The sequence below is a fragment of the Haloferax marinum genome, from assembly GCF_009674625.1.
Lineage (GTDB): Archaea > Halobacteriota > Halobacteria > Halobacteriales > Haloferacaceae > Haloferax > Haloferax marinum.
On sequence record NZ_WKJQ01000001.1, the window covers coordinates 2,470,386 to 2,524,831 of the forward strand.

The following is a 54,446-nucleotide window of genomic DNA, read 5'->3' on the forward strand; positions in this document are numbered from 1 at the left end:
GATCTACGCTGTCGGGGTGCTCCCCAGCGACGCAGAAGGAGAGCAACCGGCACTGACCGCCGCTCGGACGCTCCAGTCGTACGTCGCCAAGGCCGACAACGTCATCGCCTTCGACAACGACGAGTGGCAGGACGCAGACTCCGCAAGCGTGGGTCGTCTGGACGACTCTGCTGGCGAAGACGAGCGCGACGACACGACCGAAGACGACCACGACGTGGACGTCGAGTCGGTCGGGAGCGGGTTCGAGAACACGAACGTCGCACTGGCCGAACGCCTCGTCACGCTGTTCGCAGCAGGCGAGTTCCGGAACTCGACAGTGTCCGAAAACCGGATGGACCCGAGCGACATCATCCGCACGCTCGACACCGGTGGCATCTCGTCTATCGGATTCGCTTCGAGCGACCTCAAACAAGCAGGCGGTGTCCGCTCGTGGGTTCGGTCGATGAGTACCCGGTTCTCTTGGATGCCTGACCCGGACTGGGCGTACGAAACCGAGACGGACGACGATGACGCGGCGACCGACGCGGCGAAAATCAACAGACTCGTCCGTGAAGCCGCGCAGTCGAAGTTGACGCTCCCGTGTGAGATTTCCAGCGCCGACCGGGCGCTCGTCGTTCTCACAGGGCCGTCTCGAACACTCTCCCGAAAGGGGTTCGAAGGCGGCCGATACTGGCTCGAACGAGAAGCGGACATCGTCGAGGTGATGGCCGGAGACGAACCGAACGAAAAGTCGTCGTCGCTCACCACCGTGATTCTGTTCTCGAACGTCACCGACGTAGACAGAATCGAGGAGATACAGCAGACGGCTCTCGACCATCAAGAATCCCTGCGTACCGACGGGGCGAAACTCGGGACGGCCGATTCCCAATGACTGACCCGATGGGCGGCGACTGGGACCGAACTCCGTGGTGGCTTCCGGCGTGGGTCGCGGCCATCGTCAGTGGCATGCGAGTCGACCTGCGGTGGTTGCACACGTCGTGGATGGATATCGTCTTCGCACGGGACCAAAGCAATTCGGTCGTCGAAAACCGGAAACCGGAGAGTACCGGCGGGGCCGCTGCCTATCACCTGTGGAGTGCTCTCGGTATGCTCGTTCTCACCGTGGTGTACCCACTGTTCGTGTTGGGGCTGGCGACTCGGTTCTACGCCCACCGAATCGACCGATTCACCGCGGGGCTTGGCTTCGCCGGCGTCGCGGTCTTTTCGGTCTTCGTCTGGGGCCTCTTCTCGGCAGCGACGTACATCTCTCCCATCGCGTTCGAGGGATTCGTCGCCGTCGTCGTTGCAGGTGTCGTGGCAACCATCTCTGCCGTTCTCGCACTGTACTTCAGACGTCTCGATGGGCGGGCGTCCACAGTCGTCGTCGCCTACCCGTTGGGCGTGACGGCTATCTTCCTTCCACCGGTCGTCGCATCGCTCTACTCACCGACGCTGGCGTCTATCGTCTTCCCGAGTTCGACGTCGCTCGCGATTTGGATTCTGAACAACATCCTCGACGTCGCAGGCATCGCCGCGTTCATCCGTGCCTCGTTCGAACTGCAAGGAGTCGCGTACGTCGGTATGTGGTTCTCCCTCGCGATTCCGGTCGGCTGGTTCCTCGGTAGCCTCGTCACGCTCGTCGACGGCGTGCGGGACTCGGGGGGACCGCACCATGTCGACGACGGCGGGTCCAAGTTGTACTGACGCCGGCTTTCGGTGCCACTGTCGTCTCCTTTCGCGGGAGTTCTGAACGCCTCGGTTTCGTCGAACTCACCGTCCGATGAGGGACCGCCGACCTGGTGGTGAATATCGGTCGTGAATCACACACAGCGATTCGCTCAGATTCGAGGAGAGAGGTTTGGTCAGATTCGAGGAGAGAGGTTTGGTCAGTAATCGTTCTCAAACACGGATAGTCCGCGCATATCATTATCTCTCTTTGACGTGTTTGTGTCCCTATGAATCTGGATATTCAGCAATTGGCTCTGGTGAAAGATAGCCGGCGAGCGTGGTGGAGAGGGTTCCGCCACACTGGGATGGCAGGTGACATCCGGAGTAAGCGACTCATCGCAGCATTGGAGGCCGCAATACCCGAACTCTCGTTCCACAGCGGCATCGTCAACACGGGAACGAAGCGGCACGATTGGGACAAAGAGGATTTGAGCAGCCAATGCGATATCATCGTTCACTCTGGACAACCCTGGGAACAGATGGAGGAGTACGTGATAGTGCCTCCGTCGGACGCCACTTGTATCATCGAGGTCAAATCGTGGGTCTCGAAAAAGGATTTCAAAGACGACGAGAGCGGTATCAACGCTCAGCTCACGAAATTGAAGAAAGAAACGGGGTTGCCTGTCTTCCTGGTCGCATTCCGTCACAGCACGCAGAGGGAAGACCTGATCTCTGCTTCAGTTGCGGACGGAACGTTCATTCTCGCGTCTGGAAGTAACGCAACGACAGAGAACATCGTCTATCCAGGTGCGTTACAAGCGCTTGTAGCCGCTATCGATGAAGCAGTAGAGGACCAACTCTAACCTGGTTGCTCTCTTCGGATCGCTCGTCGATGAAAATTCGGGGGACGAGATTATGAACCGAGCCGAGACGGTCACCCTCGTGGTTCGAGACGCCATCGGCGTCTCGTCATCACGAAAGACCACGTCTTTCGAACGACTTCGCTCGGGTGCTGCGACTCGTCGGGTTCAAATCTCTCTGGCCGCACTTGGCACTCGTCACGAAGTTCCTCGGTACAAGTGCGGGGGACGAGATTTGAACTCGCGAACCCCTACGGGAGCGGATCTTAAGTCCGCCGCTTTTGGCCTGGCTCAGCCACCCCCGCGCATGTGACCGTATTCCGAGGGAAGGAAAAGTGCTTTCGTTTTACCAGTCGACCGACAGCGTCCCGTCACCGTTCGGGTTCGGCGAGAGTTCTTCGTCTGTTCGGCGGTCGATGACGTGGATGACGCCGCGACCCTTCTTCGCGGGGCACACCTCTGCAGCGCGGATGTTCTCGTCGAGTTCGTCCTCGCCGACGAAGTACGACTTCGCACGGGCGAGTCCGGTTTCGAGGTCCATCTCCCAGTTGTCGGCGACCTCCGCGCACCGCCCCGCTCCGAAGCACTTGTTCGCCTCGAAGATTATCTTGTACGGCTTTTCTTCGACCGGTGGGGCGTTCTCGTCTGTGCCGAAGTCGCTCGGCTTTGGTCGCTCGGACTCCTCACTCATCGCCGGTGCTTACAACCGACCGGACTTTGCGCTGTCGGTCGTCCGCGACCACCCCGGTGGGACTATCGGGTGTGGGACCCAACTGAAGACGATGGGCGCGACGCCTCACGAGTACTTCGTCGACCGCTTCCGGAGGGCCACAGCGAGCGAACGCCGCCGGTTCGTCGCAGACCTCTGGGAGGCGCGCGGATGGGAGACGACGGTCGAAGACTCGCGCATCGTCGCCCACCGAGGGACGCAGACCGAACGCATCGCAGTGGTCACTGGCGGGTGGTTCGGACTGGGCCCCTCAGTCCCGAACGACGCTGAGGTCGTCGTCGCGCTCGCGCCCCTCTCGGCCCCCAGTGCACGCGTCGTCTCGGTGGACGAACTCTTCGAGCAAGTTCGGTACGGCCTCCCCGTCGAGGTCGGGAACCGACTCGTGGAGTCCCACTTCGGTGCCACTCTCGACGACGTGCCGCCGCCGTCTGCGACGGGGTTACCGCTCGTCGGAACCGTCACCGTGCCCTCGGTTCTTGTCGTCCTCGCCGTCGTCGCACTTCTCGTCCTCGCCATCGTCACGACCGCTGGCGTTCCGGGTGTCGACCCAGGATTCGGGGCGTCACCAGAGACCCAATCCTCGCCGGCGGCGACACCCGAACAGACGGCGACACCCGAACCACGACCTATCGCCTCTGGCGTGACGACGGCCGGTATCGAAAACGCGACACTGCTCGCTGCGGCGCACCGAGACGCGGTGTCCACCGAGTCCTACCGATGGACGATTGGCTACCGTGAGTCGATTGCCGGCGACGAAATCGGCCGCGAAGTCGAAGTCGTCCGTGTCGAAGAACCACACGTCTACTCCTCGGAGGTACAGCGTGTCAGTTGGTCGGGACTCAGAGCGTATCCACGTCCCACCTCGTCGGAGGATTCGTTCGCCGACGGAGCGATGCGATACGCTCGCCGGCCGAACGAACCCGACGGCCTCGCCGTCCGTGTCATCGACCCTGCGGTACTCGACGGTCCGGGGAGACAGGCCCTTCGTGCCGAACGCTACGTCGAGTGGTATCTCTCGACCGAACAGTCTCGGGTGGTGAACTCGACAGTCGAAGACGGCGTCACCGTCTACCGAATCGAAGGGAGTGGCAACGATTTCCCCCGCTCTCGAGACTACGAATTCGTCGCACTCGTCGAAGAAAGTGGATTCGTCCGGTCGATGCAAGTCTCCTACGAGACCCGTGACGGACTCGAAATCACCGTCTGGTCCGAATACGACTCGGTCGGCAGTACGACGGTGGAACCACCATCGTGGGTCGTCCGCGGAGGCCAGACAACGACGGCCGAGTGAGTTCGCTTACTCCTCGATTTCGACGGATTCGAGGACGACGTCGGACACCGGCTTGTCCTGACGGTCGGTCGGGACCGACCCGATATCCTCGACGACGTCCATGCCGTCGGTGACCTTCCCGAAGACGGCGTGCTTGCCGTCGAGGTGGGGCTGTGCACCGAGGGTGATGAAGAACTGCGACCCGTTCGTGTTGGGTCCGCGGTTCGCCATCGAGAGGACGCCGGCACCGTCGTGACCGAGGTCCGAGTGGAACTCGTCGTCGAAGGTGTAGCCCGGACCACCGCGTCCGGTTCCGGTCGGGTCCCCACACTGAATCATGAAGTTGTCGATGATGCGGTGGAAGAGGATGTCCTCGTAGAGCGGTTCGCCCTCCATCGTCTCGTCGGTCTCGGGGTGGACCCACGTCTTCTCGCCCGTGGCGAGGCCGATGAAGTTCTCGACTGTGTTCGGGACCTTGTCCGCGAACAGTTCGACGGTGATGTCGCCCTTGTTCGTGTGGAGCGTGGCAGTTGGGTTGTCGCTCATACTTCGTTGGTCGGGCGGGCGGGTGAAAACCGTGCCGCCTTCGGGACACCTGTCAGGAGACAGGTCGTCTGGACGGGTACCGTGTCACTCCCTGCTCACAGGAGTGGATGTGACCGTTCAGAACAACGCCAGAGTGCAGCACGAACTGCTATCGGGAGACGAGAACGGCCACTGGGATTATTGTCTTGCAACTCGAAAGCACGACTGAACTTCATATGGAACACAACGTTGGCAGTCTCGACCGGACGGTTCGTCTCGCACTCGGAGCACTCCTCGTCGTCGTCGGTCTCGGCGCGTTCGCTGGCCTCGTTCCGCTCGGGACGATTCCGGCGGCAATCGGTGTGGTTCTCGGTGCCGTCTTCCTCGTGACGGGATACCAGCAGACCTGTCCGCTCTACCTCCCGTTCGGAATCAACACGTCCGACAAACGGTAGTCGTTCAGGGCATCGACACACCCGAACAGCACTTGCGTCGCTGACTACTTTTCACGGAATCACGCGACCCCCCTACCTACAAGACATCCGACCGCATTGCGTCGAATATGCACACTGCGGAAACCGTGACGCTCGCTCGCCTCCCTTCTGGCGTCCCGGTGCAGACGACGGTTCACGTCTACGAACCAGACGACGGAACTGATGGGCCGACACTCTACGTGCAAGCCGCCCAACACGGTCGCGAGATAAACGGAACCGAGGTACTTCGTCGCCTCCACGGCCGACTCGAACGCGCCGAACTGACGGGACGAGTCGTCGCGGTTCCCGTCGCCGACCCGTTGACGTTCGACCACGTCTCGTACGTCACCGCCGAACAGATAGATTCGGTCAACTCCAACATGAACCGAGTCTGGCCGGGCGACCCAGAGGGGACACTCCACGAGCGCATGGCGGCGACGCTCTGGGAGTTCGCCAGCGACGCAGACGCTATCGTGGACCTCCACACCGGCAGTCCGGACATGCTCACGCACACAGTCTACCGCCGAAACGACGACGCCTCACGCGACCTGGCGGAAGCCTTCGGTGTGGACCTCCTCCTCGCAGAGGCCGCCGGCGAAGACGCCGAAGAAGAGTGGACAAAACGCAACTTCGACGGGAAACTCCGCGTCGCGGCCACGGAAGCAGGTATCCCCTCTATCACGCCTGAACTCGCGCACAACAAGCAACTCGTCGAACCGGCTATCGTCGCCGGCGTCGATGGCCTCCTCAACGTCTGCCGGAGTCTCGGTATCCTCTCCGGCGCCGTCGACTCGTGGGACGGCCAGACCTACCGCAACCACCTCGGCCGTGTCTCCGCGAAGACGTCGGGTCTCTTCGTCGCCCGCGAAGACCTGGAACTCGGCCGCGAAGTCCGCCCCGGCGACCACCTCGGGTGGGTGTACGACCCGACGAAGTACACCGTCCTGCAGGAAGTCGAAGCAGAACGCGCCGGCATCGTCTACTCGGTCGCCCGCGAAGCAACCGTCACTGCCGGAAAGACACTCGTCGGCGTGGCGCTTCCACTGGACGACGCCGAAGGCGAGTTAGCGACGGACGACGTGTTCGGTGACACTGACGACGAACTCGATATCTAGGTTTTCACCCCCTCGAAGTGGTGAATTTGCGGTTTGTGAGAATAATCTATATCGCCCCACACGTCGTCGAATCAACACGTACCCACGCTGTTGACTGTCAAGTCACAGTGTCGAGTGACCCCACGACGTCGCACGAGGCTCAGACTGTGGGAACCCGACGGGTCAGTAGGAGAACCGAATGACACCGAAACAGGACGGAGACGGACGAATCGATTACAAACGACGCGCGTTGCTGAAGGCACTCCCCATCGTAGGACTCGCGGTGGTCGGGAGCGGTTCGGCGTCCGCTGCAGCGGCCTATCCATCGGTCATTCCACTCCCCACAGGATTCCGACCTGAAGGAATCGTCACCGGTCTCGGCAACGAGTTTTTCGTTGGGTCACTCGCCGCTGGGGCCATCTACCGAGGGGACTTGCGGACCGGAAGTGGGGAGGTCTTCGTTCCCCCCGTCGAAGGGGGGGTCGCAGTCGGCCTCTCACACGACGCTCGAAGTAACTACCTCTTCGTGGCCGGCGGACCGACGGGCCAGGCGTCCGTGTACGACGCGAACACGGGGGCGTTGGTTGCCGACTACGGACTGCAGGGTCCACCAACCTTCGTAAACGACGTCGTGGTGACGAGGACGGCGGCGTACTTCACCGACTCGTTCCGGCCCGCGTTGTATCGAGTTCCACTGGGTGCTGGCGGAGACGTCCCCGACCAGAGCGCAGTCGAGGAGATTCCGCTCAGCGGTGATTTCACGTCGGTGGGTGGGTTCAACGCCAACGGCATCGACGCGCCACCGAATGGTGAGTACCTCATCGTCGTAAACTCGAGTACTGGACTGCTCTACAAAGTCGACCCAGCGACGGGCGATGCGACCGAAATCGACCTCGGCGGCGCGTCGCTGACAGCGGGTGACGGTATCTTGCTGGAGGGGAGAACGCTCTACGTCGTTCGAAACCAACTCAACCTCATCGCGGTGGTGCAACTCGACCCGGAAGCGACTGCGGGCGAGGTCGTCGACGAGATAACCGACCCACAGTTCGACGTGCCGACGACGGTTGCAGGCTTCGGAAACTCTCTCTACGCGGTGAACGCTCGGTTCGGAACCCCAGACCCAGCGAACGCGGAGTACGACGTGGTTCGCGTTTCGAAGTAGTCGAACAGTTACTCGGAACGAGCGGCGAGAGACGCAGCGTGAAAGTCGCCTCGCCTTCTCCTTTTAGAACGCGCGCAGGTCTTCGAGAACCTCGGCCGCAGCGCCAGACTCGATAGCCTCACGAGCCATCTCTAGACCTTCGTCGATGGAGTCGGCGTCTTCGCGGGCGTAGATGCGGAGTGCTGCGTTGAGGGCAACGGCGTCGGCGAAGCGGTCCGTGCGCTCGCCCGAGAGGACTGCTTCCGTAATCTCGGCGGAGTCGCCGGCGACGTCGTCTTCGTCGACACCCAGGTCGTCGTACTCGAAGTCCATGCCGTACTCGGCCGTCTCGATTTCGAAGTCGTCGAACTCGCCGTTCGTCCACTCGGCGACCTTCGTGTAGCCGGGGCGGATGTCGTCGTAGCCTTCCATGCCCTGGAACATGACGACGCGGCGCAGGTCGTGGTGCTCGCTTTCTTTGAACGTGTCCGTCACCTTCTTCGCGAACGCGAGGTGGTAGAACGACCCGAGGTGCGTCGAGGCGTTCGCCGGGTTGGCGATGGTCTCGATGGTGTTGACGAACGTGCGGACGCCCATGTTGTCGCGGCGCTCCCAGAGGGCGTGGATTGCCGGGTTGAAGTTGGGCTGGTAGTAGAAGCCGAAGCCGGTTTCGTCCACCATGTCCGCGGATTCGTCGGGGTCGAGTTCCGTTCGAACGCCGAGTTCGTCGAGGACGTGTTTGTAAGCGTCCTGTTTCTGCGTCGGGACGCGGTCGCCAGAGTGGACGACGACAGGCGTGCCAGCGGCGGCGGCGGTGACGCCCGCGGCGACGCCGAGGATAGCCGTCTTGCCCTTGCCGTCGTAGTTCGCCCCACAGTCGACGGGGTCGACTTTCGGCTCGGCGTAGTTGACGTGTTCGGCCATCACGTCGGTGTACGCGGCGAGTTCTTCGGCGTTGTTGTGTTTCCAGCGGTTGGCGAGCCAGAACGCACCGAGCGTCGTGTGGTCTGGTTCGTCTGCGAGGATGCGCCGCATCGCCTCCATCGCCTGCGCTCGCGTCATGTCCTCGGCGGATTTCGTTCCCGTGCCGACGACTTCTGTCATCAGACGTTTCAGCGGCCACTCCCCGAACTCACTGTCGACTGCTGCCATGCTCGTGTCTTCGAGTCAGTGTGCAAAAAACGTCCTGTTCGGTCTCGGTGAACGAGTACGCTCTCGCGGTCCGAAAGCGATAGGCCCTCCGACTCCTAACCCCGGACAATGACCGCGCTGTCGGACGACTGGCGGGCCGGCCTCGACGATATCGATGCCGCGCTCATCGACGAGTATCAGAGTGGGTTCCCGGTCCAAGAGCGCCCCTTCCGTGTCGTCGCCGAACGACTGGGAATCGACGAAGACGAAGCGCTCGAACGTGTCCGCCTCCTTCGCGAGAAAGGGATCTTCCGGCGGTTCGGTGCCGTCCTCAACCCACCCGTCATCGGCAGTTCCACGCTCGCGGCCGTCGCCGCGCCCGACGACCGATTCGACGAGATTGCCGAGATAATCAACGGCTACCAGCAAGTGAACCACAACTACCGCCGCGACCACGAGTGGAACATGTGGTTCGTCGTCACCGCCGGGTCTCGAGAGACTCGCGACCGAATCCTCTCGGAAATCGAAGACCGAACCGGTTGTGAGGTGCTCAACCTCCCGATGCTCACGGACTACTACATCGATTTAGAGTTCCCCGTGATGAACGACGACCGGTTCGCCCGTGAGAGTCTCGACGAGACGACGGTGAGCGCCACCCGTATCTCCGAGAACGCGACGGGTAACCTCTCAGACCTCGACGCACGCCTCCTCGTCGAGATTCAGGATGGCTTCCCGCTGACGAAGACCCCCTACGCCGACGTGGCGGCCGCCATCGACGCCGACACCGACGACGTCATCGCCGCTATCGAACGCCTGCTCGACGATGGCTGTATCAAACGCATCGGCTGTATCGTCAACCACGTCGTCACCGGCTTTCGGAACAACTGCATGGTCGTCTGGAACGTCCCAGACGACGAACTCGACGCTCGCGGCGAAGTCGTCGGCAGTCTCCCGTACGTCACCCTCTGTTACCACCGCCCCCGCCGCCCCGACCAGGACTGGCAGTACAATCTGTTCACGATGATTCACGGCCGCGACGCCGACGCCGTGGACGCCAAAATCGACGAACTCGCCGAGGAGTATCTCCCGTTCGACCACGAGCGACTCTACTCGACGGAGACGCTGAAACAGACCGGCGCGCAGTACGAAGAACTGGTGGGTTCGAGCGACTAACGCGCTGGCGCTCACACCCCAACCGTTCGTCGTGCTGAGACATCCCCGTTTCCAGTGGAATTCAGGTCTAACTCGTGCCCGACCGATGCCCGTCTCGTGCCCGAGTTCGGCAAAGTGACCCTGTCGTCGGCCCGTTCACACGCTCCGGCTATCGGTCGTTTCGCTCGGCCCACGGACTGAGTATCGCAGTGACAGCCTCGTTCATCGGCACGTCGACGCCGACGTCCTCGGCGTGACGGACGACCGCTCCGTTGAGTGCGTCGAGTTCCATCGGTTTGCCGTGTGTCAGGTCGTAGTGGAGTGACGAGTACATCTCGGGGGCGAGGCCCTGTGCGAAGTCGAGCCATTCGTCGACGAGTCCCTCGGGGAGGTCGACACCCTCAGCACGCGCGACTGTGGCAACTTCCGTCAGGATGTCGTGAAACATCTCCCACGAGGCGTCGGTCTCGCGAATCTCACCTATCGGAAGACGAGTCGTCGCCGTCATCCCGGCCTGCGCACAGATGAACGTGAACTTCCGCCAGAGTTCGACGGAGATGTCGTCTGCGAGCACCGCGTCGACGCCGTCACACTCGGACATCGCGTCGTGGAGCGCCTCGATTCGGGGCGTCTTTTCGCCGTCGAGTTCGCCGTAGACGAACCGTGCGGGACCACCGGTGTGTTCGACGACGCCGGGTTCCTTGATAGTCGAAAAGATGTACGCCACGCCACCGACCACGTGGTCCGCACCGACTTCGTCGGCAATCCAGTGCTCGCTATCGACGCCGTTTTGGAACGATACGACGGCAGTGTTCTCTCCGAGAAGCGGATGGAGGTCCGCTGCGGCGGCTTCGACGTCGTGTGCCTTCGTACAGAGGAGGACGTAGTCACACGCGCCGACGTCCGCGGGGTCCTCGGTCGCAGGGAGGTCCACGGTCGTGTCGCCGGCGACGCTCTCGACGCGCAGGCCGTCGGTCTGGAGCGCAGCGAGATGGGACCCACGAGCGATGAGGTGAACCTCGTGGCCCGCGTCTGCGAGTCTCGCACCGAGATAGCCGCCGACTCCACCGGCACCGAAGATAGCGAACTTCATGCTTCGAGTTGACGAGGCCGCATAAAAGAGGTTGAGGAGGCAGAGTCGTCACGTGGGTCTCGCAGGTCGTTCTCTCGGATGGAGAATCGGTCTCGATGGTTATCGTTGGCTGACACGAATATCTAGCGTATGCCTTCCATCAAATCCCGAATAACGTCCCACCCCGTCGTGTCGTTCTTCGTCTTCGCGTACGTGATTACGTGGACCATCAACGCGCCCGTCCTCCTGTTCGACATCGGCCCTTCGTGGACTGCGTGGGGTCTCTTTACGCTCGGCGCGCTCGGCCCGTTCCTCGCCGCAACCATCGTCCTATGGGCAGGTGGTCAGTCGGTCCGTGAGTGGTTCAAGCCCCGCCTCCGCTGGCGCGTTCCCCTTCGGTGGTACGTCGCTGTCGTCGGCATTCCAGTCGTGTTCCTCGCACTGGGAACGGCGATGTACGGCCTCCTCGGCTACCCGGTCGACCTCGGCGTCCTCGATTTAGGGACCGTCTTCTACCTCACGCTTCCGCTGTTCATCGTCTTCGAAGCAATCGTCGGCGGCGGGAAAGAAGAACTCGGGTGGCGCGGGTTCGCACTCCCACGATTACAGGCTCGATACGGAGCGGCCATCTCTGGCCTCCTCATCGGTATCGGGTGGGCCCTCTGGCACCTCCCGATGTTTTTCACCACGTCTTCCCCGCACGGGACGTGGCCACTCGGACAGCAAGTGCTCTGGGGCGTCAGCGTCGTCGGATTCTCTCTCGTCTTGACGTGGTTGTACAACGAGACGGGAAGCGTCTGGATTGCGATGCTCGGACACGGTGCCATCAACATCTTGAGCGGTCTCGTCCCCATCGACGCCGCAGTCGTCGGGACACCCTTCTACGAAGAGGTTCGTATCGCCGCAATCGGAACGTTCGCCGTGGCGGTCTGGATTGTCGCTCTCGTGCTCGTCGTCACGCGCGGTGCAGATAGCCTCTCGAAACACCCCGCGACGACGAGCGGATTACCTGATGCGACTGTTGCCTCGGCTACCCCTCGTCGGGCGGACTGAACAGAGAAAACGAGACCGACACCGGTTACAGCGGCGACAGTCGGGCCAACAACTGCGCCCCGCGAATTGCTCCTTCTTTCGCCAGATACCCGCTCTTGAGCGCGCCGACCCTCGCGAGATACGCCGATTTGATGGCTCCTTTCTTCGCCAGCACGCCGCTCGTCAGCGCGCCACGTTTGGCGTAGTACGCCGACTTCCGACCGGCCGCGCCGACGTAGTGTTTCGTACTCGTCGGAATCGGCGTCCGGCGGCCTTGAACCCGTGTCGACCCACTGCGAATCGCGTCGAGGATGTCGTCGCCCGAAAGCGAGGCGCGCGTCACGTCGGGTATCTCGATTTCGGTGTACGCACGGCCGACGTATCCGACTTTGTGCGCGTCACTGCCGGCGACACCGGGATACATGCGATTCGAAGCGAACCGGCGTGCGCGGCGGTTCTTGTACCCGGTAAACAGCCACGAGTTGTACGTCTCGATGGCGTCGAAGGCATCACCAGCGTTCGTGTCGTGGTATTTCGCCAGTTTGCGCTTGCGAATCCCGTGACGACTTCGTTGGAACGGGTGCGGAACGATGGCGACACCGCCTCGGTCACGAACCCACTGGGCCGTCTCGTCGAGTGGGCGACGACGGGGTGGGAGTTCTTCGACACCAAGCGCGAGTAGGTGGCCGTCCGCCGTCGAGACTTCGACGCCGGGGATTCCCACGAGGCCGTACATCGGGGCGAGTTGCGCCGCTCGAATGGACTCGTGGATGACGTCGTGGTCGGTGATGACGACGGCGTCGAGTCCGATTTCTGCGGCCTGCTCTAAGATGAGTTCGACCGGGTCGTCGGCGTCGTACGACCCCTCTGAGTGGACGTGCGGGTCGATTCGGACGGTCAGCGCGGACACAGACTCTCGTAATACGTCGGGAACGAAAAAGCCATGCCCGAAGCGTGCTAGCGCCCCACACCGTCTGTTGCTTCCCGGAAATCTCTCACAACCGCCTTCAGTCGCCCGGAGACGTCTGAAATCGCCGGGCACCACGCGCTCGTCAGTTCTCGCACACGGTTTCGTTTCAGCGAACCGTTAAGAATTCTCCCGTCGTGTGTTCTCATATGGCATCATCAGACGGGTTCGTCCCTGCTGTCGCACTCGACGAACTTCGTGAGGCGGGTCGAGAACTCGTCTCCGCCGATGGTCGGACAATCGCCCTCTTCGTCCACGAAGGCGAGGTGAGAGCGGTCGATAACGCGTGCCCGCACATGGGGTTCCCACTCGTCGAAGGAAGCGTAGACGACGGCGTCCTCACCTGTCACTGGCACCACGCTCGCTTCGAACTCTCGTGTGGCGACACCTTCGACCCGTGGGCCGACGACGTGCTCACCTATCCGGTCGAAATCCGCGACGGGACCGTCTACGTCGACCCACACCCCGAACTGGACGACCCGCCGCAGGTCCACTGGTCCAACAGACTCGAAGACGGCCTCGAACAGAACCTCCGTCTCGTGGTCGCAAAGTCGGTCATCGGACTCCTCGATGCCGGCGTCGACGCCACGGACCCGCTGGAGACCGGTATCCGATTCGGGTGTCGATACCGCCGACAGGGATGGGGTCCGGGACTCACGGTCCTCACTGCGATGGCGAACGTCCTCCCCGACCTCGACCCACTCGACCGCAAACGCGCCCTCTATCACGGCCTCCTCGAAGTCGGCAACGACGTGTCGAACGAACCGCCACAGTTCGAACAGGAACCACTCGGCGCCACGGACACGTCGTTCGACCGCCTCCTGTCGTGGTTCCGTGAGAATATCGAGGTCCGAGACCCATCGGGTGCAGAGCGCGTTCTCAGGACGGCCATCGCCGCCGGATACGACGACGACGACCTCGCACGACTCCTCGCGACGGCGGCGACCGACCACCGCTACATCCAGACAGGCCACGTCCTCGACTTCGTCAACAAAGCGTGCGAGGCGCTCGACCACGTCGGGTGGGGGTACGCCGACGAGGTGCTCCCGAGTCTCGTCCGTGGACTCGCGACTGCAGACCGAAAAGAAGAGTCTGCAGAGTGGCGTCGCCCAATCGACCTCGCTGGCCTCCTCGACGACACGTTCGACGAACTGGACCGGTTCGTGGAGTTCGGGGCAGGCAAGACGTGGTCGCGTCCCGACGATATCCTCGACCCACTCCTCGGTGACGACCCCGACGCTATCGTGGATACACTGGTCGAAGCGATTCGAGACGGTGCGACGCCCGAAGAACTCGCAGACATCGTCTCGCTCGCCGCCGGCGTTCGTGTCGCCCAGTTCGCCACGAGCAACGAGTTCAGCGACTGGAACACGGTCCACCACACCTTCACTTACGCCAACGCAGTCCACCAACTGACCAAGCGAACGGACGCGGTGGAACTCTACCGTGGTGTGTTCGACGCCGCCATCAACGTCTACCTCGACCGGTTCTTGAACACGCCACCGGCACCCCTCCCCGACGTGAACCCCGACGCGAATCCGCAGGCCGAACTCGACACGCTCTCGGCCGCATTCGACGCGGAAGGACGGGTCAACGAGGCAGGGCGCGCCGCCGCCCACTTCCTCGACGCCGGTGGCGACCCGGCGACACTCAGACGAGAACTCGGCGGCGCACTCGTCACAGAAGATGCTGGGTTCCACACGTACCAGGCGCTCGAAGCAGGATTCACGCAAGTCGCCTCACGGCCACCAGAAGAAGCGCGGACGCTCTTGGTTGGCGTCGCGCGATATCTCGCTGCTCACTCACCGACGCGCCGAGAGCGAGAACAGACGTTCACCATCGCGTCGCGTCTCCAGCGAGGCGATTCGGTCCACGAGACGGGTAATACGGAGTAATCTCGGGGCTTTCCGCCTGCTCTCACCTGTCGGCGATTCGTTCGCCCGCTTCGATACCGCTCCAGAGAGCGGCGTGGACCCGACCTTCTCCGGTCGTCCAGTCGCCGGCGAAGTACAGGCCTTCCAACTCACCAGACCGAATGACATCTCGGTTGGCGACCCCATCGGGGAGCGCGTACCGCCACCCCTGGTCGTCTACCCAGTCCGGGTCGCGCAATCTGTCGTCGTCGAGGAGGTCAGCGACCATGTCAGCGACTTCGGCGGTTGCTTCGTCCTGTGGGTCGTCGTAGTGTTCGGTCGACCACTCGGGACTCGGTTGGACGACGAGTAGACTCTCGCCATCGGGAACGTGGCCCTCTTTGCACTCTTCGCGTGCGACCCACCCGAGTGGGTGGGCTTTGTCCGTGTTCACCAGCGCGTACCACGGTTCGTCCACCTCGAACGGGTAGTGGAGAACTACCGAGCGAATCGTCCGGTACTGGACGCTCCCGATGGCCTCACGGAGTCCGACCATACACTGGTCGCCCCACCCCATCTCGGTGAGGAGCGCGGCCGTCTGCGGTGCGGGCGGCGTCAACAAGACCACGTCGTACGGGCCGTGACGGACCCCTTCGTCGTCGACGACAGACCAGTAGTTGGTCTCTGGGTTGTGGTCGATGGCCGCGACGCGCGTCTCGCGTTCGACTGTCGCGTCGGTCTGTGCGAGCATTCGCTTCGCGAGTTGGGTGATTCCCTCCGTCCACGTCCACTTGTGTTGGTCGCGCGCGTCGCCGCGGGAGACGACACCGTCGGCGTCGAACGTCCACACCGGTTCTTCGATATCGACCAACCCATCTTCTCCCAGACTTCGAACGAGTCGCTCGGTCCGGTGGTCGTAGTCTTTCACGTAGTTTGCGCCGTGGTCGTACCGACAGTCGTGTTTGCGACGTGTCGCGGCGCGCCCGCACACGCCTCGACTCTTCTCGAGGATGGTCACGTCGACACGCTCGTCTCGAAGTGCGTATGCCGCTCCGACCCCCGCGGCACCGGCTCCCACGATACACACGTCACGAGTCATCCCGACACCCCGCGTGTGACTCCTGCCTGCATCGTATGAACCAGTGGGTTCGAGGCGCTAAAAGACTCGCACAGCGGCGGGATTAGTCGGACAGACGAAACTGATTCACGTCTCGCACTCACACACACGGTATGTACGATTCGGTCATCTTCGACCACGACGGCGTGTTGACGACGCTCGTCGATATCTCGCTCCTCCAAGACGCGACGTGGGCGGCGTTCGACGAACTCGGTGTGACGGACCCCGACCCAACCCACGTCGAACAGATGGTCATCAACGTCTCGCCCGACGACGTCCACACCGTCGCGGGCGCGTACGACCTCGACCCGGAGACGCTGTTCCGAACGCGCGACGAATTCTCGTCGTCCTACCAGTGTGCGGCAGTCAGAGACGGACGGAAGAGACCGTACGACGACTTCGACTCGATTCGCCGCATCGGGGCACCGTTGGGAATCGTCTCGAGCAACCAGCAGGAGACGATCGATTTCGTCCTCTCGCACCTCGACGTCACCGACTTGTTCGGCGTGGCCTACGGCCGCGAACCGTCGATGTCGAGCCTCCACCGAAAGAAACCCGAACCCTACTACCTCGAACGGGCGATGTCGGAACTCGGCGTCGAATCCCCGCTGTTCGTCGGCGACAGTGACACCGATATCGCCGCCGCGGAGGCCGCGGGTGTCGATTCGGCGTTCATCCGCCGTGACCACCGCGCCGACCACACGCCGTCGCCAGACCCGACGCACGAAGTCTCCGGCCTCGACGACTTGCTCGCTATCGACGGCGTTCCGGTCGACGGAGACGGGGACGTCGCCGCCGACGGGGGAGTTCGATGAGCCGCGTCCCCCGCGTCGGACTCGGAACGATGGGTCTCGACACGCCCGCCGACGCGACTGCGGTAACGACCGCACTGGAACTGGGCTACCGACACGTCGATACCGCCCAGATTTACGACAACGAGTCAGTCGTCGGTGACGCCATCGCTGCCGCCGAACCCCCCCGAGAAGACGTCTTCCTCGCGACCAAAGTCTGGGCAGACAGTCTCGCGTACGACGACGTGCTCCGGACGACTCGGGAGAGCCTCGACCGCCTGGGAACCGAGTACGTAGACCTGCTGTACGTCCATCGGCCGATAGAGACCTACGACCCACCAGCGACCCTCGCTGCCTTCGACGAACTCGTCGACGAGGGACGCACCCGTGCTGTCGGCGTGAGCAACTTCACTATCGAGGAGTTGGACGAAGCGCTCGACACGCTGGAGGCACCCCTCGCCGCACATCAGACGGAGTACCACCCGCTGTTCCAGCGACCCGAACTTCTCGAACACGCCGAGAGACACGACTACAGCGTGGTCGCCTACTCACCACTCTCGGGTGGGCGCGTCCGCGACGTCGACGAAGTCGTCTCGGTCGCAGAGAAACACGACGTCACACCCGAGGCTGTGAGTCTGGCGTGGTTGGCGGCGAAGGGCGTCCGCGTCATTCCGAAAGCGTCGAGTGAGAAACACCTCCGGGCAAACTTCGAAGCGGTGGACGTCCACCTCGACGACGAAGACATCGCCGCGATAGACGCTGTCGACCGGGAAATCGAACTGTATCCGGAGTAACCGTCGTCACCCGTTTCACGCCGGAAATATCATCGTTGATACCTGTCCCGGAACGATTATAATAGGAGGTATGGTGTGTCCGAGCATGCGGATTCCGAGTGGGGTTAGCGGGTTCGACGAACTTATCCAGGGTGGCTTCCTTCCACGACGACTGTACGTGTTGAGTGGGCCACCGGGGAGTGGCAAGACCACGTTCACAGCACAGTTCATCGCAGAAGGACTTCGAAACGGCGAACAGTGCATGTACATCACCATGCACGAGACCCAAGACGAACTCGTCAACGACATGTCGAGTTTCGACTTCGGGTTCGAGACGCTCACGAAATCAGATGGCTTCCGATACATCAATCTCGTGAGTCCGAAGGGGAAACACCTCCTCAATCAGTTCTCACAGAGCGGCAGTACGTCGAGCGTCCAGAGTCTCACGGACAAGATCGTCGCCTTCGTCAACTCTCGACAGGTCGACCGATTGGTCATCGACTCGACGATGCTCCTCCGACTGTTCTTCGCCAACGGTTCCGAGGAGATGACGCGGTTCCTCACGGCACTCAAACAGGGCGACGCGACGACGCTCCTCATCTCAGAGATGACAGACCCGTCGTCGTACTCCGACGAGCACTTCCTCGCTCACGGTGTCGTCTTCTTCCACAACTACCTCGAAGCGACGGGGATGACGCGAGGGATTCAGGTCATCAAGATGCGCGGGACGAATATCGACTGCGACATCCGGTCGCTCACCTTCACCGACAACGGGCTGGTCGTAGACCCCCGGTCGAAGGTCGACCTCTGAGAGTCTCAATGTACGAACGGGCTTTCGGAACGGACTGGCGAACGATTTCGGACGAAGAGGCGATTCGACGGATGTACGCGCTCGGTGTCTCGACGGCGCTCGGTGCGCCGAACCGAAGCGAGTTCGACCGAATTCGTCGGCAGGCGAGCACTGCGTACGGCCGGAGTGTCCTCCAACTCTCCTTCGAGGAGGGCAAACAGCGAGTCGCTCGCAACAAAGGCGAGTACGACTCGAAACAGGACCTCTGGGAGGCGCTGGTCGACGAGGAGACGACTCCATCGAACACCGGTCGTGCAGACGTGGCGATGCGCAAGCCCACGGACAAGCAAGGCGTCCCCGAAGCAGTCAGTCGAACTGGCGTCCTCGACGTCCGGCGTGACTCCTTCGAGCAACTCCGTCTCCCAGAGTTCCTGCGACGGGAGTAGCCGACGCGTCTTTCTCTCTCCGAACGCTAGAACGACTATGAGCGACGCCGAATTCACACTCTCAGAGGCCGAGTGGCGAGAACGCCTCTCCGAAGACGCCTACCGTGTCCTCCGCGAGCAAGGGACCGAGCCTCGATTTTCGGGCGACCACGTCGACCGCTCCGACGACGGTGTCTACCGCTGTGTCGGCTGTGGTACTGACCTGTTCACCTCGGAGACGAAGTACGACTCACACTGTGGGTGGCCGAGTTTCTACGCCGCAGAGGAGTCGAACATCGAACTCCGCCGCGACCTGAGTCACGGGATGGACCGCACCGAAGTCGTCTGTGCGACCTGTGGTGGACACCTCGGACACGTCTTCGACGATGGCCCCCAACCGAGTGGAAAACGCTACTGTATCAACTCTGTCGTACTCGACTTCGACCCGGAGGCAGACGAGGAGTGAGGCGCCGCCGAATCCCTGAATTCACGGAGTTAGGACGTTCTTAACTACTGAACAGTCACGTTAGCCTACTCGTACCAAACAGGGCTGGCGGCGTACGAACTGTATGTCTCGCGGGTACTCTACGACTCCTCACACACCTCGCCGGCACTCGGCGTTTACTCCGTACCTTCTCGTCGTCGTCGGACTCGTCACCTTCTGCCTGGCCGTCTTCGCACCGATTGCCGACCTCTCGGCCGGCCCCTCGCTGGTGAACGTCGCGACGAGTGGGTCGACACCGATGCTCGACGGTCGGACGCTCGTCGTGAGCGGTGGTCTCGTCCTCATCAGCACCGCCGCGACACTGTTTGGTCTCTTGCTTCTGTTGATTCGACTCAAGTAACGGCGTCTATCGAGGCCGAACAGGAGTGTGTATCCCCCGCAAGGAGTGTGTTCTCTCTGCAAGGAGTGTGTCCTTTCGAGAAATACGAAGAATAGCAGGTCGGTACTGCCCGAGCGATGTAGACTCGCCGTTCGGACTCAGGGTGCTTTGATGGGAGTCGCCAGAACCGGGATGTCGGATTCGATGACGACCGACCGCGAGACGCTCCCGAGGATGTTGTCTTCGAATCGCGCGTGGGTCCCCATCGCGATGAGGTCCGCGTCGATCTCGTGGGCGTACTCCAGAATCTGGTCGGCCGGGTCACCGTGGCGAAGGGTCACTTCGGCGTCGACACCGTGACTGTTCATCGTCGCTCGTGCCGTTTCGAGTGCGTCGGTCCCCTTCGCTTCGAGTTCTTCGGTCACTTCGTCTTGGCGCTCCTGGGCGAGCGTCAGGAAGGCGCGGTTGTCGACGACGTACAGGAGGTACACCGACGCCTCGCGGTCTGCAGCGAATGCCGCGGCGTCTTCTACGATTGGCGTCATCGAATCGCTCCCATCGATTGGCACGAGGATGGTGTCGTACATCATCTGGAGATTAGACTGCAACTGTATCAACCCTCTTAGTTAGTTCCCGATTCGTGGGAACTATTAGCCAACGAACAGCAGTCGTCGGGACACAGTGGTACAACGCGGCGGGCCGTGAAAATTCGTCTCTCGTCGCTGTCTGAAAGCGAACTAGTCGGTAGTCTCTCCTTCGCTGTCGTCTGAGACCGCAGTGTCGTCTCCATCCCGTTCGTCTCTCTCGTCGTCTCCTACATCGGACTCGAAGGCCGCCTCTGCCCGTCGCTTCCATTCTCGAACCCGGTGTTCGGAGGCGTCGGTCGCCGCGGCAATCTCGGCTTCGTCTGCGTCGCGGAGTGCAGATATCGTGTCGATGCCGCTCGCTCGAAGTCGTGCCGCATAGGCCGTGCCGATTCCGCGGATGTTCCGTACGTCGTCGGGTGAGCGTTCTTCTTCGGCGTTCATCTCGGCGTGGGCGACGACGTCCGCGAGTTGGTCGGTCATGGCGTCTACCCGACCGTCGAGTCCGTCGACCCGCGATTCGAGGTCGTCTATCCGTTCGACGATAGCTTCGTGCGTGTGTTCGACGGCACCGTCGTCTGGGATGGCTCTCGTCACCCCCTCGAGGTCCTCCCCAACCGCTGCAGAGACGACGGTTTCGTCCACGTCTTCCGTGGGTTCGACACTTTCCTTCGTGTCCGCTTCACTCACCTCGTTCGCGTCCGTTTCGTCGTCCGCTGCTGTCTCCTCACTCGCCGTGTCGGTCTCAGCTTCTGACTCTGTGTCGGTCTCAGCTTCTGACTCGGTCACTACCGCTCCCTCTGTGTCCTCGTCCGCCGAACTCGATTCGGTCTCTGATTCCTCTTCGTCGTCGTTCGGTTCGCCCCCGCCACGTTCGGCCGCCACGTCGTCTGGGAGGATGTAGACGAGAGCGTCTTCTGGAACGTATCCGATGACGTGCTTTCGCTTCTGGTCTCTCGTCAGGACGACACCACCCGAATCGAGTGCCTTGTAGCCGCCACAGTCGAAACTCGTCCCATCGGTGAGGAACACTCTCATGGTTTATCAGAGGCCACCTAACACGATATCGTTGTCACTTCCGTGACCGGTCTTTATCTTCGCCCGTCGCCCCTCACACTCACATGAACGTTTTCGTCATCGGTGGGACAGGACTCCTCGGAACCGGTATCGTTCGACGACTCGTCGACGCTGGCCACGACGTGACGAGTTTTCAACGCGGTGAGACCGATGGTGACCTCCCCGACGCAGTCACCCGAATCAGTGGTGACCGCGGCGACGACTCGCGCCTTCGGGAGGCACTCTCGGACGTCGCTCCCGCAGTCGTCGTCGATTTAGCCTGCTTCGACGCCGCAACTGCTCGAACCGCAGTCGAAATCTGCGACGGTGTCGTCGACCGCTACGTCTTCTGCAGCACTATCGACGTGTATCATCGGCCTCCGCCGAGGAATCCCGTCACAGAGTCGAGTCCACGAAACCCGCCGGTGAGCGACTACGCGGCCGGGAAGATAGCCGCCGAAGACGTCTTCTTCGAGGCACACGAACGCGGTGTCTTCGACGTGGTCGTCCTCCGCCCGTGGAACACCTACGGCGAAGGTGGCACGCTCGTCCACACGCTCGGGATGGGGTCGTACTACATCGACAGAGTCCGCGAGGGAAAACCGCTCGTCGTCCACGGCGATGGCACGTCACTCTGGGGACCGTGTCACCGCGACGACGTGGCACGGGCGTTCCGCGGTGCGGTCGAACGGCCGGGTGTCGGTGGGCGCGCCTACAACGTGACGAGCGAGGAGACGATGACGTGGAATCAGTACCACCGGCACGTCGCGTCCGCGCTCGACGCTCCCGAGCCGGACCTCGTCCACATTCCGACCGACGTGCTGCGAGAAGTCGCCCCCAACCGGACGCGGATGCTCCGCGACCACTTCCAGTACAGCACCGTCTTCGACAACTCCCGTGCAATCGCTGACCTCGGATTCCGCTACACGGTGGATTTCGAGACGGGTGTCGAACGAACGGTCGAGTGGTTAGACGACCACGACGCGGTGGACTCGTGGAAGACAGAACCGCTCGACGACCGACTGGTCTCGGCGTGGACCGAGGCGACGGATTCCGTCGTCGAGCAGTTCGACAGTTCGACCCGGTGACGCCAACTTCGGTCTCTCCCTAAATGTCGTCGAACGGGGCGGGGTACGAAAGCGCCCCACCTTCGCCGGCGTTCTCGCCCACTACCGCGACCATGAACACCTCTGGCGGCGTCTCGAACGGGTTTTCGAACCCTCGGATGCCTGCCGGGTGAAAGCCAAACTGTGAGTAGAAGTCGGGGTCGCCGTGGAGGAAGACGAGGTCGAACCCCTCGTCTGCGGCGGTGTCGAGCGCCGTTTGGACGAGTGAACTGCCGATACCCTGGCCTTGTTCGTCGGGGAGAACACCGACCGGTGCGAGTGTGAGTGCTCGAACCGACGGGTCGGCTTCGAGACTGACGCGCGTGCAGAGCACGTGTCCGACGACGTCGTCGCCGTCGCGGGCCACGAGCGAGAGCGACGGGACGAACGCGTCGGTCTGACGGAGGGCGGCGACTAACTTCGCTTCGTCGTCGGTCGGAAAGGCAGCGGCGTGTACCGATTCGACTGCCGATTCCTCGGCCGGCGTCTCGGGTGAGATGAGGACCATTACGTCCCCTCGTCGCGCCGACGTCAAAGGGGACTCGTTTCTCTCGATTCGTGAGAACTGACAGAGCTTTTTCACCCGATGTGCGACGATATACTCGTATGATTCGAATGCTTATGGCCGTCTTCGGTATCGTCGAACTCCTGTTCCCCGACCAACTCATCGACACGCTCACCAAAATCGCGTACGAAGGGGGAGACGAGATGAACGCGAAGCCCTGGGTGACCACGGTGGCGCGCATAGAGGGCGCCGTGTTCCTCTTCCTCGCGCTGTTCGTCGTCGGCAAGCGGTGCGGCGGCGACAGCGACGAAGAGTAGCCCTCTGGCTGATTTTCTCGGTGCTAAACGGTGCCGGCGAAGAAACGTGGAATAAGAGAGAGATACGACCTGTTCAGGCGAGTTCTGCGAACGCGAGCGACCCGCTCGTGTTCTTGATGTAGACACGAACGGTCTGGCCTTCCTGTGCGCCGGGAACGAAGATGGTGTACTTTCCGCGCTGGGCGACGCCGTCGCCTTTGCGGCCCGTGCCGGTAATCTCGACTTCGTAGGTGCGGCCTTCTTCCACTGCGTCGCGCTGGCGCGTCTTGCTCGCACTGGAGCGCTTCTGGACGGGACGGAAGGCACCACACGCCTCACAGCGAAGCATGTCGACGCCGTCTTCGGTCACGAGACGGGTGTCGGGCAGGCCACACTCGGAACAGGTGACGTACTCTTCGACGTAGTCCTCGATGGCCTCTTCGAAGTCGTTGATAGAGAACGACCCGCTGTAGCGAGCGCGGTCGCCTTCGAGTTGACCGCTCGTACCGAACGTGCGCTGGATAGCACTGTGGAGGTGCTCGCTCGTTCGCGAGAGCGCGTCGGCGATTTCACCGAGGTTGGTGAGTCGCGTGAACGCGCCGTCTGTCTCTCCCTCGGGGTCTGGAATCCTGAGGCGTTCTTGTTCGACGTTTCGTTCCGGAAGGATATCGAGCGCTCGGTCAAGCGCAGATTGATACTCCATAGGCCTTGGAGTGTCTGCCGACGTATAGCCGTTCCGTGAGCGTCTTTCCCGCGGGCGCGGCGAAGCCGCGAGCAGTCCTCTCCCGAGATGACGGGACGAGAGCGCGGAAGCGACGCGCTTCATCGGTGCGTGTATTCGTTTCACGACTATACGCTCACAACTGAACGGTACTCCTTCTGTGATGGCACGAGAAGTACCCAGTATGGACTACACGTGGCAGTACTACGACCTCGTCCTCGCCGGTATCTTCGGGAGTCTCGTCGTCGGCGTCTTCGTCGGACAGTTTACCACGGTTCACCCGACGACGGCCATCGTCGGGTTCAGTTTCGTCGCCGCCGCGGTGATGGGCCACGGACTGTTCGTCAACGGCCCAGTGGACGAACCGGCGGACCTCGCCGACGAAGTCGATGCACTGAACTGAACTGCTGAGCTGGACTGAACTGAACTGAACGCCGTCACAGAACCTGTGAGGCGCGTTCGCCGTGTCCTCCGGTCAGTCCTGTTTCTCGACGACGGTGTTCGTGAGCGTTCCGACGCCTTCGTACCAGATTTCGACGTCGTCGCCTGGTTCGACGAGGCCGGGGTTCGCCGGACTCCCGAACGAGACGACGTCGCCCGGTTGGAACGTGTAGCGCTCCGAGAGGAACGAGACGACTTCGGCAGGCGAAAACAGCATCTGCTGGGTGTTCGCGTCCTGTCGTAACTCGCCGCCGACGTGTGTCGTCATGTCGAGGTCCGAGGGGTCGACGTCCGTCTCTATCCACGGGCCGAGCGGACCGGACCCGTCGAACGCTTTTCTGGCAGTTCGTCCCGGTTGGTCGAGGGCGTCGAGGTCGTTGAGGATGGTGTAGCCACGGACGACGTCCGAAACGTCGGACTCGGCCACGTCCGAACACTCGCGGTCGATGACGGCCGCCAGTTCGCCGGCGTAGGTCAGTTCGTCGGTCCACGCGGGGTACTCGATGTCCGCGTCGGGGGCGAGCACCGAGACGGGCGGCTTGATGAACCAATCCGGTTGGTCTGGGATGTCGTAGTCCATCTGGTCGACTGTCGCCGCGTAGTTTCGTCCAACGCAGTAGAGCGCAGACGGTTCACACGGGGCGAGTAAGTCGGCGTCGTCACCGACGTCGTACTGTTCGCCGTCTACCGTGACGACTCCGTCGTCGTACTCACCGGTCACAACGCCGTCGTCCGTTCGAATCCGTGCCAATCGCATCGCCGTGATGTCTCTCGGCCACGTACTTCAACAGACGTGTCTCCGGAAGATTGTGGAGGTGGGACGTCAGTCCATCTTCGGCATCGACTGGTTCTCTCTGTCGAAGAGGTTGTGGATGCGCTCGGTTCGAGTCGATTCGAACTGTCGTTGACACCGGGCAACCCACGAGTCAGTCTCGGTGGTGTCTTGGGTTTCGTCGGCAGTTTGGGTCGAAGAACGGGCTGTTCGCAGTGTGGGTTCGTACGTCGGGTTCGCGTGTGTGCTCACGATTGTGTGGTGATTTGGGACGGGTCGGTCGGACGGCTATACGGCGACGAGGAGAGTTAGGGGTGTACGCGTACGACCGACATGTTGTACTCGGCTCTACAGAGCTATCTGTAATAAAAGTTCATGTTTAATCATCGGCGTCTGTCTGATTGCACTTGCGAGCGGAATACGTGGTGAATACGCGGAAGGAAGAGACGCCTCGTTACTCGTGGCCGGAGATACGGACCGGCTGGTACGGTTCTTCCAGATACTCGATGTCGGAATCTGAGAGTTTGATATCCAGTGCTTCGACGGCGTCTTCGAGGTGTTCGATACTCGATGTGCCGACGATTGGCGTCGTCACCCACTCTTTGTGGAACTGCCACGCGAGCGCGATTTGGGCCATCTTCACACCGTTCTCGTCTGCGAGTTCCTGCACGCGTTCGTTGACTGCGGGACCGCCGCCTTCGCCGTAGGGTCGGCCAACGTCCGCTTCGTGTTCGCCGCGCGTGGTGGCTTCGAACTCCTCGTGCGGGCGAGTGAGGAACCCGGCGGCCATCGGACTCCACGGCATCACCGCGATATCTTCTTTCTCACAGAGTGGCAGCATCTCGCGCTCTTCTTCGCGGTAGGCGAGGTTGTAGAGGTTCTGCATGGAGACGAATCGGTCCAGGCCGAGACTGTCCGACGTGTGGAGTGCGTCGGCGAACTGGTACGCCCACATCGACGACGCACCGACGTGCCGGACCGTTCCGCGACGAACCGCGTCGTCGAGGGCGCGAAGCGTCTGCTCGATGGGGGTGTCGTAATCCCAGCGGTGAATCTGGTAGAGGTCGACCGTATCCATCCCCAACCTCTCCAGCGAGTTGTCGAGTTCCTGCTCGATAGCCTTCCGCGAGAGGCCGCCCGAGTTCGGGTCGTCGTCGCGCATCTGCCCGTAGACTTTCGTCGCGACGACCATCTCGTCGCGGTCGTACTCGGCGAGGACCTCACCGAGAATCTCCTCGGACTCGCCGTACGAGTAGACGTTGGCGGTGTCGAAGAAGTTGATACCGAGGTCGATAGCGCGCTCGATGAGTTCTCGACTCTCGTCGCGGTCGAGCGTCCAGTCGTCCCAGTCGGTCCCGAAGCTCATACAGCCGAGGCAGATTTCGCTGACCGTGGTTCCGGTCGAGCCAAACGTCGTGTACTCCATACGTGTTTGTTCGGCTACACCCTCGTTAAAATTCGGTCGGGGACGATGACTGGATGCTGACTCTGTAATGGTGTTCGATTCAGACATTACTGCCCCGGCCGCATATTGTGCAAATGCCGCCAAAGTACATAAAAAGTGGCTTTACACCAGATTCAAATATCCCTGTCCAGTAGTCTCGCTCAGAGTCTTGTACGAAAAATACAATATGGGTTCGTATAATGGATATCACAATCGCATGAAACGGAGAACCTTCCTCAACAGATTAGGTACAGTTTCCCTCGGCGGCGTCGCCGCTGCGGGCGTGGCAACGACCGCCGCTGCAGCAGACGAGGGGTACGACCTCGAATTCGCACCCGGCGACACGTTCTACTTCGCCGAGACGAGTCTCGCGGAGTCGTTCATCTACGCGCCGCTCCAGGACGGGACGACCTACGCCATGCTACAGGTCCAAAACGGACTCTTCGACGTGGATACGGTCGTCGTGGTCCTCGCGGAGACCGGTGAGGCCCTCTCCGTCGAGAGTCTCGACGGCGTCCGCTACACCGAAGACCAAATCGGAGAGATGGCCGACCGCATCGGAGAGATGGCCGACCGAATCGTCTACACGGAAGAACTCATCGTCGAGACTGAGTACCTCATCGTGGACGTTATCGAGTTCTCACAAGAGAATCTCCTGACGTTCGTCGAGATGCTCAACCCGCTGAGCGTCTTCTAACCCCAGTCGAGGGTCACTCGACTCCAGATACCACCACCATTCCTTCTCGACGAGTCTCACGAACACCTCCGCTCCGTGGTTCGTCTCCTTTTCGGTGAATCCCCGAGCGCCACGTGCCGAGGTTCATATACCAATACGGCAGACGTCGTCGTATGGCCCTTCGTTCCTCGACCACGGTGCACCGCCGATGTCGGAAGAGCCTCGTCTCCGAAATCGTCGTCGAGTTGCTTGCTGGGTCACTCCCGAGAGTCGTACTCCTGGTAGATGACGTGGCCGCAGGACTTGCAGTGAGACGCATCTGGGTCGTGGTACTCCAACCCGCAACTCTCACAGACGACGTTGACCTTGTCTTTGTACGCCCACTCTTTGACTATCTTACTCGCCTGCCACGGGATGAGGACGATGCCTGCCAAGATTGCGCCCACTGTGACCCACCGTCCGCCCCGTGTGACCGGCACGATGTCACCGAATCCGACCGTCGTGAGTGCGACGACGACGAAGTAAAACGCGTCACCGAACGTGCTGACTTCGGGGTTCACTCGGTACTCGAACGAGTAGAACATCCCCGCGGCGACGAAGAAGATGGTCAACACGGTCAAGAGCAGTTTCATCACCCGGAGTGTTCCCACAGAGACGGTGCCGAAGAAGAACTCCTCGTCCTGAGTGAATCGGTAGAACCGAAGGACACGGACGACTCGAATCGCTCGCAAGAATCCGATGTTCGCCGTGATGATGGGTACCGGCGACACCAACACCGCGAGGGTGGGCAGAATCGCGAGCAGGTCTACGATGGAGTAGAAGTTGAATATCTCGGCAGGCCGGCTCTTGGCACCGTACACCCGGAGGACGTACTCGAGGAGGAATACGAGCGAGATGAGAACTTCGATTCGCCAGAAGGCAGTCTGGAGCCCCGCCGAGAATGGGTACGTCTCGAGGACGAACACCGCGACGAACACGAGGTTGAGGGCGAGCAGACCGATGTCGATGGCCTTCCCGACGGTGGTCTGGTGGTCCAGGAGGTAGAACCTGACGACGTCTCGCGGCGTATCGCCGTGGCCGGAAGGCGCGTGACTCCCCATACCGATTCATGCATCCGACAGGTATTGATGCCGTCGCTGACAGCCCACTTTCAACTTTCACGTCGGCGAGTTCGCCCTCGACAGAGAACGGACGCTTAGATGACGATACAGCCGTCGGGAAGCAACTCGCGTTCGGTGCGTGCTGCTTCTGGTCCTTCGTCGACGAGAGTGGGTTCGTCGACCGGTTCCGTAAAGCGGTCCGGGTCTGGTTCGACGGACTGGAGCATCGAGGAGAACACCGACCCTTTTCGCCCCCCGGCAGAGACGATACCGCCGTACTTGCGTTCGTCGAAGGGAACCTCGTCGGGGTGGGGGAACTCCTCGCGGAGTATCTCTGCTGTCTCTTTGATCTGCTCGGCCGCCTCTTTCTGTGAGTAGAGGCTTTCGTGGTAGTAGGTCTCTGCGTACTCCTCGTCGAGGTCTTCGGTGGAGTGCTCCGGAGACTCGTAGAGGACCGATTCGGTCGTCTTGTACCCACTGGCAAAACGGATGTTCACCGTGAAACTGTCTGGGTATCGGAGGATAATCGGGAAGAACATCATGTCGGCGACGGTGAAGCGCTGTTGCATCCGCCACAACCCCTCGAAGTAGTACGCAGTCAGCGCACCGATTCGGTCGGTCCGTTCGCCCCGTTGGTACGCCAGTGCAACCTCCTCGTAGTCGTCGCCTGCGATGTGGCGACAGCGGCGTTTGTAGGTCGCAGCGATGCCCTCGAGTTGCTTCTCGTAGGCTTCCAACAGCGGAACGTCGGGGTCTTCGAGCATCTCTGCTTTCCGTACTTGAGCGTCTGCGACGTCCATCATGTTCTCGTGGAACACGCGCTCGGCGTCTTCGTCCGGTAACGGTGTACGCACCGCTTGCCGGTACAACACCTCCGCGTCTCCGTTGAACCTGACCGTTCGCTCGCTCATCTGGTCACAGCGTTTGTGACGGAACGGAATGAAATCATCGATTAATGTCACTAATCGCTGATGTATTCTGGATGGGTAGTAAAAACAGTGCGAAAAAACGACACCAGTTCAGTTGGTCCAGCGTCGTTCAGTCGTCTGCTCGGATAACTGGGTCGGATGGGTCGACGACGTCGGTCACAGATACCTCCTCTTCACGATGACTCGGGAGGAACGTCGCCACTGCGAGCATGACGGCCGTGACTCCAGCGACGAGCAGAAGCGTCAGCTCCATCGATGCGACCATCGCATCCTGAACGAGTTCGAAGAGCACCTGTTGTGTCTCTGGAGGCAACGCGGCGTACGCGGCTTCACGCTCTGCTTCGGTGACGATTTCGCGTGCGTCTTGGAGTCGAATGACTATCTCCTGTCGCTCTTGGGCAGTCGCAGTGATACCTTCGGTTCGGAGAACTCCGTCGACGACGCTTCCGTAAAACGACGAGAGCAACGCCGACCCGAAGATAGCCGTTCCGACAGCATAACCGAGCATCCCCGTCGCGTTGAGCGTACTCGACGCCTCAGACACGTCTGTTTCGTCGACCGACGACAGCGTCAACTCGACGATTTGGCCCATGATGAGCCCGAGACCGACACCGATGACGGCCATCGGGAGTATCATCGAAGTAATCGTCATCGTCGTACTCGTCTGCCGGTAGAAGAGCAAGACTCCGACGACCATGGCAATCGCACCAATCTGGATGAGGTACTTGGGTTGGACGCGTTTTCGCCACCCGGTCGTTCCGAGTGCGAAGACGAACCCTGCGATAGAAAACGGGAGGAGTGCGAGGCCGCTCTCGAATGCCGAGAACCCAGCGGCCGACTGCAGGAACAGCGGGACGACGAACAGGAAGCCAGCCAACGCGACTGAGCGGAACACCCAGGTCGCGGCACCGGAGACGAACCCTGCGTTTTGCACCACTCGAATGGGGAGGAGCGGCGTTTTGCCTCGTCTCTCGCGGCGTATCTGCCAGTGGACGAAGGCCACGATGAACACGAGTCCGAGGAGGAGCAACCACACTGTCGGTGAGAGTCCCACTGGGTTGACTTGTGTCCCGCCGACCTCGAATGGGCGAGTCGCCCGAACCCACCCGAATTTCCCGCCGAGGATAAATCCGAGGACGACAGCACCGATACCGACGATAGAGAGGAGTGCACCGACCCAGTCGAGTGTCACGTCGGAATCACGGTAATCGGCGACGAACGGAACCAACGCGAGTGCGACGAGTGTGAGGATGAACTCACCGGCGAACCCGTATCGCCAGGTGAAGAACGTCGTGAGGATGCCACCGAATATCGGACCCAGTGCTGCTGCTGCTGCCGAGACACCGGCTAACAGTCCGAGTCCCATCGCGCGATGTTTGCCTTCGTAATTGATTGCGATGAGCGTGAACCCAATCGGGAGGAGAACTGCCGCAGCGATGCCCTCGATGACTGACCACCCGAGGAAGAGGACACCCATATTCCAGCTAATCGCCGCGAGCAGCGTGCCGATTCCGTAGAAGACGAGGCTCAGTGCATAGATTCGCTTGATGCCGTACATCGTCGCAACCCGGCCGGCCGGTAGCATCAACGAGGCCATGACCAATCCGTAGAACGTAATTGCGGCCTGCACCGACGTCACGTCGGTTTGGAGGTCCGAGACGATGGCCGGAACTGCGACGTTCATCATCGACGAGTCGATGGTTCCGATGAACATCGCCACACTCACCGTGACGAGCGGTGCCCAGTATCTAAACCCAGAGTTCTGCTCTCGCGTCTCGGCCGGTCCGTCGCTGTCTACGGGTGTCTGGGGTTGCATCTCGTTCCTCCGTACCCCTCAGACCGCCCTGCCACTCGACACGGAGAGGAGTTGTCTGGTTGATAAATTCGCTCGCTGTGAGGATATCCCTTCCGTGAATCAGACTCCAAGAATATCTGTCTCCGCGTACTCTCTGTCGTCTCGATAGGTCGTCACCACGGGGGACTGTGGCACTCGATACTGGAACAATGACACGCTGTCTGGCGATTGGACTCTCGGACACGGTGTGGTCGTTTCGGAGTCGAACTCGCGACCGAACTGTGGATACCACAGAAGCAGCGAGTCTCGTCGTCGAAGTGGCGGACGAACCCCGACAAAGCCGACTGTGCACGCACAAATGTCTACAATAACCTCTGAAATAGATACATCTTCAAAATATTCTGCGCTGCGAAAAACAAATCTCGGAAGTTTTATCCCTCTACTCCGATTTTGTCCAAAAGCAATGGCGAAAGGAAACGTTGATTTCTTCAACGACACAGGCGGCTACGGTTTCATTTCGACGGACGACGCGGACGACGACGTGTTCTTCCACATGGAAGACATCGGCGGCCCGGACCTCGAAGAAGGCACAGACGTGGAGTTCAGCATCGAATCGTCCCCCAAGGGACCACGCGCAGCGAACCTCACCCGACTTTAAACTAGTTTAGTACACCGCTTTACGGCGGCGAAAGACACCGATTTTACGGACAACTACCGCTCGTGAGCAGTGGCTTCTGGTCACCCGAACGAGACCACTTTGTCCGTGTGTTCTACGATGCCCAAGAGGTCACTCATCGCCGAGTGGGGGCGGAGTTCACTCGGCTCGAGTCCCCGTGAGTCGAGACACGTTCCACAGGCGAACAGCTCACCACCCTTGTTGACGTACTGCTGCATCACCCCACTGGGATTGAACGCCTCAGTCTCGATATCTTGGGCTTCGACACCGTCGCCCAGGAGGAACACTTCGACGGTGTTGCCTTCGTCGAGGGCGGTGTTCGCGAGCCTGAAGGCGTTCCAGATACGCTCTGCTTCGTTCGTCTCGATGATGAGTCCAAGATGCATGGCTCACGGTTGGTCTTATCGGCCCTTAACGACGTTTTTGATTCTCAGAGCGCAACAACGACCAAACTCCTCCGGCTCGATTCGACACCCAACTCGGGAGGACGGGAGTCACTCGTCAACACTCGGTGGGAGTAAACTGTCGGGCCGTCGCCCAGTACGCAACCCCAGCGACGCCAAAGAGAAGTGCGATTCCCGCGGCGACCCACGAGAGGCGAACTGTCCCGGCGTGTTCTGTCTCCTCGATACTAGCTGTGAGACGTCTTTCGACGTCCTCAGCGAACGTCGTCGCGAACGCCTCCACCTCGTTCCAGTCGGTGTACTCGTAGTCGCGAGACGTGTCCGTGTCACCGGTCGTCACCGCCGAGACGAGTTTGAACACTGCACGCTGGAGCGGGTCGTACTGGCTGTACTTCACCGCGCCGGCGAATCGGCCGACGTGCTCGGGGTGCCATCCCGTTTTGGTGACGAGCGAGTCCACGAACTGTCGTGCGCCGTCCTGTGCCCACCTGAGCGGGACGGTGGACGCGAGCGATAACTGGAAGAACCCGTTCGGTCGGGTCGCGAGCACCTCTCGGTTCGACTCGACGAACTCGACGACGTCCAGTCGGTGTCTGCGATTGTTGACCGGTGACCCGACGAGTACGGCGTCGAACTCCTCGACGACGACGTCTCCTCTCTCGGTGACGCGTCGAACCGTGACGTCGTGTCCTCGGTCGCTGAGAACGTCTTCGACGTGTTCGGCTACCTTCTGTGTCTGTCCCTCACCAGATCCGTATACGACGAGAATCGACGCCATCTACACTCACACGGGAGAGTACGTGACACGACGTAATGAACGTCTCTGCGCCCGTTCACGCCGATTTGCACCGAAATCACCCAGGAGGACACCTTCTGCGATCACCGAACTCACCCAAGAGAATACCTTATGCTATCTGCTAGCATTTACTACGATAGGCAAGGGGGCCCGATGGCGCTCGACTCTCAGGGACTGCGTAGATTGTTCCGTCGTCCTCCCTCGGTCTACACTGCCGAGGGAGGTAGCCCACGTCACGCCTCGTGGCTCGAACTCTTCTTCGACCTCGTGTTCGTCGTCGCCATCGCGGAGATCGGGACGAACCTCCACGACAACATGACGCTGGAGGGCGTCCTCTACTTCCTCGGTGTCTTCGCCCTCGTGTGGTGGGTCTGGCTGGATTTCAGCTACTATGCCGACCTCTACGCGGACAAAGACGTCGTCTCTCGGGTGAGTCTCGTCGGCGTCATGTTCGTCGTCATCTTCCTCTCACAGACCGTCCGCGGTGTCTTCCACGGCGACACGTTCACCTTCGGCGCGATAATGCTGTTCTTGCGTCTCGTACTCACGGCCCTCTATCTCCGTCCGGGAGTGAGCGCTGCAGACTCCGGACCGAAGTTGTTCGTCGCGACGTGGATAACCTCGGAAGTGCTCACGACGAGTGTGTGGGCACTCTCTCTTTTCGTTCCCGACCCCGGCCGGTTCGGACTGTGGATGGCCGCCTTCACGATCAACATGGCAGGCGTCGCCGTCATGTACGTCGCGTTCGACACGGTTCTCGTTCAGGTGTCGCACTTCCCCGAACGCCTCGGACTCATCACCATCATCGTCCTCGGTGAGACGATTCTCGCGGTCTCGTTCGGCACCTCCATCGCGACGTCGGGGGTCGACCTCAGACTCTCTCCGATGCTCGTGGGACTCGGTGGGTTCGTCCTCGCTGTCGGTGCCTGGTGGCTCTACTTCGAACAGTTCGACGAGGACGTCATCGACCGGGCACTCACGGCACCTCGTGACCGACTCCTCCGTGCCAGACAGGCGGCGCTCACCTACGTGTTCAGCCACTACTTCGTCCACGTCGGCATCGTCGCAACTGGTGTGGGTGTCATCCTCGCCATCGAGGCCACCACCGACGGCACGCATCTGGACCTGGTCACCCGATTGGCTTTCTGTGGTGGTGCTGCTGCATTCGTCGCCGGCACTGCGTTTCTCCATCGAGCGATTCTACAGGTCTCGAGCGAAACACCGTTCGATACCCGTGTTCTGGCAGTCCGGACCGCGGCAGTGCTCCTGTTGTCGTCGCTCGTGCCGTTCGGTGGGCTGTTCTCACCACCGGCGCTGATGGCTGTCATCTCCGTCGTCTTCGCCTCCCTCGTCGCCTTCGAGACGTGGGTCAACCCGTGGGTCGACTCGGTCGTCTCTCCGGCAAAAGCGTGAGTCACCACTGTTGGCGCAACACCCACCGAGCAGGGAGGGCGCGGAACCGAACCACCAGTGTCGTGTGTCTCTGAGAGGGTCCGTTCGCAGTCGATAGCACGTCGTCTTCAGTCTCCAGCTGGCGCGTCGATACCGTCGAACAGTACCTGTAGGGTCCTGCGAGCGGCCGATTCGAGGGCGTCGGTGAACGCCATGTAGTCGCTGACGTCCGCTCCCGTCGGTAGTTCGACGATGTGAAGTGGGTCGTTCGCCCGGAGTTCGACGACTGCTGGGTCGAACGACCGCCGCTGTTCGGGATACACCACGAGTCCCGGTGCGTCCTCGAGCGACTGGTAGGAGATTAACTGATAGAAGTCGTCTCGTCTGGGCTTTCTCGACGTGTTGGACTTCCACTTCACGTCACCGACGGCCGCGACGTCACGGTCACTGTTTCGAATCAAGAGGTCAGGGATGATTCTGAACTCGTCGTTTCGCGTGACTGGGCGAGCCTCCTGCGTCGCTATCGTGTAGCCCGCCCGTCTGAGCCCTCCTTCTTCGAGTGCCCGCCGTGCGACGTCTTCGAAGACGGTGCTCAGACTGAACAGTAGCGAGAACGAATCGGTGGACCCACCGACCCCACCGGCGTCGTGGCTTCGAAGGACGTATTTTGCTATCTTGAACGCGTCGTGGAACTGCTCGTTTAGCCGAGTGAGTTCGACCGTTTCGAGCGTCGAAGACTGGATGGGGGTTCGAGAGACGTGGCGAGCGAGGTCGCGCTCGAGTCGTTCGAGTGCTCCTCGAAGGTGCTCCGTCTGTACGTGTCTCCGGAACGTGAGTACTGCTTGCAGGAGTGCTCTGTTGAGCGGAGTGTCGTAGGTGAGTTCGTCGTGACGACACTCGAACGTCGTCGACACTGGACCGTGTCGCTGGAGTTGGCGCGAGATTTGCAACCGCCCACGAATAGTCGAACGACTGTCCGTCCTGCGCTCGTAGTTTCGGTCGAGCCCATATCGGAGTGCCTCTCGCAACTCGGCGAGGTACAGCGCGGCAACCGCGTCGATGAACCCCTCTCCGTCGTCCACCGTCGTCGGTCGCTCTTCGATTACTGGTTCGATTCGCATCGCGTACTGGACGAGCCATCCGAACCGATGTGGTGAGGTTCGCGGGCGTATCCGAAGTTGCCGACCGTTTGGGAGGCCGACTACACCGACCACGCTGTTACTCTTCCACTTGTACGCGACGCGCGTGTCTCCCTGTGGTCGGCCGCCGTCACGCCAGAGTTCCAGGAGTTCGTTCTCGTTGTACCGCTTGGCTCGACGAATCGACGAGTTCACCTCTTGGAGACACTCGTACTCCGCGTGGGACAGCCATATCTTCCCAGGACTTCCGCGTCTGTTCCATCTCGTGCTTTCGGTGAGTTCGATGTCGTCGAGTGCTTGCTTGCTCATCGCAACTCGTCTAACGCCGTGGCGAGTCCCGCCTGGTCGAAACTCGCAACCTGCTCGGTCTCCCAGTCGATGAGGTCCACTGTCGCTCCGTCGAACAGTTCTCGCCTGAGACGGTCGAACTGTCCGAAGTAGTGTTCTTCGAGCATCGGGAGAATTTCGAACCGCCAGACGTCTACGACCTCCATCGGCTCTTCGAACTCACCGGACTCGCTGGCGGAGTTGAGAAGGTACGAGTGACCGAGTTGTTGGCCGCGGTCGAGATTGGACCGGATTCGCTCGTTCAGTCGGCGAAGCGCGAGAATCGACCGGGCGACGAGTGGGTCGACACTCGCGTCACCCGCTGCGGCCGCTTCGACGTCGTCCCAGCTGTCGAAGTCGTGTGCAGACCTGAGATACTCGTAGTCCGGTGGGAAGTGTCGGAAGCGGAATCGACGGCGGAGCGCGGCGTCGACCAGCGCAATCGAACGGTCTGCGGTGTTCATCGTCCCGATGAGGTACAGATTCGGCGGGATGGTGAACTCGTCTCCCGAGTGGGGGAGACCAATTCTGAGTTCGTGGGCCCCACCGGCCCGCTTGTCACTCTCGAGAAGCGAAATCGCCTCGCCGAACAGTTCGGCGACGTTCCCACGGTTGATTTCGTCGAGAATGAGCACGTACGGCGCTGCTTCGCCGGGTGCTGCGGACTGATACTCGTCGTACGCTCGCTGGACGATAGATTTGAACGGGCCGTCTTTGACCTCGTAGCACACGTCGCCGTCGTCGTCGGTCCTCGCGGTGAGTCCCTCGACGAAATCTTCGTAGGTGTACGCAGGGTGGACTGTCAGGACGTCGACGTTGTTGGTCACCGAGTCGACCCGGTCGTGCTCGCTCACCCACCAGTGTGCAAAGTCGTACGCCTGCGCCGTCTTCCCAGTCCCTGGCGGTCCGTGAAACACCATCTGCCCCGTCGCTTCGAGATGACGAACGAACTCCTCGGCGTCGTCGGGTTTTGTCACGGGTGGGTTCGGCGGCTCGGCCCCGTCGGTCCCCGCCCCCGAACCCCCCTCTCCGCCCGCGTCTATCTCACCGAAGTCGTCGACGTCAGCCAACTTGCCGTAGAGTGGGAGCAACTCCTGGAACGCCTCTGCGACGAGTGGGACGACATCGTTCGCCGTCGTGAGGTCTGTCGCCGTGAGGTCGACGGTGAGTAACATCCCCTTCGAAACAGAATCAGCGTGTCTCTCGATAGCTGTTGCCGACGGAGAGCGCAACTTGTGGTCACCGATGTGCAACACGTAGTCGTCGTTGTCCTCGAGGAACTCCGCGAAGGTGGTGCTGTGGACTCGCAGTCTGGAAGCGACCACTTCTTTCAACTCGGTGTCGCCGGTCGTCGGATTGAGGTAGATGCCACACAGAACGTCTCGCCCGAAAAACCCAGACTTCTCACCTGGGTTGAGCCCGAACTCCACCTGGAGCCCTTTGGTCGGCCGACCGAACTCCGACATCGTCTCGTGGGCCATCCCGAACCAGATGTACGGCGACGTTTCGATGCTCGTGTGTGCCGGGCCGAGGTACGGCGAACCGGGACTTGGCTCTGACCAGATCAGTGTCTCGAACCAATCGTACTCGAAGAACTCTCTCCCTATCAGGCCCGAGAACCGTTCGAACGTCCGCGCAACCGCTTTCGACCCCTCCTCTGAGTCCGCACCACCGAGGAGCGATTCGATATCCGCTTTCGTGAACTGGATAGAATCAGCTTGTCGCTCAGCCCCTCGAAATCCGCGTTCGTCGGCCAGGGATTCGAGTGTCTCTCTGTTGTAGATAATCGCGTGGACGTCGTGGACGTCCGCGTCGGGGTCGAACGACGATAGCTCGTCGAGGATCTCCTCGTAGCCGCCGACGAGATGACTGTACTGTGTTGCGGTGTCCCGTTTGCTGGCGTTTTTGACCTGATAGTCGGTGTACTCGTCGAAGAACTGTTTGGTGGCCTGATACTGATATGCGACGTACGATTTCTCGGAGAGCAGTTCTAAGACGAACGTCGAGAGGCCGTGGAACTTGCTCGATGACCAAGAACGAGGGAGACCACGCTTCTCCCCGAGTTTGGTGAGACGGGGCTCGAAGAACTCCTCGAACTTGCGAAGTCGTCGGTCGACCGGTTTGGACTCGTCGAGGAGCACCGAGAACATGGCCGTCGACCCCTCGGGCTCGCGCTCGAAGATTTCCTGCATCGCTTCCCACCGGTTGTATGCTATCGTCGGATGCTTGTAGGCGAGACGTTTGCCGCCGACCGTGGTCTCGAGGATTATGTTCAGTAACGTCTCCACGTCCTTCGGTTCGAGGTCGTCTAACTGGGCACCGTCGAGGGCCTGCTGGCACGCTTGCGACACCGCGTGCAACCAGAACTCATCGGTCTCTGTGGAGTCGAATATACGGGCACGTTCCTGTGTGTATACTGCCAATAACGGTTCGAGGTCCCGGTGTATCTTCACGCTCGTACTGACATGTATGATTACATAAATTGACTGGCACGGTTTTCGGAGTTGATACTGACGCTGGGCGATTGTCTCACCGAATCGACCGCTACTGTGCCCATGGACGCTGTGCTAATTCACACGAGACGTGGGCCCGAACTGACCCGTCAGTTCACTTCGCTTTCGGCACTAACAGAACACCGAATCCGTGACCACAACGGGGAGTTGTACGAGGTCTGTGTCCGATTTGCAAACAGATTCCTCTGCGAGTCCAGTCTAAGGTATGTGGCCTCGGCACTCATAGGGCTCCGCATCACCGAGTGCCTAGTTCGGTTCGGAACGGTGCCGTCGTCATCGGCCACCAGAGAGTCGACGCGCATCCGAGTAATGACCATCGGTCTGCGACCACGAGACGCCCGACTGCTGTACTCACGCCTTCTCCAACGCCGTCACGTCGACTCGCGGGTACGACACGCCGCCATCGAGTGACCCCTCGCCGGCGACGACGCCCCAGAACCGGATTCGTTCGCGGTCGAGCAACCGAAAGCCGATACTGTCGTCGAAGAACCGCCCAACTGCCCACCGGACGACGACGTCGCCGCGGACTCGCCCGGCGTCGTCTTCGACGGTGACGATGGCGAGTCGGGTGTCTTCTCGTTCGATAGTCTCGGTGATGCGTCCCGTGTAGGTCACGGTCGTGCCGATGTAGGACTCTGGGTTGGCTCGGAGGTCGGCGTACGGAATCGTCGTCGCGTCGTCCGGTTTGTCCGACGCCTCGGTCGTGGCGTTCGTCACCCTTGGGTCGTCGGAGAGCGGTTGGGCCGTCGGAAACTCCCACTCGATAGTCGGTGGGTTGATATCGGGGACGGGAAGGTGCGAGTCGACCCACGAGACACTGCGGGAGGCCCGTGCACGGAGTTCGGGAGACTGCTGGACGAAATCGGAGATTCGCTCGACGACGAGATAGGTCGTGAAGCCGGCGACGACGTACCGTCCCGCTTTCTCGAGTGCTGCCCGGCGGGAGACCCTCTCGTCGGCGTCGGCTGGGTGGTCGTCCCCGGCCGTTTTCTCGTCGTCCCCGGCGTTTTTCTCGTCGTCTTCGGCTATCGGGTCGCCAAGCCAGTTCGTCTTCGGTCGCTCGTCTTCGTCGTCGCGGTCGAATCCGCGGACGAACGATTCGATGCCTGCCTCTCGGACTTCGACGGTGATAGTCGGCACGTCGAGTTCGACCAGACCGGGGTGGTGGGCGTCGTCCTCCAGGCGTCCGCGTCCCACTGCCGCGACGTACGGTTCGACGTCGGCGCGGTCACACTGGCGGACGAACGCGCTCATCTTGTCCGACGTGAGGCGCGTCGAGGTAGAAATCCAGAGACGGACCGCTCGGTGGGTCCCTTCGGGCGTCTCGCCTTCGGCGTGGACGTGGACGTCGGGGCCGTGAAATCGGACGCGTGTCTCGTATCCGCGTGCCTCCCAGATTCGCTCGAAGATGGCGGCGAGTTCGACGTCGGAGCGGTCGGCGACGACTGCTCCGAGCGGCCGGTCTCTCATTCAGTTCGACGGTGGCACACAGGGACTGTTAGCTGTTTTCACCCAGTTCTCGCCGATGAGAACGACAGCGGCCGTTCGGTACTGCCGCCCCAGCGAGTGGTCTTATTCGAGACGCTCTCGTGCGGCCGCGACCAGAAGCGGCAGCATGATAGTCGCGTCGCCGAGGACGGTGGCGTTGCGGGCGTCTTTCTCCAGTTTGCCCCACGAACGCGCTTCGTCGAGCGTCGCACCCGAGAGACCACCGGTCGCCGCGGGGTCCATCGTAATCTGGACGCCGTAGTCGTACGCACCGGGTGTGACGAGCATCGTCTGGAGCGTGAAGTTCTTCGGGACGCCGCCGCCGACGAGGAGACACCCGGCTTTGTCGGCGTCGTACGCGAGGTCGGTGAGCGGCGTCATGTCCGAAAGCGCGTCCAGCGAGAACGACGACGTCTGGGAGTACATCCACGCCTGCAGGCCGAGCACGGAGTCCTGCACAGCAGGACAGTAGATGGGGACGTCGGATTCGTAGGCCGCGGCAGCGACACCGGCGTCTTCCTCGATTCCCTCGGCTTCGTTGACCTCGCTGTTTGCCCGCCCGAGTTCACGGCAGAGGCGCTCGATACTGACGACTCCTTCTTCTTCGAGTGCTGGGAACACCTCGTTTCGCAGGTGCGACTCGAACAGCGCGAAATGTTCCTGTGGCAGGTAGACGTTGTAGATTCGGTCGACTTCCTCGTCACGGAGCGTCTCGTCGTGTTCGCGAGGCGTCTTCTCTTCGTGGTGTTCGGCGCCGTGATGGTGCTTGCCGCCGATTGCTTCGATAGCGTCGTGGGTCAGGTTCGCGCCCGTCGTCACGAGCGCATCGACGTAGCCGTCGCGGATGAGGTCGGAGACGATTTTTCGCATGCCGGTCGGCACCATCGCGCCCGCCAGCGACATGAAGACGGTGCAGTCGTCGTCGGCCAGCATCTCGGCGTAGATATCTGCTGCTTCGTGGACGTCTGCCGCACCGATACCGGCGTGACCGTACTGTTCGACGAGTTCGCCGACGGTCATGCCGCCGTGGATTTCGGCGTGACCGAGTGGGTCGTGGCTGAACTCCTCGCGCTCCGGCATCTCGTACCCGCCGTCGTGGTCGTGTCCGTCGTCGGAGGCGTCGGCCTCGTGGCCTCCATCGTGGGCGTCGTCGTGGTCGCTCATGCGATGGAGTGCGACGCCCGAGCGTTTGAACGCCCCGGTCCGACGAGGCTGTGCGGACGGTTGGCAGACAGGAACGGTAGAAAACCAGTTCTCAATTCGGTGGGATGGCTGACGTTACAATCCAATGAGGTGGCTGACGTTACAACCCGGTGGGGTGGCTGATGAACTCGGTCTCCAGTCCCATCTCGTCGGCGAGTTCTTCGAGATTGCGAACCCCGAACGTCTCCGTCGCGTAGTGCCCAGCGAGGAACACCGAGATACCCGCCTCACGCGCTTCGTGGTACACCTTCTGTTTGCCTTCGCCCGTGACGAGTGCGTCCGCGCCCGACTCGATGGCTTCGTCTAACCAATCGACGCCAGACCCGGTGACGATTGCGACGTCGGAAATCTCGTCGGGACCGAAGTCGAAGACCTGCGTCCCCTCGTTCCCGTCGAGTTCGTCCAGCGCGTCACGAATCTCGTCGGCCGTCTTCGGCGACTCGAACGACCCCGACTGGCCGATGTGGACCGGGCCGAGGGAGCCAAATGGGTCGCGCTCGGTGAGTCCCAGATGGTCTGCGAGTCCTGCACCGTTGCCGAGTTCCTGATGTCCGTCGAGCGGGAGGTGCGAGACGTAGAGCGCGAGGTTTTCGCGCATCAGCGGTTCGATGCGGTCGAAATCCCGTCCAGTCACCCGGTCGAGGCCACCCCAGACGAGTCCGTGGTGGGTGACCAGCAGGTCGGCGTCCGCCTCGATTGCGGCCTCGATGGTCGCTTCCGCGGCGTCGACGGCGAAGGCGACTTTCTCGACCTGTGCTTCGTCTGGGCCGACCTGCAATCCGTTCGGACTGGCGTCTACGTCGGCGAATTCGTCGGTCGCGAGTCGCTCGTCGAATTCTGCGACGATGTCTGAGAGGTTCATACAGGTCTGTTGGAACTCGAGGACTTGTAAGAAACGGCTTTGGTGGCCTCTGAATTCGATTCGACACGGTGTGTATGCACTCCCTACTCGGCGATAGCCGCCGCATACTCAATACGACACGGACGAATGAGTGTATCAGTGGTTGCATCCACGTGAAAGGGTCGCTCAGCCTGGTAGAGCATCCATCCTTGCGATGGGTGGCCTGAAAGATGGCCCCGGTGGTTCGAATCCATCCCCTTTCGTTCACCGCGTTTTCGTCACCACTCGCTGAACTGTTGTTTCGTCACCACTCGCTGAACTGTTGTTTCGTCATCACTCGCCGAACTGCTGTTTCGTCACCACTCGCTGAACTGTTGTCTCTCCTCGGCTACTGCCCGTCGGCGTGTGAGAAGACGAACTCCCGGAGTAACTTCGCTGCCAGCGACGCCGCCTGTCCGTCGTCTCTGTCGTTGACTTCGACCACGTCGAAGCCAGTCGCGTGTGGGGCGACCGACCGAACTACGTCGCGCATCTCACGCGACGTGAGACCGAACGGTTCTTTCGTCCCTGTTCCGGGTGCGAACGCCGGGTCGGCGGCGTCGATATCGACGCTCAGATACACCGACTCGTCGTCGAACTCGGGTGTCCAGTCGGCAACCTCCTCGGGTGGGACGACGGTCACGTCGGCGGCCTCGGCGCGTTCCCACTCCTCGGGTGCCCCGGTTCGAGCACCGAGGACGAACGCTTCGTCCACGCCGAGTTCGTCGAGGACGCGGCGGGTGATGGTCGCGTGACTCCACTCGTTGCCGTCGTACGCTTTTCTCAAATCGAGGTGGGCGTCGAGACAGACGAAGACGTCCGGTTCGACGCCATCGACACCTGCGGCGGTGACGGTGTGTTCCCCGCCGAGGACGATGGGGACGGCGTCGTCCCAGACGGCGTCGCGGACGCTCCCAGAGAGCCAGTCGACGTAGTCGGGTGCGTCGTCCCACGCGCGGATATCACCCGCGTCGTGGACAGACAGTTCGGTGAAAAGTTGGTCGGTGCGCCGGTCGTAATCGTCGAACGACTCGGCGAACCGACGGATTCGATTCGGTCCGAAACGGGTTCCTGGTTGGAAGGACGTCGAGATGTCGAGCGGGGCACCGACGAGTACGTAGTCGGCGACCTCGCGGTCTGCGATTGCCCCGGGGAACATCACTCTGTCTCCCGTTTAGACGATCTTGCGCTGGCCTTCGAACTCGAGGTACTCGATTTCGTCTTCGGGGTTGAGCTCCTCGTCTTCGGGGATGCGCATCGTGAACGTCTGGTAGGTTTCGAGGTCCATAATCTGGGCGTCCTCACCGGTGACGGAGACGACCTGACCCTGCTTTCGCTCGATGATTGGGACCCACACCTTCGCGTCGACGGGCTGGGAGAGCGAGCGCTTCTTTCCGTCGAAGACACCACGGGCCTCGACACGGGCCTTCGCACTACCGTGCTTACCGGGCTTCGCGGTACTGTAGGCGTAAATCTTGCACGGCTTGTCGTCCATGTTGACGTAGCTGCCTTCTTGGAGCTCGCGCACCTGCTTCTGCTCTTTCGCCATGTTCTCTCGTTATCGGATGGAGGGTATAAACGGTTTGGAACCGCCCTCGCACGCGAATCCTTCACGAACTCCTCCGCTGACGTCTCCGTCAGCGACTCATTCGGGCACTCCGTCAGCGACTCACTCAGACACCCCGTCGGCGTCTCGCTCTGCCATCGACGGGTCGAACCAGGTTCCTTGGGCGTCGCGGCGGCCGAGACTCCCGAGCGCTCCCGACGCCACGTTCGGGAGTGACAGCGCCAGCATAATCGCCGTCGTCAGTTCGCCAGGTGACTCGAACATCGGGACGAGATACTGGAACGGGAAGAGAATCGGCGTCCGGTTGAGGAAGGTGAGCAAGATTGCGACGGGCATGAGGACACAACCCCAGACGACACCGGCCATCAACCCGTGCCACCCGCCGTCTGCGGGGTCGGTACCGACGGTGTAGCCCGCGAGTGCACTCCCGGTCACACCGCCGACGAGCGTGAACTGCCCCGTCATCCCGAAGACGAGCGTCTCGGTACACGCGGCGAGGCACACCCCCACGACCACCGGCCGCCACTCCGTCATGGACGGAGGTGAGTTCGTGGACGCGCATAAACTTACGCGCCCGATTCTCAGCTTTGATTACTCTTCGCGGCGTTGCCGGAGGTTCTGTCGCGTGAACTGTGGCGTGGCCTTGATGCCTTTTCGACTGCGGAACGACCGCCACAGCAGGATGGCGACGAACGCTGTCGGCACGCCCGCCGCACCGACGGCGATGAGGTTCTGTGGGTCCAGCGAGTAGACGATGACTGTCGCGACGAATCCGAACGACAGGAAGATACCGTAGATGAGTCGCTTCGCCAGTTTGTCGAGGACGCCCTTGTTGTCTTCGAGGCGGACGTTGAACGTCAGATTGTCGCGGTCGGCCCTGTCGAGGACCCGTTCGAGTTTTGGCGGGACGCGAAACAGCGACTGGGCGGTCTTTTGGCCCTGTTGTCCCACCCCTTCGAGCACTTTCTGAATGCTCTCTTCGCGGTAGCCCTGTTCTGTGAGATACTCCGTCGCCACTGCGATGAAGTCGAAGTCGGGGTCGAGTGTGACACACACGCCTTCGACGACGCCCGCGACGCGAAGGACGAGCGCGAGGTTTCGCGGCAGTCGAAGCGGGAACTCGTAGATGGTCGATTCGACCTGTTCGAGAATCTGGTTGACGCGGTACTGTTCGATGTCGTCACCGCGTGCGTCGGCGATGGCGAGTTCCATCACGTCGCCCATCACCTGCCGGTCGACGTTGGGGCTGAGCGTCCCCATCTCGATGAGTGTATCGAGGATGCCGTCGACGTCCTGGTTCGCCACGGCGATGTAGAACTCGACGATTTTCTCCTGGATGAACGGGTCGACCTCGCCGTGCATCCCGAAGTCGTAGAAGATGATGCGCCCGTCGTCGGTCACAGAGAGGTTTCCGGGGTGCGGGTCGGCGTGGAAGACGCCGTCTTCGACGATCATCTGCAGGTAGGTCCGCTGCAAGTTCGTCGCCAGTTCGGTCCGGTCGATACCGAGTTCGTCCAGTGCGGCGAGGTTGTTTATCTTCGTCCCAGGGAGATACTCCATCGTGAGCACCCGGTCGTCGGAGCGCTCGTGGATTGGTTCCGGGATGACGAGTGTGTCGTCGTCTTCGAAGTTGGCCTGAATCTGCTCGAGCGTCGCCGCTTCCTCGTCGTAATCCATCTCTTCGCGAATCGTCTTGGCGAACTCGTCGGCGAGGTTCTCCAGCGAGAAGGAGCGTGCCTGCCCGATGAATCGCATGAGGAGGGGCAGCGACCAGTTGATAACCCGCAGGTCGGCCTCGACGAGTGCCTCGATACCGGGGCGGCGAACCTTGACGGCGACTTTCTCGCCCTCGTACTCTGCGACGTAGACCTGTCCGAGACTTGCACCGCTTATCGGGTCGGTGTCGAACGAGTCGAACGCCTGTTCGAGAGGGCCGAGTTCTTCTTCGATGACTTCCTTCGACTCAGACCACGGTGCAGGCGGCACGTCGTCCTGAAGACTCCCGAGCACGTCGATGTACTCCGGTGGGAGGACGTCGGGGCGCGTCGAGAGGAGTTGGCCGAGTTTGATGAACGTCGGGCCGAGCGTGAGTAGTGACTCTAAGAGGACCTCGGCGCGCTTGATGCGCATCTCTGAGGTAACTCGACGACTGCCACCGAACAGGACGAACTTCCGTTTGTCGCGGGTGTACGCGACGATGAGCGGGAAGAACTGGTAGACGACGACGAGAAACCGCCAGTAGGCGCGGAGAGTTACCAGCGTGACCACCTCGCCTCGTCAGGCGTCGTCTTCACTGGAGTTCTTCTGGTGGCCCGACGAGCTGTGCTCGTCGCCGGTGGTGATAGGGATGGTCCGCTCTGAGGCGGCCTCACGCTTCGGCAGTCGAATCTCGAGAACCCCGCGTTCCATCGACGCCTCGGCCTCGTCGGCCACTGCGTCCGGCGGCAGGGGGAGTTCGGCGTCGAGGAACAACGGTCGCTCCTCGCGGACGTAGTCGAACTCGGCAGGCATCTGTTTGTCGCGTCGCGCTTCGACGACCAGTCGTCCCTTCTCGACTTTGAGGTCGGCGGTCTCGGCGGTCACGCCGGGTAGGTCGAGGACCAACAGGTACGACGTCTCTGACTCCAGGAGGTCGGCGAACACCGCGTCCGGAAGTTCGGACAACGCGTCGCGCAGTGTTGACATGAACGTCCATAGGGAGGCGGTGTCGAAAAAGCCGGCGGTCGGGTGGACGTCGTCGGCACAATGTGGCGGCAAAACCGGCCTCCTCTCCCGAGCGTGAGGCCGACGCTTTTTGCCCCCGGAATCTAAGTGCCGCCATGGACCACCACGACCGGCACACGGCCGGGTTCAAAGAACGAACCCGACTTGCGGAGGCCCGCGAGACACTCCTCGCGGCAGTCACCCCGCACGAACGGACCGAACGACTCCCGTTGGCCGACGCCGACGGCCGGGCACTCGCCGAACCCGCTGTCGCGCCCGCGGACGTCCCGAGTTACGACCGCGCCGCGATGGATGGGTTCGCCGTCCGCGCCAGCGACACCTTCGGGGCGAGCGGTCGCTCGCCAAACGTCCTCCGCGTCGTAGAGGAGACTGTCGCGCCCGGTGAGGCCGCCCGCGTCCACACGGGCAGTGACCTCCCCGAGGGTGCCGACGCCGTGGTGATGGTCGAACACACCGACCGATTCGGCGACGAACTCGAAGTGTTCGACGCACTCGCAGAGGGCGAGAACGTCGGCGAACGCGGTGAAGACGTTCGCGAAGGTGACGCGTTGTTCGACGTCGGTCACGAACTTCGCCCCTCGGACCTCGGCCTCCTCCGGTCTGTCGGCGTCGACTCGGTCTCTGTCTTCGAGCGCCCGCGTGTCGCCGTCGTCCCGACCGGCGAGGAACTCGTCGAGTCCGACCCCGGCCCCGGCCAGGTCATCGAGACGAACGGCCTCACCGTCTCGCGACTGGTCGAACGCTGGGGCGGCGAGGCAAGCTATCGAGACATCGTCGTCGACGACGCCGACCTCTTGCGCGAGGCAGTCGAATCCGACCTCGACCACGACGTCATCGTGACGACCGGCGGGTCGTCTGTGGGCGAACGTGACCTCATTCCAGAGGTAATCTCGGAGATTGGCGAGGTACTCGTCCACGGCGTCGCACTCAAACCCGGCCACCCCGTCGCCCTCGGGGTGGTCGAAGACACGCCTGTCGTCATGCTCCCCGGCTATCCAGTCGCCTGTGTCGTCAACGCCTTCCAGTTCCTGCGGCCGGTGCTCAAGCACGTCGGGTCGCTCCCGACTCGTCCGTTCCCGACGGTCGAAGCGACGCTCACCCGGAAGATTCCGAGTTCGGCCGGCACGCGAACGTTCGCCCGAGTTCGTCTCGACGAGTCGGGTGACGACCCGACCGCCGAACCGACCCGGACGAGTGGGTCTGGCATCCTCTCGAGTGTCGCACTCGCCGACGGCTGGGTCCAAGTTCCCGAAGAAAAAGAGGGGTACGAAGAAGGCGAAACGGTCTCGGTCGAAGGCTGGGAGTGGTCTGTATGAGAAAGCAGTTCCGTGACCTCGCGTCGCCGGCAGCGGCCCGCGAGACTATCGCGTCGCTCGAACTGACGCCCGACGCGGAGACGGTCCCACTCGCCGACGCCAGAGGCCGCATCCTCGCGACCCGCGTCGACGCAGAAATCGACGTCCCCGGATTCGACCGGGCGAGCATGGACGGGTTCGCCGTCCGCGCTCGCGACACCTTCGGTGCCGACGAAGCCGACCCGATAGAACTCGACCTCGTCGGCGCGGTCCACGCCGGGGCCGAACCGGACGTCGAAGTCCGCCCCGGAACTGCGGTCGAGATATCGACTGGTGCGGTGATGCCACCCGGTGCGGACGCCGTCGTCATCGTCGAACGAACCGACGAACGCGACGACTCGCTCGTCGTCTACAAAGCCGTCGCACCGGGCGACAGCGTGATGCCCGCCGGAACCGACATCGCCGCCGGTGCCCGTGCGCTCGGCCCCGGAACTCGAATCACGCCGCGGGAAATCGGTCTCTTGTCGGCGCTCGGCCTGGACGAAGTCCCGGTTCGCGGAAAGCCAGTCGTCGGTATCGTCTCGACTGGAGACGAACTCGTCCGTCCGGGAGGGGACTTGCGCCCCGAGGCGGGGCAAATCTACGACGTGAACTCCTACACCATCGCCGCCGGTGTCGAGGACGCAGGCGGCGTTCCCAAACTCTACCCGCACGCTGGCGACGACTACGACGAGATGGAGCGACTCCTCCGGCAGGCAGCAGACGAGTGTGACCTCGTCCTCTCGTCTGGGTCGACGTCGGCCAGCGCCGTCGACGTCATCTACAAGGTGGTCGAAGAACGCGGCGAGTTGCTCCTCCACGGCGTCTCCGTCAAACCGGGCAAACCCATGCTCGTCGGGACGCTCGGCGAAGGAAGCGCCTACATCGGTCTGCCGGGGTATCCCGTCTCTGCGCTCACTATCTTCCGGACGTTCGTCGCACCTGCGATTCGCGACGCCGCTGGACTCGTCGAACCGCAGACGGCGACTATCGAGGGAACGATGGCCGTCCACGAGCGCTACGCAGAAGGCCGGACACGACTCATGCCGGTCGGTCTAGTAACCGACGGATCGGGCGAGATGCTCGTCTACCCGGTCGACAAGGGGTCGGGAGCGACGACGAGTCTGGTCGAAGCAGACGGCGTCGTGGAAGTCCCTGCGGACGTCGAGTACATCGCGGCCGGTGAGACGGTGTCTGTCCAACTCTTCTCGCCCGACGTTCGCCCGCCGGAACTGCTCGGCGTCGGCGAGGACGACCCCGCGCTGTCGCGACTGCTCGACCGGGTTCCGTCGCCGCGGTATCTCGCTGTCGGGTCGCGCGAAGGCCTCCGCAGACTCCGCGACGGCGTCCCAGACGTGGTCGTCGTCGCCGGCGACAACCGCGGCGAAACCGACGCCGTCGAACTCGGGTCGTGGACGCGCGAGTGGGGACTCGTCGTTCCCGCAGACAACCCTGCCGAGGTGACCGGTCTCTTGGACCTCGTGGAGTCTGACCTCCGGTTCGTCAACCGCGATACCACCTCTGGCCTCCGGACCGAACTCGGAAACGCCATCGCCGCTCTCGCAGACGAACGCGGAACGACTCGGCACGAACTCGTCGAAGCTATCGACGGGTTCGACCACGGGACCAAAGCGTTCGAGAGTCCTGCGCGCGCCGTGTTGACCGGTCGAGCAGACGTCGGCCTCGGCCTCCGCGAGACGGCCGACTCACTCGACCTCGGGTTCGTGTCACTCGGGAGACAGAGCGTATCCGTCCTCGCGAACCCCGACCGGACGGAGAAACCCAGCGTGCGAACGCTCGAGTCGATTCTGAAAGACAGCGACGTGTTCGACACGCTTGTCGGGTACGAGCGCGACTGATTTGGCCTCCTCGTCGTCGATATTATCCTTCGCTTGAATTTTAAAATAAGTGGAACGTATATATCCACGCAGATAGTACGAGATTGGTATGAGCGGTTCCCAATCGGTCCTTCACGTCGACGACGACCGCGAGATGCTCGCCCTTTCGATGGCGACGTTTCGAAAATTCGACGACGTCTCTCTTCTCACGGCCACGACGGCCACCGAGGCACTCCGGGTCTTCTCTGAACACGAAATCGATTGTGTCGTCAGCGACTCGTTGGTGTTGCCCGACGGCGTTCCACTCGTCGAGGCACTCCGGCGCGAAGACGAGGACGTACCAATCGTCCTCTTCACCGCGAAAGACTGGACCGAAGTCGCAGACGTCGCGTCCGCGGCACACGTCTCCGAGTACGTCCAGAAAGCCGGGCCGGACGACCTCTCGGCGGTTCTCCAACACGTCGGTTCGTTCGTCGGCGACGACTGCGACGAGTCGTTCGGTGACGACACCTCAGCAGTCGCGCAAGCGCTCTCTGACCACGCCGCCGCCACCGCCGATGCGTCGTTCAGCCTCGACGAAAACTGGGAACTCATCGGCCAGTGGGTCGGTGACGACGAACTCGGTATCGTCGTCGTCGAAGCGATCGAGTCACACGCGGGCCTCCCGGCTATCGACGAACCGTTGTACCGCTACATCGACTCGGACGCGCTCGAAGAGTTGCTTCGGCCGGTCCTCGAAGACGAGGAACGACCCGGTATCGAAGTTCGGTTCCCATACGGCGAGTTCCAACTCGCCGTGACGAGTACGGGCGACATCTTCGCCCGTCCTGCCCCCGACGAGACGCTCTACTGATTTTTCTGGGGACGACTGTCCTTCAAAACGCTATCGAGACGACTGCCCTTCAAAAACGCTCCCGAGACTTGTTACTTGTTCACGCGACGTGTCGCGGCAGGTCGTCGAACGACTGCACGCGATACTCTCCGAGGACACACCGACCACGGTGTTCCGGGCCGTGTCGCTCGACGTGAATCCCGTCGAGGCCAGTGTTCCAAGCCGCGCCGATGTCGTTTTCACCGTCGCCAGCGAGGACGCCAGAGGTGCCACCGTCGGTCATGAGTGTCCCACCGAGCCCAAGTTTCGAGATGGCGCGTTCGACAGGCGCAGCGTCGGGTTTCCATCCCGTTTCTTCGCTACAGCAGACGACGGCGTCGAACCAGTCACGAACGTCGAGGTGGTCCAAGACGGGGTCGGTCAGGAACTGCTGGCAGTGCGTCACGATGCCGACTGGGCGACCGGCAGCGTGGATATCCTCGATGAGACGGACGGCATCGTCGTGGAGGTACGTCGACTCTGCACGCTTCATCGGGTCTTCTTCGTGGTGGAAGGCGGGCCAGAACTCGGCGGGGTCGATACCCCACTCGCTGAGTGTCGGGTTGCGTGCACCGCCGAGTCCGTGCCAGAGTATCTCCGCTTCTCGGTCGGTGAACTGGCGACCTAACCGGTCTCCAACCCTGTCGAACACGTCGCGTGTGTAGGCCCACTCGGCGTCGACGAGCGTGCCGTCGAGGTCGAACAGCCAGAAATCGTAGTCATCAGCGACCATTCGGAGGAATATGTAGGTCAGGTTCGGATAAATGTCTTCTGTAGCGGAGCTATCGGTCTGTCGCGTCTCCGGGTTCGACGTGAATCGCGCTGCCGAAGTATTTGTGGAGGACGTCTCGGACCGACGTCGCGTTGAACTCGTCGAGGCTCTCGGCTATCGCGTCCCGGAGTTCGTCGAGCGACTCTTCGGTCGTCCTGAGCTCTGCGAACTCACAGGAGACGACTGGCACGTCGACCCAGGAGGACGCGAGTTCGCAGGCGTACACCGGGTCGTTCACCTCACCCCGCCACAACGCGTCTCGAAACAGCATCCACCCCGACGCACCGGGTTCCGGTGGGGTGACGCTGACCGTCGTCTCGAACTCCCGTGGCTCCGTCCTGACTCCGCTCGCCGTCTCGAGACGGAAGCGGACGTTGAAGACGTATCTGAGGGTCATCCCTGCAACTCGCCGTCGAACAGGTCGGCGAGGCGCAGGTCTTTCTCGGTGATACCACCTTCCTCGTGGCTCGTGAGCCTAACTTCGACTTTCTTGTACCGGATGGTTATCTCGGGGTGGTGGAACTCCGCTTCTGCGACTTCGCCGACGCTCGCAGCGAACGCGACGCCCGCGAGATAGTCGTCGAACTCGTAGACGCGGACGATTTCGTCGCCGTCGCGGTGCCATTCGTCGCTCAGTCGTGAATCGACGTCGTCGTTGGAGAGTACCTCGGCCATACCGAACATGTCGGGTGGAAAACCGATAAGGATTCGCCCGACTCACGGCGGCGCGACGAGGACGAACGCCGGCCCCGACACCGTTCGCCTCCTTTCGAGGCCGTTCGCTTCGCTCACGCCGCTGCTGACCCGCCCCGTGACCGACACGCGGTCACCGCGTTCGATGGCCGTCGACGTGCCGCGCCGGTCGCGTTTGCCGCGTCGGCCGCGTTTGCCGCGTCGACCGTGTTCGTCTCGTCGGTCGCCTTTGTCACGCCGGCCACCTTCGTCGCCCAAGACGACACCACCGTCTGGTGGGATTCGCACCGAAATTCGCCCGCTCCCGTCTTCGAGGACGAACGGTCGCGTCGTCCGCCCGCTGATGGTCTTCCGCCCGGCGATTCCTCTCTCCCCTGTCTCGTCGTCCCTCCACGTCTCGACTGCCGGTCCGTCGCCTGCGATGCCGACCACAGTGCCGACGACTGTCGCTCTGGCGACGCCGACGAGGTCGGCGACTCGCCGACGTGGAGCAGAGTCCACCAGCCGGCGATACCGACGTTCTCGGAGGTGTGTGACGACACGCCGGCCGACTTTCCCGACGTATCCGTGCGGTGGTGTCGTTCGAAGTGACGTGAGAGACTCCATCGAACGTGGGTGGCGTCGGATTCGTATATAAATCTCCGCCGGCAGGGCGAATCGACGGCGGTCAGACGGGAGAAAAACAGAACCCAAGACTAGCGAGACAGAACGTACGACTAGCGAGACAGAACCCAAGACTAGCCAGTCGTACTGGGTAGAGCGCGTCAGAAAAACCGGGCGTTCAGTCGTTCGAGAGTTGCTCGACGACACGACGTGGGGCGTCCTCGTCGACGACGTCGTGGTCGCCCTCGGAGCGCCCGTCTTCGGCGTCGTCCGTCATCGCCGGTGCCGACTTCAGTTCGTCCGGCAGCGAGTAGTCGTCGAATCCGGGGTCGAACAGCTGCATCGCAGTCTGGATGGTCGTCCAGTCGTCGTCGCCGGCGGCGTCGCGCAAACTCTTCGTCGGCGCAGAGAGCAGTTGCCCGATGAGTGCGTCTGCGAGGGATTCGACCGTCTCACGCTGTTCGTCGGTCAGGTCGCCCTGTGCTTCCAACTTCGAGATGGCCGTCGAAACCTCGCGGCGCTTGACGAGTTCTGCCGCCTCGTACATCGAGGAGATAGCCTCGTCGGCCCGCTTGCGTTTGTAGGAGGCCAGTAGGCGGTCGAACTCTTCGTCTATCATCGCTTCGACCTGTTTGGCCGCCTGTTCGCGCTGGGCCGCCGTTCGGTCGGTGACCGTCTCCAAGTCGTCGATATCGTGGACAGAGACGCCGTCGAACTCGTCGGCCGCCGGGTCGATGTCGCGTGGTTGGGCGATGTCGATGAGCATCGTCTCGCCCGCGGTTTCGAGATGTGTCGTTCCGACGACGTAGTTCGGACTGCTCGTCGCGGTGATGACGAGGTCCGCGTTCACGAGCAACTCGGTGATGTCGTCGAGTCCGGCGGCGTCGTCGATGCCGGGCACCTCACGGGAGAGATGCGCTGCGTGGGCGACGGTCCGATTCACGACGACGAGTTCGGAGACGTCCACAGACGCGAGCGCCTTCGCGGCGAGCGTCCCCATCTCGCCCGCGCCGACGACGAGGGCGCGTGCCTCCTCGATAGGGTGGTCGAGTTTGGCGCGAGCGAGTCTGACGGCGGCGCTTCCGAGCGAGACTGCACCTTCGTTTATCGCCGTCTCGTTGCGGGCACGCTCGCCGACGTGGATGGCTTTCATCAGTGCGTCTTCGAGCATCGAGCCGATGCTCCCGGTGTCGTGGGCCGCCTCGACGGCGGTCTTGAGTTGACCGAGAATCTGGTCTTCGCCGAGGACGAGCGATTCGAGACCCGCCGCCACGCGCATCAGGTGGCGAAGGCTCTCTTCGTGGTCCATGTGTCGAACGCTCCCGTCTCGAACGTCGGGCGCGAAATCCGCCAGTGCGCGGCGTCCGTCGGCGGCGTCGTCGGTGACGACGTACGCCTCCGCCCGGTTACACGTCTGCAACGAGAACGCTTCTGTGACACCGTCTCGCTCGCGGAGTCGGGCGACGACGGTCTCGACGTCGTCGCTCGATGCGGATTCTATCTCCTGAACGCTCGCCCGGTCGTGGGCGACGCTCACACCAGAGATGACACCCGCGCTTCTCATGAATTACCCCGCTGTTCTGTAATCACGCGCGCTGCCTCTCGTCGGGGGTTTGCATCCGCACTACGTAAAGCCTTCCAAACTGCTGGGTCTCGGACGACGGCACGAATCGCCGCACGGCGTTCGGCCGGCGGTCGGCCAGACTCTTTGAGTTCAGTTCGGAGGTCGGCGGTCAGGTCGGCCATCGCTCCTGCGCCGTCGAGTTCGGCCTCGATGCGCTCACGGAGGTACTTCGAGAGCGCCGGACTCGCGCCGCCGGTCGTGACGGCAACGGACACAGTTCCGTCGTCCACGGTGGCGGGAACGACGACGCTTCCCGCGTCGCGGTCGCCGCTCTCGTCCGCCCGATTGACCAGTACGCCTCGGGCTTGGGCCGCGGCGACGACAGCGTCGTTCACGTCGCTATCGTTCGTCGCCGCCACGACGAGCACAGGGTCGAATCGCTCGACCCAGTCGGCGACGTCGTCGGGTTCGGGGGCGGCACGGACCAGTTCGGACTCGCCGAACTCCCGGTCTGCGAACTCGGGACTCACGACGACGGTTCGCGTCTCGCGGGCGAACCGCCGTGCCTTC

The 54,446-nt window shown here is 61.9% G+C and carries 59 protein-coding genes and 2 tRNA genes (2 of these 61 cut by a window edge); 26 read left to right on the plus strand and 35 right to left on the minus strand.

Annotated features, from left to right (window positions below; translation table 11 throughout):
• From GJR99_RS12400 to GJR99_RS12410, 3 genes are all read left to right on the plus strand, one after another.
• Positions 1–871 carry the 3' portion of a tubulin/FtsZ family protein gene (locus GJR99_RS12400; RefSeq protein ID WP_151112604.1) on the plus strand. The gene continues 398 nt to the left of window position 1, outside the view, so 871 of the gene's 1,269 nt are visible here — the last part of the coding sequence; its start codon lies off the left edge, out of view; it ends in the stop codon at positions 869–871.
• Positions 868–1,683, plus strand: a complete 816-nt coding sequence (locus tag GJR99_RS12405; protein WP_191967121.1) for a hypothetical protein — start codon at positions 868–870, stop codon at positions 1,681–1,683. The genes GJR99_RS12400 and GJR99_RS12405 overlap by 4 nt, the downstream gene beginning before the upstream one ends.
• A gap of 251 nt (positions 1,684–1,934) precedes the next feature.
• Positions 1,935–2,510 (plus strand): DUF6602 domain-containing protein, encoded by a 576-nt coding sequence (locus GJR99_RS12410; RefSeq protein WP_151112606.1) that lies wholly within the window; start codon positions 1,935–1,937, stop codon positions 2,508–2,510.
• 217 nt (positions 2,511–2,727) lie between these two features.
• Here the strand turns inward: GJR99_RS12410 and GJR99_RS12415 are convergent.
• Both GJR99_RS12415 and GJR99_RS12420 read right to left on the minus strand, forming a co-directional pair.
• A tRNA-Leu gene (locus GJR99_RS12415) sits at positions 2,728–2,812 on the minus strand.
• Between the two features lie 41 nt (positions 2,813–2,853).
• On the minus strand, positions 2,854–3,198 hold the full coding sequence (locus tag GJR99_RS12420) for a ferredoxin (RefSeq protein WP_151112608.1): 345 nt from the start codon (positions 3,196–3,198) through the stop codon (positions 2,854–2,856).
• On the opposite strand from GJR99_RS12420, the gene GJR99_RS12425 reads away from it, so the two are divergent.
• Positions 3,155–4,528, plus strand: a complete 1,374-nt coding sequence (locus GJR99_RS12425) for a hypothetical protein (RefSeq protein ID WP_225317637.1) — start codon at positions 3,155–3,157, stop codon at positions 4,526–4,528. The genes GJR99_RS12420 and GJR99_RS12425 overlap by 44 nt on opposite strands.
• 6 nt (positions 4,529–4,534) lie before the next feature.
• Here GJR99_RS12425 and GJR99_RS12430 read toward each other — a convergent pair whose 3' ends face one another.
• On the minus strand, positions 4,535–5,053 hold the full coding sequence (locus tag GJR99_RS12430; RefSeq protein ID WP_151112610.1) for a peptidylprolyl isomerase: 519 nt from the start codon (positions 5,051–5,053) through the stop codon (positions 4,535–4,537).
• Between the two features lie 215 nt (positions 5,054–5,268).
• Between GJR99_RS12430 and GJR99_RS12435 the strand changes: the two genes are divergently transcribed.
• From GJR99_RS12435 to GJR99_RS12445, 3 genes are all read left to right on the plus strand, one after another.
• Positions 5,269–5,487 carry a YgaP family membrane protein gene (locus GJR99_RS12435; protein WP_151112612.1) on the plus strand — a complete coding sequence of 73 codons (219 nt, stop codon included), beginning with the start codon at positions 5,269–5,271 and terminating at the stop codon, positions 5,485–5,487.
• A 107-nt stretch (positions 5,488–5,594) separates the two neighbouring features.
• On the plus strand, positions 5,595–6,620 hold the full coding sequence (locus GJR99_RS12440) for a succinylglutamate desuccinylase/aspartoacylase family protein (RefSeq protein WP_151112614.1): 1,026 nt from the start codon (positions 5,595–5,597) through the stop codon (positions 6,618–6,620).
• 178 nt (positions 6,621–6,798) lie between these two features.
• Positions 6,799–7,761 (plus strand): SMP-30/gluconolactonase/LRE family protein, encoded by a 963-nt coding sequence (locus GJR99_RS12445; RefSeq protein ID WP_225317638.1) that lies wholly within the window; start codon positions 6,799–6,801, stop codon positions 7,759–7,761.
• A gap of 63 nt (positions 7,762–7,824) precedes the next feature.
• Here the strand turns inward: GJR99_RS12445 and GJR99_RS12450 are convergent, their stop codons facing one another.
• Positions 7,825–8,892, minus strand: coding sequence for an anthranilate phosphoribosyltransferase (locus GJR99_RS12450; RefSeq protein WP_151112617.1), 1,068 nt, complete (start codon positions 8,890–8,892; stop codon positions 7,825–7,827).
• A 108-nt stretch (positions 8,893–9,000) separates the two neighbouring features.
• On the opposite strand from GJR99_RS12450, the gene ahbB reads away from it, so the two are divergent.
• Complete coding sequence (gene ahbB, locus GJR99_RS12455) at positions 9,001–10,044, plus strand: siroheme decarboxylase subunit beta (protein WP_151112619.1); 1,044 nt, start codon at positions 9,001–9,003, stop codon at positions 10,042–10,044.
• A 148-nt stretch (positions 10,045–10,192) separates the two neighbouring features.
• Here ahbB and GJR99_RS12460 read toward each other — a convergent pair whose 3' ends face one another.
• A complete protein-coding gene (locus tag GJR99_RS12460; RefSeq protein WP_151112621.1) occupies positions 10,193–11,116 on the minus strand; it encodes a 2-dehydropantoate 2-reductase in 924 nt (307 codons plus the stop codon).
• 129 nt (positions 11,117–11,245) lie between these two features.
• Here GJR99_RS12460 and GJR99_RS12465 point away from each other — a divergent pair, with 129 nt between their 5' ends.
• Positions 11,246–12,148: a CPBP family intramembrane glutamic endopeptidase gene (locus tag GJR99_RS12465; protein WP_151112624.1), complete on the plus strand. Its 903-nt coding sequence runs from the start codon at positions 11,246–11,248 to the stop codon at positions 12,146–12,148.
• 25 nt (positions 12,149–12,173) lie between these two features.
• Here GJR99_RS12465 and GJR99_RS12470 read toward each other — a convergent pair whose 3' ends face one another.
• Complete coding sequence (locus tag GJR99_RS12470; protein WP_151112626.1) at positions 12,174–13,037, minus strand: CehA/McbA family metallohydrolase; 864 nt, start codon at positions 13,035–13,037, stop codon at positions 12,174–12,176.
• 206 nt (positions 13,038–13,243) lie between these two features.
• Between GJR99_RS12470 and GJR99_RS12475 the strand changes: the two genes are divergently transcribed.
• Positions 13,244–14,989, plus strand: coding sequence for a Rieske (2Fe-2S) protein (locus GJR99_RS12475; protein ID WP_151112628.1), 1,746 nt, complete (start codon positions 13,244–13,246; stop codon positions 14,987–14,989).
• 22 nt (positions 14,990–15,011) lie between these two features.
• Here the strand turns inward: GJR99_RS12475 and GJR99_RS12480 are convergent, their stop codons facing one another.
• Positions 15,012–16,046: an NAD(P)/FAD-dependent oxidoreductase gene (locus tag GJR99_RS12480; RefSeq protein ID WP_151112630.1), complete on the minus strand. Its 1,035-nt coding sequence runs from the start codon at positions 16,044–16,046 to the stop codon at positions 15,012–15,014.
• A 131-nt stretch (positions 16,047–16,177) separates the two neighbouring features.
• Here GJR99_RS12480 and GJR99_RS12485 point away from each other — a divergent pair, with 131 nt between their 5' ends.
• The 6 genes from GJR99_RS12485 to GJR99_RS12510 all read left to right on the plus strand — a co-directional run bounded on the left by GJR99_RS12485 (position 16,178) and on the right by GJR99_RS12510 (position 19,688).
• The gene (locus tag GJR99_RS12485; protein WP_151112631.1) at positions 16,178–16,879 is read left to right on the plus strand and encodes an HAD family hydrolase; all 702 of its coding nucleotides are present in this window, start codon (positions 16,178–16,180) and stop codon (positions 16,877–16,879) included.
• The gene (locus GJR99_RS12490; RefSeq protein WP_151112633.1) at positions 16,876–17,649 is read left to right on the plus strand and encodes an aldo/keto reductase; all 774 of its coding nucleotides are present in this window, start codon (positions 16,876–16,878) and stop codon (positions 17,647–17,649) included. The genes GJR99_RS12485 and GJR99_RS12490 overlap by 4 nt, the downstream gene beginning before the upstream one ends.
• 85 nt (positions 17,650–17,734) lie before the next feature.
• Positions 17,735–18,439: an RAD55 family ATPase gene (locus GJR99_RS12495; RefSeq protein ID WP_151112635.1), complete on the plus strand. Its 705-nt coding sequence runs from the start codon at positions 17,735–17,737 to the stop codon at positions 18,437–18,439.
• An 8-nt stretch (positions 18,440–18,447) separates the two neighbouring features.
• Positions 18,448–18,864, plus strand: coding sequence for a hypothetical protein (locus GJR99_RS12500; protein WP_151112638.1), 417 nt, complete (start codon positions 18,448–18,450; stop codon positions 18,862–18,864).
• Between the two features lie 37 nt (positions 18,865–18,901).
• Positions 18,902–19,309 carry a peptide-methionine (R)-S-oxide reductase MsrB gene (msrB, locus tag GJR99_RS12505; protein ID WP_151112640.1) on the plus strand — a complete coding sequence of 136 codons (408 nt, stop codon included), beginning with the start codon at positions 18,902–18,904 and terminating at the stop codon, positions 19,307–19,309.
• A 103-nt stretch (positions 19,310–19,412) separates the two neighbouring features.
• Complete coding sequence (locus GJR99_RS12510) at positions 19,413–19,688, plus strand: hypothetical protein (RefSeq protein ID WP_151112642.1); 276 nt, start codon at positions 19,413–19,415, stop codon at positions 19,686–19,688.
• A 137-nt stretch (positions 19,689–19,825) separates the two neighbouring features.
• Here GJR99_RS12510 and GJR99_RS12515 read toward each other — a convergent pair whose 3' ends face one another.
• A complete protein-coding gene (locus GJR99_RS12515) occupies positions 19,826–20,254 on the minus strand; it encodes a universal stress protein (protein WP_151112644.1) in 429 nt (142 codons plus the stop codon).
• Positions 20,255–20,404: 150 nt separating this feature from the next.
• Positions 20,405–21,289 (minus strand): helix-hairpin-helix domain-containing protein, encoded by an 885-nt coding sequence (locus GJR99_RS12520; RefSeq protein ID WP_151112646.1) that lies wholly within the window; start codon positions 21,287–21,289, stop codon positions 20,405–20,407.
• 83 nt (positions 21,290–21,372) lie between these two features.
• On the opposite strand from GJR99_RS12520, the gene GJR99_RS12525 reads away from it, so the two are divergent.
• A complete protein-coding gene (locus GJR99_RS12525; RefSeq protein WP_151112648.1) occupies positions 21,373–22,395 on the plus strand; it encodes an NAD-dependent epimerase/dehydratase family protein in 1,023 nt (340 codons plus the stop codon).
• A 19-nt stretch (positions 22,396–22,414) separates the two neighbouring features.
• Here the strand turns inward: GJR99_RS12525 and GJR99_RS12530 are convergent, their stop codons facing one another.
• A complete protein-coding gene (locus tag GJR99_RS12530) occupies positions 22,415–22,921 on the minus strand; it encodes a GNAT family N-acetyltransferase (protein ID WP_151112650.1) in 507 nt (168 codons plus the stop codon).
• A 98-nt stretch (positions 22,922–23,019) separates the two neighbouring features.
• Here GJR99_RS12530 and GJR99_RS12535 point away from each other — a divergent pair, with 98 nt between their 5' ends.
• Complete coding sequence (locus GJR99_RS12535) at positions 23,020–23,235, plus strand: hypothetical protein (RefSeq protein WP_151112652.1); 216 nt, start codon at positions 23,020–23,022, stop codon at positions 23,233–23,235.
• 73 nt (positions 23,236–23,308) lie between these two features.
• Here GJR99_RS12535 and GJR99_RS12540 read toward each other — a convergent pair whose 3' ends face one another.
• Complete coding sequence (locus GJR99_RS12540; RefSeq protein ID WP_151112654.1) at positions 23,309–23,917, minus strand: translation initiation factor IF-2 subunit beta; 609 nt, start codon at positions 23,915–23,917, stop codon at positions 23,309–23,311.
• Between the two features lie 202 nt (positions 23,918–24,119).
• Here GJR99_RS12540 and GJR99_RS12545 point away from each other — a divergent pair, with 202 nt between their 5' ends.
• Positions 24,120–24,338 carry a hypothetical protein gene (locus tag GJR99_RS12545; RefSeq protein WP_151113962.1) on the plus strand — a complete coding sequence of 73 codons (219 nt, stop codon included), beginning with the start codon at positions 24,120–24,122 and terminating at the stop codon, positions 24,336–24,338.
• 72 nt (positions 24,339–24,410) lie between these two features.
• On the opposite strand, the gene GJR99_RS12550 is transcribed toward GJR99_RS12545, so the two are convergent.
• From GJR99_RS12550 to GJR99_RS12560, 3 genes are all read right to left on the minus strand, one after another.
• On the minus strand, positions 24,411–25,133 hold the full coding sequence (locus GJR99_RS12550; protein ID WP_151112656.1) for a fumarylacetoacetate hydrolase family protein: 723 nt from the start codon (positions 25,131–25,133) through the stop codon (positions 24,411–24,413).
• Between the two features lie 66 nt (positions 25,134–25,199).
• Positions 25,200–25,400 (minus strand): hypothetical protein, encoded by a 201-nt coding sequence (locus GJR99_RS12555; RefSeq protein ID WP_151112659.1) that lies wholly within the window; start codon positions 25,398–25,400, stop codon positions 25,200–25,202.
• Between the two features lie 202 nt (positions 25,401–25,602).
• On the minus strand, positions 25,603–26,574 hold the full coding sequence (locus tag GJR99_RS12560) for an aldo/keto reductase (protein WP_151112661.1): 972 nt from the start codon (positions 26,572–26,574) through the stop codon (positions 25,603–25,605).
• A 235-nt stretch (positions 26,575–26,809) separates the two neighbouring features.
• On the opposite strand from GJR99_RS12560, the gene GJR99_RS12565 reads away from it, so the two are divergent.
• Positions 26,810–27,289, plus strand: a complete 480-nt coding sequence (locus tag GJR99_RS12565; RefSeq protein ID WP_151112663.1) for a hypothetical protein — start codon at positions 26,810–26,812, stop codon at positions 27,287–27,289.
• A 236-nt stretch (positions 27,290–27,525) separates the two neighbouring features.
• Here GJR99_RS12565 and GJR99_RS12570 read toward each other — a convergent pair whose 3' ends face one another.
• The 3 genes from GJR99_RS12570 to GJR99_RS12580 form a co-directional block, all read right to left on the minus strand.
• Complete coding sequence (locus GJR99_RS12570) at positions 27,526–28,368, minus strand: ion transporter (protein ID WP_151112665.1); 843 nt, start codon at positions 28,366–28,368, stop codon at positions 27,526–27,528.
• 95 nt (positions 28,369–28,463) lie between these two features.
• Positions 28,464–29,279 (minus strand): hypothetical protein, encoded by an 816-nt coding sequence (locus tag GJR99_RS12575; protein ID WP_151112667.1) that lies wholly within the window; start codon positions 29,277–29,279, stop codon positions 28,464–28,466.
• Positions 29,280–29,406: 127 nt separating this feature from the next.
• A complete protein-coding gene (locus GJR99_RS12580) occupies positions 29,407–31,113 on the minus strand; it encodes an MFS transporter (RefSeq protein WP_151112670.1) in 1,707 nt (568 codons plus the stop codon).
• A gap of 442 nt (positions 31,114–31,555) precedes the next feature.
• Here GJR99_RS12580 and GJR99_RS12585 point away from each other — a divergent pair, with 442 nt between their 5' ends.
• Positions 31,556–31,750: a cold-shock protein gene (locus GJR99_RS12585; protein WP_151112672.1), complete on the plus strand. Its 195-nt coding sequence runs from the start codon at positions 31,556–31,558 to the stop codon at positions 31,748–31,750.
• Positions 31,751–31,830: 80 nt separating this feature from the next.
• Here GJR99_RS12585 and GJR99_RS12590 read toward each other — a convergent pair whose 3' ends face one another.
• Positions 31,831–32,154 carry a DsrE family protein gene (locus GJR99_RS12590; RefSeq protein ID WP_151112674.1) on the minus strand — a complete coding sequence of 108 codons (324 nt, stop codon included), beginning with the start codon at positions 32,152–32,154 and terminating at the stop codon, positions 31,831–31,833.
• 115 nt (positions 32,155–32,269) lie between these two features.
• Positions 32,270–32,950: a flavodoxin domain-containing protein gene (locus GJR99_RS12595; RefSeq protein ID WP_151112676.1), complete on the minus strand. Its 681-nt coding sequence runs from the start codon at positions 32,948–32,950 to the stop codon at positions 32,270–32,272.
• A gap of 171 nt (positions 32,951–33,121) precedes the next feature.
• On the opposite strand from GJR99_RS12595, the gene GJR99_RS12600 reads away from it, so the two are divergent.
• Complete coding sequence (locus GJR99_RS12600) at positions 33,122–34,381, plus strand: low temperature requirement protein A (protein ID WP_191967122.1); 1,260 nt, start codon at positions 33,122–33,124, stop codon at positions 34,379–34,381.
• Positions 34,382–34,488: 107 nt separating this feature from the next.
• Here GJR99_RS12600 and GJR99_RS12605 read toward each other — a convergent pair whose 3' ends face one another.
• The 5 genes from GJR99_RS12605 to GJR99_RS12625 form a co-directional block, all read right to left on the minus strand.
• Positions 34,489–35,808 (minus strand): McrC family protein, encoded by a 1,320-nt coding sequence (locus tag GJR99_RS12605; RefSeq protein ID WP_151112680.1) that lies wholly within the window; start codon positions 35,806–35,808, stop codon positions 34,489–34,491.
• Positions 35,805–38,279 carry an McrB family protein gene (locus GJR99_RS17860; RefSeq protein WP_151112682.1) on the minus strand — a complete coding sequence of 825 codons (2,475 nt, stop codon included), beginning with the start codon at positions 38,277–38,279 and terminating at the stop codon, positions 35,805–35,807. The genes GJR99_RS12605 and GJR99_RS17860 overlap by 4 nt, the downstream gene beginning before the upstream one ends.
• Positions 38,280–38,690: 411 nt before the next feature.
• Entirely contained in the window at positions 38,691–39,809 is a 1,119-nt protein-coding gene (locus GJR99_RS12615; RefSeq protein ID WP_151112684.1) for a hypothetical protein, read from the minus strand.
• Between the two features lie 102 nt (positions 39,810–39,911).
• Positions 39,912–40,991, minus strand: coding sequence for a deoxyhypusine synthase (locus tag GJR99_RS12620; RefSeq protein WP_151112686.1), 1,080 nt, complete (start codon positions 40,989–40,991; stop codon positions 39,912–39,914).
• Between the two features lie 139 nt (positions 40,992–41,130).
• A complete protein-coding gene (locus tag GJR99_RS12625; protein WP_151112688.1) occupies positions 41,131–41,892 on the minus strand; it encodes a Nif3-like dinuclear metal center hexameric protein in 762 nt (253 codons plus the stop codon).
• 154 nt (positions 41,893–42,046) lie between these two features.
• On the opposite strand from GJR99_RS12625, the gene GJR99_RS12630 reads away from it, so the two are divergent.
• Positions 42,047–42,134: transfer RNA gene (locus GJR99_RS12630), tRNA-OTHER, on the plus strand.
• A 125-nt stretch (positions 42,135–42,259) separates the two neighbouring features.
• Here GJR99_RS12630 and speB read toward each other — a convergent pair.
• The 5 genes from speB to GJR99_RS12655 all read right to left on the minus strand — a co-directional run bounded on the left by speB (position 42,260) and on the right by GJR99_RS12655 (position 46,162).
• On the minus strand, positions 42,260–43,069 hold the full coding sequence (speB, locus tag GJR99_RS12635; RefSeq protein WP_151112690.1) for an agmatinase: 810 nt from the start codon (positions 43,067–43,069) through the stop codon (positions 42,260–42,262).
• Positions 43,070–43,084: 15 nt separating this feature from the next.
• Complete coding sequence (locus tag GJR99_RS12640; protein WP_151112692.1) at positions 43,085–43,459, minus strand: translation initiation factor IF-5A; 375 nt, start codon at positions 43,457–43,459, stop codon at positions 43,085–43,087.
• 120 nt (positions 43,460–43,579) lie between these two features.
• Positions 43,580–44,011, minus strand: a complete 432-nt coding sequence (locus tag GJR99_RS12645; RefSeq protein WP_151112694.1) for a DUF5518 domain-containing protein — start codon at positions 44,009–44,011, stop codon at positions 43,580–43,582.
• A gap of 57 nt (positions 44,012–44,068) precedes the next feature.
• A complete protein-coding gene (locus GJR99_RS12650) occupies positions 44,069–45,745 on the minus strand; it encodes an ABC1 kinase family protein (RefSeq protein WP_151112696.1) in 1,677 nt (558 codons plus the stop codon).
• Positions 45,746–45,754: 9 nt separating this feature from the next.
• Entirely contained in the window at positions 45,755–46,162 is a 408-nt protein-coding gene (locus GJR99_RS12655; RefSeq protein WP_151112698.1) for an Hsp20/alpha crystallin family protein, read from the minus strand.
• 134 nt (positions 46,163–46,296) lie between these two features.
• On the opposite strand from GJR99_RS12655, the gene GJR99_RS12660 reads away from it, so the two are divergent.
• The 3 genes from GJR99_RS12660 (at position 46,297) to GJR99_RS12670 (ending at position 50,226) form a co-directional block, all read left to right on the plus strand.
• Entirely contained in the window at positions 46,297–47,517 is a 1,221-nt protein-coding gene (locus GJR99_RS12660; protein WP_151112700.1) for a molybdopterin molybdotransferase MoeA, read from the plus strand.
• Positions 47,514–49,394: a molybdopterin biosynthesis protein gene (locus GJR99_RS12665; protein ID WP_151112702.1), complete on the plus strand. Its 1,881-nt coding sequence runs from the start codon at positions 47,514–47,516 to the stop codon at positions 49,392–49,394. The genes GJR99_RS12660 and GJR99_RS12665 overlap by 4 nt, the downstream gene beginning before the upstream one ends.
• Before the next feature lie 88 nt (positions 49,395–49,482).
• Positions 49,483–50,226 (plus strand): response regulator, encoded by a 744-nt coding sequence (locus tag GJR99_RS12670; protein WP_151112704.1) that lies wholly within the window; start codon positions 49,483–49,485, stop codon positions 50,224–50,226.
• A 79-nt stretch (positions 50,227–50,305) separates the two neighbouring features.
• Here GJR99_RS12670 and GJR99_RS12675 read toward each other — a convergent pair whose 3' ends face one another.
• From GJR99_RS12675 to GJR99_RS12700, 6 genes are all read right to left on the minus strand, one after another.
• Positions 50,306–50,977: an HAD family hydrolase gene (locus GJR99_RS12675; protein WP_151112706.1), complete on the minus strand. Its 672-nt coding sequence runs from the start codon at positions 50,975–50,977 to the stop codon at positions 50,306–50,308.
• A 49-nt stretch (positions 50,978–51,026) separates the two neighbouring features.
• A complete protein-coding gene (gene lwrS / locus GJR99_RS12680) occupies positions 51,027–51,413 on the minus strand; it encodes an LWR-salt protein (RefSeq protein WP_151112709.1) in 387 nt (128 codons plus the stop codon).
• Positions 51,410–51,691: a 4a-hydroxytetrahydrobiopterin dehydratase gene (locus GJR99_RS12685; RefSeq protein ID WP_151112711.1), complete on the minus strand. Its 282-nt coding sequence runs from the start codon at positions 51,689–51,691 to the stop codon at positions 51,410–51,412. The genes lwrS and GJR99_RS12685 overlap by 4 nt, the downstream gene beginning before the upstream one ends.
• 42 nt (positions 51,692–51,733) lie before the next feature.
• The gene (locus GJR99_RS12690) at positions 51,734–52,315 is read right to left on the minus strand and encodes a hypothetical protein (RefSeq protein ID WP_191967123.1); all 582 of its coding nucleotides are present in this window, start codon (positions 52,313–52,315) and stop codon (positions 51,734–51,736) included.
• A gap of 175 nt (positions 52,316–52,490) precedes the next feature.
• Positions 52,491–53,876: a glutamyl-tRNA reductase gene (gene hemA, locus GJR99_RS12695; protein ID WP_151112713.1), complete on the minus strand. Its 1,386-nt coding sequence runs from the start codon at positions 53,874–53,876 to the stop codon at positions 52,491–52,493.
• Positions 53,873–54,446: the 3' portion of a precorrin-2 dehydrogenase/sirohydrochlorin ferrochelatase family protein gene (locus GJR99_RS12700; protein ID WP_151112715.1), read on the minus strand. 71 nt of this gene lie beyond the right edge of the window; 574 of the gene's 645 nt are visible here — the last part of the coding sequence; its start codon lies beyond the right edge, outside the window; it ends in the stop codon at positions 53,873–53,875. The genes hemA and GJR99_RS12700 overlap by 4 nt, the downstream gene beginning before the upstream one ends.

What these genes read in the sequence shown, in the direction of transcription:
- GJR99_RS12405 (WP_191967121.1), top strand. Translation starts at nt 868, where the DNA reads ATGACTGACCCGATGGGCGGCGACTGGGACCGAACTCCGTGGTGGCTT.
- GJR99_RS12410 (WP_151112606.1), top strand. Translation starts at nt 1,935, where the DNA reads ATGAATCTGGATATTCAGCAATTGGCTCTGGTGAAAGATAGCCGGCGA.
- GJR99_RS12420 (WP_151112608.1), bottom strand. Translation starts at nt 3,198, where the DNA reads ATGAGTGAGGAGTCCGAGCGACCAAAGCCGAGCGACTTCGGCACAGAC.
- GJR99_RS12430 (WP_151112610.1), bottom strand. Translation starts at nt 5,053, where the DNA reads ATGAGCGACAACCCAACTGCCACGCTCCACACGAACAAGGGCGACATC.
- GJR99_RS12435 (WP_151112612.1), top strand. Translation starts at nt 5,269, where the DNA reads ATGGAACACAACGTTGGCAGTCTCGACCGGACGGTTCGTCTCGCACTC.
- GJR99_RS12440 (WP_151112614.1), top strand. Translation starts at nt 5,595, where the DNA reads ATGCACACTGCGGAAACCGTGACGCTCGCTCGCCTCCCTTCTGGCGTC.
- GJR99_RS12445 (WP_225317638.1), top strand. Translation starts at nt 6,799, where the DNA reads ATGACACCGAAACAGGACGGAGACGGACGAATCGATTACAAACGACGC.
- GJR99_RS12450 (WP_151112617.1), bottom strand. Translation starts at nt 8,892, where the DNA reads ATGGCAGCAGTCGACAGTGAGTTCGGGGAGTGGCCGCTGAAACGTCTG.
- ahbB (WP_151112619.1), top strand. Translation starts at nt 9,001, where the DNA reads ATGACCGCGCTGTCGGACGACTGGCGGGCCGGCCTCGACGATATCGAT.
- GJR99_RS12460 (WP_151112621.1), bottom strand. Translation starts at nt 11,116, where the DNA reads ATGAAGTTCGCTATCTTCGGTGCCGGTGGAGTCGGCGGCTATCTCGGT.
- GJR99_RS12465 (WP_151112624.1), top strand. Translation starts at nt 11,246, where the DNA reads ATGCCTTCCATCAAATCCCGAATAACGTCCCACCCCGTCGTGTCGTTC.
- GJR99_RS12475 (WP_151112628.1), top strand. Translation starts at nt 13,244, where the DNA reads ATGGCATCATCAGACGGGTTCGTCCCTGCTGTCGCACTCGACGAACTT.
- GJR99_RS12480 (WP_151112630.1), bottom strand. Translation starts at nt 16,046, where the DNA reads ATGACTCGTGACGTGTGTATCGTGGGAGCCGGTGCCGCGGGGGTCGGA.
- GJR99_RS12485 (WP_151112631.1), top strand. Translation starts at nt 16,178, where the DNA reads ATGTACGATTCGGTCATCTTCGACCACGACGGCGTGTTGACGACGCTC.
- GJR99_RS12490 (WP_151112633.1), top strand. Translation starts at nt 16,876, where the DNA reads ATGAGCCGCGTCCCCCGCGTCGGACTCGGAACGATGGGTCTCGACACG.
- GJR99_RS12495 (WP_151112635.1), top strand. Translation starts at nt 17,735, where the DNA reads ATGCGGATTCCGAGTGGGGTTAGCGGGTTCGACGAACTTATCCAGGGT.
- GJR99_RS12500 (WP_151112638.1), top strand. Translation starts at nt 18,448, where the DNA reads ATGTACGAACGGGCTTTCGGAACGGACTGGCGAACGATTTCGGACGAA.
- msrB (WP_151112640.1), top strand. Translation starts at nt 18,902, where the DNA reads ATGAGCGACGCCGAATTCACACTCTCAGAGGCCGAGTGGCGAGAACGC.
- GJR99_RS12510 (WP_151112642.1), top strand. Translation starts at nt 19,413, where the DNA reads ATGTCTCGCGGGTACTCTACGACTCCTCACACACCTCGCCGGCACTCG.
- GJR99_RS12515 (WP_151112644.1), bottom strand. Translation starts at nt 20,254, where the DNA reads ATGTACGACACCATCCTCGTGCCAATCGATGGGAGCGATTCGATGACG.
- GJR99_RS12520 (WP_151112646.1), bottom strand. Translation starts at nt 21,289, where the DNA reads ATGAGAGTGTTCCTCACCGATGGGACGAGTTTCGACTGTGGCGGCTAC.
- GJR99_RS12525 (WP_151112648.1), top strand. Translation starts at nt 21,373, where the DNA reads ATGAACGTTTTCGTCATCGGTGGGACAGGACTCCTCGGAACCGGTATC.
- GJR99_RS12530 (WP_151112650.1), bottom strand. Translation starts at nt 22,921, where the DNA reads ATGGTCCTCATCTCACCCGAGACGCCGGCCGAGGAATCGGCAGTCGAA.
- GJR99_RS12535 (WP_151112652.1), top strand. Translation starts at nt 23,020, where the DNA reads ATGATTCGAATGCTTATGGCCGTCTTCGGTATCGTCGAACTCCTGTTC.
- GJR99_RS12540 (WP_151112654.1), bottom strand. Translation starts at nt 23,917, where the DNA reads ATGGAGTATCAATCTGCGCTTGACCGAGCGCTCGATATCCTTCCGGAA.
- GJR99_RS12545 (WP_151113962.1), top strand. Translation starts at nt 24,120, where the DNA reads ATGGACTACACGTGGCAGTACTACGACCTCGTCCTCGCCGGTATCTTC.
- GJR99_RS12550 (WP_151112656.1), bottom strand. Translation starts at nt 25,133, where the DNA reads ATGCGATTGGCACGGATTCGAACGGACGACGGCGTTGTGACCGGTGAG.
- GJR99_RS12560 (WP_151112661.1), bottom strand. Translation starts at nt 26,574, where the DNA reads ATGGAGTACACGACGTTTGGCTCGACCGGAACCACGGTCAGCGAAATC.
- GJR99_RS12565 (WP_151112663.1), top strand. Translation starts at nt 26,810, where the DNA reads ATGAAACGGAGAACCTTCCTCAACAGATTAGGTACAGTTTCCCTCGGC.
- GJR99_RS12570 (WP_151112665.1), bottom strand. Translation starts at nt 28,368, where the DNA reads ATGGGGAGTCACGCGCCTTCCGGCCACGGCGATACGCCGCGAGACGTC.
- GJR99_RS12575 (WP_151112667.1), bottom strand. Translation starts at nt 29,279, where the DNA reads ATGAGCGAGCGAACGGTCAGGTTCAACGGAGACGCGGAGGTGTTGTAC.
- GJR99_RS12580 (WP_151112670.1), bottom strand. Translation starts at nt 31,113, where the DNA reads ATGCAACCCCAGACACCCGTAGACAGCGACGGACCGGCCGAGACGCGA.
- GJR99_RS12585 (WP_151112672.1), top strand. Translation starts at nt 31,556, where the DNA reads ATGGCGAAAGGAAACGTTGATTTCTTCAACGACACAGGCGGCTACGGT.
- GJR99_RS12590 (WP_151112674.1), bottom strand. Translation starts at nt 32,154, where the DNA reads ATGCATCTTGGACTCATCATCGAGACGAACGAAGCAGAGCGTATCTGG.
- GJR99_RS12595 (WP_151112676.1), bottom strand. Translation starts at nt 32,950, where the DNA reads ATGGCGTCGATTCTCGTCGTATACGGATCTGGTGAGGGACAGACACAG.
- GJR99_RS12600 (WP_191967122.1), top strand. Translation starts at nt 33,122, where the DNA reads ATGGCGCTCGACTCTCAGGGACTGCGTAGATTGTTCCGTCGTCCTCCC.
- GJR99_RS12605 (WP_151112680.1), bottom strand. Translation starts at nt 35,808, where the DNA reads ATGAGCAAGCAAGCACTCGACGACATCGAACTCACCGAAAGCACGAGA.
- GJR99_RS12615 (WP_151112684.1), bottom strand. Translation starts at nt 39,809, where the DNA reads ATGAGAGACCGGCCGCTCGGAGCAGTCGTCGCCGACCGCTCCGACGTC.
- GJR99_RS12620 (WP_151112686.1), bottom strand. Translation starts at nt 40,991, where the DNA reads ATGAGCGACCACGACGACGCCCACGATGGAGGCCACGAGGCCGACGCC.
- GJR99_RS12625 (WP_151112688.1), bottom strand. Translation starts at nt 41,892, where the DNA reads ATGAACCTCTCAGACATCGTCGCAGAATTCGACGAGCGACTCGCGACC.
- speB (WP_151112690.1), bottom strand. Translation starts at nt 43,069, where the DNA reads ATGTTCCCCGGGGCAATCGCAGACCGCGAGGTCGCCGACTACGTACTC.
- GJR99_RS12640 (WP_151112692.1), bottom strand. Translation starts at nt 43,459, where the DNA reads ATGGCGAAAGAGCAGAAGCAGGTGCGCGAGCTCCAAGAAGGCAGCTAC.
- GJR99_RS12645 (WP_151112694.1), bottom strand. Translation starts at nt 44,011, where the DNA reads ATGACGGAGTGGCGGCCGGTGGTCGTGGGGGTGTGCCTCGCCGCGTGT.
- GJR99_RS12655 (WP_151112698.1), bottom strand. Translation starts at nt 46,162, where the DNA reads ATGTCAACACTGCGCGACGCGTTGTCCGAACTTCCGGACGCGGTGTTC.
- GJR99_RS12660 (WP_151112700.1), top strand. Translation starts at nt 46,297, where the DNA reads ATGGACCACCACGACCGGCACACGGCCGGGTTCAAAGAACGAACCCGA.
- GJR99_RS12665 (WP_151112702.1), top strand. Translation starts at nt 47,514, where the DNA reads ATGAGAAAGCAGTTCCGTGACCTCGCGTCGCCGGCAGCGGCCCGCGAG.
- GJR99_RS12670 (WP_151112704.1), top strand. Translation starts at nt 49,483, where the DNA reads ATGAGCGGTTCCCAATCGGTCCTTCACGTCGACGACGACCGCGAGATG.
- GJR99_RS12675 (WP_151112706.1), bottom strand. Translation starts at nt 50,977, where the DNA reads ATGGTCGCTGATGACTACGATTTCTGGCTGTTCGACCTCGACGGCACG.
- lwrS (WP_151112709.1), bottom strand. Translation starts at nt 51,413, where the DNA reads ATGACCCTCAGATACGTCTTCAACGTCCGCTTCCGTCTCGAGACGGCG.
- GJR99_RS12685 (WP_151112711.1), bottom strand. Translation starts at nt 51,691, where the DNA reads ATGGCCGAGGTACTCTCCAACGACGACGTCGATTCACGACTGAGCGAC.
- GJR99_RS12690 (WP_191967123.1), bottom strand. Translation starts at nt 52,315, where the DNA reads ATGGAGTCTCTCACGTCACTTCGAACGACACCACCGCACGGATACGTC.
- hemA (WP_151112713.1), bottom strand. Translation starts at nt 53,876, where the DNA reads ATGAGAAGCGCGGGTGTCATCTCTGGTGTGAGCGTCGCCCACGACCGG.